The following is a 55,545-nucleotide window of genomic DNA, read 5'->3' on the forward strand; positions in this document are numbered from 1 at the left end:
GCCGCTGACGGCGCGCTGGCCGAAGGCGCGGTGCCGCCCGCGGCCCCGGCGCCCGTCCGCGCCGATGCCCCGCCGCCGTCGGCCGCAGCCGCCCCCGCGAACGAGGGCAGCGACCTGCCGATCGCGGGCATCGCCGGCCTGCTCGCCGCACTGGGCATCGCCGGCCTTGGTATCGCCGCGATGCGCCGCCGCCGCGAGCCGCGCCCCGACGAGGTCGCATATACGCCGGAGGAACTGGCCGAGGAACCGGCTCCGGTCGTGGATGTCGCCCCGGCGGTCATCGGCGGCACCTTCGTCGAGGAGCCCATGCGCCCCGCCATGCCCGCCGCCTACGCACCCAGCCCCATGGCGGCACGCTCCGCCTCCGCCGTCCTCGCCGCCACGCCGCTGCCGGAGACCGCGGAGGAGCGCAGCGACCTGCTCGCCCGCATGGCCGATGCCGCGCCGGACGAGGACAACCCGTTCACCTCGCGCAAGGCCCGCATGCGCCGCGCCCGCCTCCAGCTGCAGCACCGCGAGCATCAGGAAGACCTGAAGGCGCAGGCCCAGCCCTTCGATTTCCGCAGCTACAGGCCGTCGAACCAGACCACCGGGCAGCCCACCCCTGCCAAGCCCGACCTGATCGACGCCTGACCCGCCGGCGTCACGCCCGGCACTGCGGGGCGGCTCCACCCGGAGCCGCCCCCTTTTTCGTGCGCTCCCCGTGCAGACCGGTGCTCGCCTTCACGGGGACAGCACTTGCCCTCCGGCCATGCGCCCCCCTAGATGGCATGCAAGCCAAGGGGGAACGGCAGGACATGACCACGAAACGCGAGCTACGGCTGTTCCGCGCGCGCGATCCGCACGAGAGCCACAGGGTGTCCACCCCGCTCGAACTGCTGTTCGACCTCGTCATCGTCATCGCCGTCGCTTCCGCCGCCGAGGGGCTGCACCACGCCGTCGCCGAGGGCCATGCCGCGAGCGGTGTGCTCACGTTCGCGATGGCCTTCTTCGCGACGTGGTGGGCCTGGATGAACTTCACCTGGTTCGCCTCGGCCTACGACAACGACGGGCCGGTCTACCGCCTCATCACCTGCTGGATCATGGCCGGCGCGCTGGCGGTGGCGGGGGGCGTGCCGCGCATCTTCGCGGGGCTCGACCTGTCGCTGGCGATCGTCGGCTACATCGTCATGCGACTCGGCATGATCGCGTTCTGGCTGATCGCGGCGCGCAGCGATCCCGGCCACCGCGCCACGGCATACGGCTATGCGGCGGGGATCGCGCTGGTGCAGGTCTACTGGACGCTGGCGCTCATGGTCTTCCGGCCCGACGCGCCGAACGCGGTGATGGGCCTCTTCGCGCTCGGCGTCGTGCTCGAGATGGCGGTGCCCCCGATCGCCGAGCGCCGGGGCATGACGCCCTGGCACCTCCACCACGTCGCCGAGCGGCACGGCCTGTTCGTCATCATCGTGCTGGGCGAGGTGCTGCTCGCCAGCGCGGCGGCCTTCACGCTGGCGGACGGGACGGCGGGCGATCCCGCGCGCCTCGTGGTGCTGGCGGTGTCGGCTCTGGCCATCACTTTCGCGATGTGGTGGCTCTACTTCTCGCAGGAAGGGCCGCTCGACCACGCGGTGTTCGGCAGCGCGTTCCGCTGGGGCTATTCCCACGCGGTGATCTACGCGAGCGGCGCGGCGACCGGCGCCGGCTTCGCGGCGGTGATCGACGGCGCGGCGGGCGGGAGCGGCCATCACGCCTCGCCGCTGGCCGGCAACCTCGCGGTCGCCATACCGCTGGCGCTCTACATGACGGCGCTATGGTTCGTGCGCGACCGGCTCGTGCTGACGGGCAAGGGGCGCAATATGCTGCTGCCGTTCGCCGCGGCCGTGATCGCGATGGCCCATGCGGGAGAGATCGCGCTGCCCGGCATGGCGATGCTCACCGTGCTCGCCGTCTACGCGCGCAGCCGGGTGCAGTGCCGCCAAGGGTGACGCAAGGTTGACTCGGGCGCCCGTTTGCGCCATTGGCCCGCTCCGACCGATGGGATGATTCCCGTCGTTCAGCCGTCCGAGACAGCTGCTGGGGGTTTCCCCCTTAATCCGCAGCCTAGGCGGGGACAGAGAAATCCACGGCCCCCAGCTCCTTCGAGCATGGTGCCAATTTCGTGCTCCGGCACGATGCTCCTTCCCCTTCGAACGGAATCGCCCGGTGCGCTCGTCAGAGCACGCCGGACTACGTAGCCGGCTGCGGGAGGTCTCCTTTCGCAGCCATTGTGAAGGAGTAAGGCATGGATCGTTCGCAGAAAGCCGAATCGGTCGCCCAGCTCAACGCGGTCTTCTCCGAGGCCGGCGCGGTGGTCATCACCCGCAACCTCGGCATGACGGTGGCCCAGTCCACCGCCCTGCGCGGAAAGATGCGTGACGTTGGTGCGGACTACAAGGTTGCGAAGAACCGTCTTGCCAAGCTTGCCATCGCGGACACCGACTATGTCGGTCTCGCCGACTTCCTGACCGGCCCTACGGGTATCTCCTCTTCGGTGGACCCCGTTGCAGCCGCCAAGGCCGTCGTCGAATTCGCCAAGACGACCGACAAGATCGAGATCGTCGGCGGCGCGATGGGTTCGCAGGTTCTGACCCCCGAAGGTGTCAAGGCGCTCGCCTCGATGCCCTCGCTCGACGAACTGCGCGCCAAGCTCATCGGCCTCGTTCAGGCTCCCGCGACCAAGATCGCCCAGCTCACCACCGCTCCGGCGGCCAAGCTGGCCCGTGTCTTCGCCGCGTACGCCGAGAAGGAAGCCGCCTGAGCCCAAGCTCAAGCAGCACGTTTCTAACGATTTATCCCGTTGCCGCATGAGGCGGTGACGGGACCACAGATCAGGAGTTATTATCATGGCCGACATCGCCAAGCTTGTTGAAGAACTGTCGACGCTCACCGTCCTCGAAGCCGCCGACCTCGCCAAGGCCCTCGAAGAAGCATGGGGCGTCAGCGCCGCTGCTGCCGTCGCCGTTGCCGCCCCTTCGGGCGACGCTCCGGCCGCTGCTGAAGAGAAGACCGAATTCGACGTGATCCTCACCGGCGACGGTGGCAAGAAGATCCAGGTCATCAAGGAAGTCCGCGCCATCACCGGTCTGGGCCTCGCTGAAGCCAAGGCTCTTGTCGAAGCGGCTCCCAAGGCCGTCAAGGAAGGCGCGACCAAGGCTGAAGCCGAAGACATCAAGGCGAAGATCGAAGCAGCCGGCGGCACCGTCGAGCTCAAGTAATCTTCGCTCCGGTCCCGACCGGACGAAACAGGAACGGGCGGCTCCGCAAGGGGCCGCCCTTTTCGTTTGGGCCGTGCGCGTCAGCCGCCGTGGAGCACGCTGTCCGGGCTGATCCACAAGGTGCGGGGGCGGCGGTTGGCGATCAGCCACCGGCCCTCCTCGCGGGCCAGGCGATCGACGTAGAAACCGTTGTGGTCGAGCCCGGCGGCGCTGGTGACCATCCAGTAGGTGCGCGCGGTGGCCTCGTCCGGGCCGGTGAAGTCGACATGGCAGGTGGTCAGGTGGTGGCTCACGAAACCGGGCGCGGCGCCGGTCGGCGCGGGGATTACCGAGGGCGCCTTCATCCAGGCCCGGATCGCCTCGCGCCCCGCGATCGCGCCGCCCTGCAGGTCGAGCACGCCGCCGCGCGTATAGCTCTCGGCATAGGCGTCGGCCCTGCGCGCGTCGCCCGCCTGGGTACAGCGCGAGAGCAACTGGTGGATTTCGGCCAGTGCGTGGACCTCGTCCGCCGTCACTTCAGCGTTTCCAGATAGTCGATGATCGCCTTGCGCTTCGCCGGGTCTGACACCGGGATCACCATCTTCGTGCCCGGCACCATCTTCATCGGACCCTGCAGCCAGGTGTCGAGGCTGGCGCGGTCCCAGACGATGCCCGAGGCCTTCAGCGCCGGGCTGAACGCATAGCCCGGCGCCGCGCCCGCCTTCGACCCGACGACGCCCGCCAGCGTCGGCCCGATCCCGTTCTGCCCCGCCTGCGTCGAGTGGCACGAGCGGCACACCATGAACGCCGGCGGCGCCGGGTCGACCATCGCCGAGGACGTCGCCGGTGCGGGCGAGGCGCCGGGCGTGGCGGTGTCGTCCGGGGCGCTGCCGCCGCAGGCCGCGAGCAGGACGGTCAGGGGAAGCGCCAGCGCCATTACCGTGCGGGTCGTCGTCATGAGGGGACATCTCCTTGCCTGCGCGGGGTAATATACAAGGCCGAGGAAGGGAAGCAGGCCGGGGGCCATCGCGCCGGGTCTTCATCGCCACCCCCTCTCAGGAATCGCTTCCCAGCCCGCGCTCAAGTCCCTATCGCGCGCCACAAATGCGGGAGAGCCACAAGATCCATCCGTTCCGTGCCGAACTCGGCGCCACCCTGCGGCTCGCGGGGCCGCTGGCGCTGGCGAACATGCTGCAGATGGCGGTCTTCGCGGTCGACGTGATCTTCGTGGCGCGGCTGGGGCAGGAATCGCTCGCGGCGTCGAGCCTTGCCGTGGCGATCGTCGCGGTGGTGATGATGGGGCTGAACGGCGTGACCGGCGCGGTCGCCCCGCTGATCGCGGCCGAGCTCGGGCGCCGCCGCAATTCGGTGCGCGAGGTGCGCCGCTCCACGCGCATGGCGCTGTGGCTGGCGGTGCTGCTCGGCTTCGTCGCCGTGGCGATATGTTTCGCGGGCGAGACGATCATGCTGGCGACCGGGCAGGACCCGCACGTCGTCCAGCTTTCGGGCGGCTTCATTCGCATCGTCTCGCTGGCGCTGGTGCCGATGGCGATCTCCAACGTGCTGCGGACCTTCGTCTCGGCGCTGGGCCGTCCGGTCTTCGCGACGGCGATCACGGCGCTGGCGATCCTGGTGAACGCGTTGGGCAACTACGCGCTGGTGTTCGGCCACTTCGGCCTGCCCGCGCTGGGCCTCGACGGATCGGCGAGCGCGAGCGTCATCACTGCCTGCATCACCGTGCTCGCCTATGTCGTCGCCATCCGCACCGACCGCCAGCTGCGCCGCTTCCACGTCTTCGGCCGCTGGTGGCGGCCCGAGTGGACCCGCCTGCGCCAGATGCTGAGCCTCGGCCTGCCGATCTCCGCGACGCTGATCGCCGAGGGGGGACTGTTCAGCGGCGCCGCCTTCCTGATGGGCCGCGTCGGCGAGGCGGAACTGGCCGCGCACACCGTGGCGCTGCAGATCGCCGCCTTCGCCTTCCAGGTCCCCTTCGGCATCGGCCAGGCCGCGACGATCCGCGTCGGCTACCACTTCGGCGCGGGCGACAGGGACGCGATCGGCCGCGCGGGCTGGGCCGCGCTGCTCATCGGCATGGCGTTCGTCTGCGTCTCGGCGCTCGCCATGCTCGCGTTCCCGCGGCTCGTACTCGCAGCCTATGTCGATGTCTCCGATCCCGCCAATGCGGTGATGGTGAGCCTGGCGCTGCAGTACCTCTTCGTCGCCGCCGTGTTCCAGCTGACCGACGGGCTGCAGGCAGTCGCCGCCGGGGTGCTGCGCGGGGTGCAGGATACGCGCATTCCCGCCGTCATCGCCATCGTTGGCTACTGGGCGGCAGGCTTCGCGACCTCGGTGGTATTGGGGCTCTACACCCCCCTGCGCGGCGTCGGCGTGTGGATCGGCCTCGCGGTCGGCCTAACCGTGGCGGCGGTGCTGCTGCTGGCGCGCTGGCACTGGCGCGGACGGTTCCACCTGATCCCCGAGTCGGGGCATCCCCGGGTGTCCGCGCCCGTGGTCCACGCTGTCATCGGCTAGTCATCCAGCCCGCCCATCTTCCTGCGATACCGCTTCGGCGCGAAGCCGGACCAGGACCAAATTTTTCTGCTAGGTCCCGCTTGACGCCTCCCCGGGGTCAGACCATATCCAGCGCCGTTGGCACTCCCATGAGGTGAGTGCCAACCCAGTTTTCAGTTCGTTGGATATAGGGAGAACCCCAATGACTTTCCGCCCGCTGCACGACCGTGTTCTCGTGCGCCGCGTCGAGGCCGAAGAAAAGACGGCCGGCGGCATCATCATCCCCGACAGCGCCAAGGAAAAGCCGGCTGAGGGCGAAATCGTCTCGATCGGCACCGGCGCCCGCGCCGAGAACGGCACGATCACCCCGCTCGACGTCAAGGTCGGCGACCGCGTCCTGTTCGGCAAGTGGTCGGGCACCGAGGTCAAGGTCGGCGGCGAAGACCTGCTGATCATGAAGGAATCGGACATCCTCGGAGTGATCGGCTGAGCCGATCGCGCAGATCCTGATGACAATCAGGATCGTGATGTTCCTTCACGACCTATCTGGGCGCTGACCCGCCCGCGATCCCAGCTTTCGCTGGGATGACGAACCAAAAGGAATTCTACAATGGCAGCCAAGGAAGTACGCTTTTCGCGTGACGCTCGCGAGCGCATTCTCGCCGGTGTCGACATCCTCGCCAACGCCGTCAAGGTGACCCTGGGCCCCAAGGGCCGCAACGTCGTCATCGACAAGAGCTTCGGCGCCCCGCGCATCACCAAGGACGGCGTCACCGTCGCCAAGGAAATCGAACTCAAGGACAAGTTCGAGAACATGGGCGCGCAGATGCTGCGCGAAGTGGCCTCGAAGGCCAACGACAAGGCCGGCGACGGCACCACCACCGCGACCGTGCTCGCCCAGGCGATCGTGCGCGAAGGCATGAAATCGGTTGCCGCCGGCATCAACCCGATGGACCTCAAGCGCGGTATCGACCTCGCGGTCCTCAAGGTCGTCGAGAACCTCAAGGCGCGTTCGACCCCGGTCGCCGGTTCGGCCGAAATCGCCCAGGTCGGCATCATCTCCGCCAACGGTGACGTGGAAGTCGGCGAGAAGATCGCCGAAGCCATGGAAAAGGTCGGCAAGGAAGGCGTCATCACCGTCGAGGAGGCCAAGGGCCTCGAATTCGAACTCGACGTCGTCGAGGGCATGCAGTTCGACCGTGGTTACCTGTCGCCCTACTTCGTGACCAACCCCGAGAAGATGACCGTCGAGCTCGAGAACCCCTACATCCTCATCCACGAGAAGAAGCTGTCGTCGCTCCAGGCGCTGCTCCCGATCCTGGAAGCCGTGGTGCAGTCGGGCCGTCCGCTCCTCATCATCGCCGAGGACATCGAGGGCGAGGCTCTGGCCACGCTCGTCGTCAACAAGCTGCGCGGCGGCCTGAAGATCGCAGCCGTCAAGGCTCCGGGCTTCGGCGATCGCCGCAAGGCCATGCTGGGCGACATCGCCACGCTGACCGCCGGCGAGATGATCTCGGAAGACCTCGGCATCAAGCTCGAGAGCGTCACGCTCGGCATGCTCGGTGAAGCCAAGAAGGTCACGATCGACAAGGACAACACCACGATCGTCGACGGTGCCGGTTCGCACGACGAGATCAAGGCCCGCGTCGAGCAGATCCGTTCGCAGATCGAAGTCACCACTTCGGACTACGACCGCGAGAAGCTCCAGGAGCGTCTTGCCAAGCTGGCCGGCGGCGTTGCCGTCATCAAGGTCGGCGGCGCTTCGGAAGTCGAAGTCAAGGAGCGCAAGGACCGCGTCGACGACGCTCTCCACGCGACCCGCGCTGCGGTTGAAGAAGGCATCGTCCCCGGCGGCGGTACGGCCCTGCTGTACGCAACGCGCGCTCTCGACGGCCTGACCGGTGCCAACGAAGACCAGACCCGCGGCATCGACATCATCCGCAAGGCGATCACCGCGCCTGTGAAGCAGATCGCCGAGAACGCCGGCAGCGACGGCGCTGTCGTCGCCGGCAAGCTGCTCGACGGCACCGACGAGCAGATCGGCTTCAACGCCGCGACCGACGTCTACGAGAACCTGAAGGCCGCCGGCGTCATCGACCCCACCAAGGTCGTGCGTACAGCGCTCCAGGATGCGGCTTCGGTCGCCGGCCTGCTGATCACCACGGAAGCGGCGATCGTCGACCGTCCGGAAGACAAGCCCGCGATGCCCCCGATGGGTGGCGGCATGGGCGGCATGGGCGACATGGGCTTCTAAGAAGCACATGGCGCAGGCGGGGAGCCAGCCTCCCCGCAACCAGCCTGACCACGAATGCGAAGGGCCGGAAGCAGCGATGCTTCCGGCCCTTTCGTTTTGGGGAACGCCGTCTGACGGCGGCCCGAAGGGGCACGACGGAACCCTGAATCGCCAGAATCGTTCATCTGCGTGAAAGGAACGTGCGGATTAGGGAAATTGGCGCATACTGGATGCGCTTCGTCGCTAGTCAGTGGCGTTTTGTCGCCGCAACGTTAACCGCTTGGGAACTTGGACAACATAAGGTGGGGACTGCATGACCGGGGCAGACCGACTTCTCGCACGGTGCCGCACAGGCGCCGGACGCTTTCTTGCCATGGCAGCGATGGCCGCCGCGGCCACGCTCCTGCCGCATGCCGCGCAGGCACAGCAGATCCAGCCGATGGTCTCGCCCGTCGGCTCGCCCGTTCCGCGCGCCACCGATCAGGTGGTCGAGGTGCAGAACAGCTTCGACGACCTGTTCGGCACCGAGCAGCGCGGCCCGCGCAAGTACGCCTCGCCGTTCGGCCAGCAGCTCGCCGCCGCCGCCAACGCCTCGCAGGGGCGGATCGGCGTCGCCGCGATGGACCTCACCAGCGGGCGCATGGTCGACGTGCTGGGCAACCAGCGCTTCCCGATGGCCAGCACCAGCAAGATCGCCATCGCCGCGACCTTCCTCGAAGGCGTGGACAAGGGCAAGTGGAGCCTGTCGAGCGAGTTTCCCCTGATGGTCCCGGTCGGCTCGGCGCCGTTTTCCAGCGCCATCGCTCCGGTCCGCGCGGGCGAGTACATGACCGCCTCGCGCCTGATCGAGCTGATGATCACGCGCTCCAACAACTACGCCACCGACGCCCTGCTCAAGGTCGTGGGCGGCCCCAAGGCGGTCAACGCCTGGGTCGAGCGCGCCGGCATCGACGACTGGCACATCGACCGCGACATCGCCACGCTGGTGCGGGACGACGGCGCCATCGACCCCGCCCGCGTGGTCGACAACCGCGACAGCGCGACGCCCTACGCGATGGTCAAGCTGCTCTCGGGCATCTACCAGGGCAAGTGGCTGAGCCCGTCGAGCCGGGGCGTCATCATGGGCGCCATGAGCCGCTGCGTCACCGGCAAGCGCCGCATCGCCGCCGGCCTCCCGGCCGACGCCAGCGTCTCGCACAAGACCGGTTCGCTGAGCAACACCTCGAGCGACGTCGGCATCATCCAGACCCCCGACGGGCGCGTCTTCGCCGTCGCCATCTACGTCACCGGACAGGGCGGGCGCCCGGGCCGCGAGACCCGCATCGCCAACATCGCGCGCACCATCTACAACGGCTACCTCGCCGAAGGACCCACCCGCACCGCTGCGCGGTAACGGAATGCGCCTGCGCGGGGTTCCGGGGTAGGGGGACCGGAACGCTGGCTTGCCTGTTCCCTGCCTTACGCTTCCTCATAAGCCTCCGTCACCCCCGCGCAGGCGGGGGCCCCGCTGGCCTTGCGTCCCGCTCGAAAGAACAAGCGGGGTCCCCGCCTGCGCGGAGACGACGGGGTTTGTTGGATCAACTTATCAGCGCGGAACCGACGGAACAGATTCTCCGCCCTCGGTACGGGAGCGGGTCCGGGACATTTCAGACACAAAAAAGGGGGCCGCGCGGCCCCCTTTTCCGTCAACGATGCCCGAAGGATCAGTTGGTGTGCGGGTTGCCGTCGGTGTGATCGTCGAGTTCCTTGGCGACGTCGTTGGCGGCCTTCTCGGCGTCGTTGGCGATGTCGTCGGTGGTCTTCTCGGCGCTGGCGGCGGCGTCTTTGGCGGCGGCGCCGGTGTCGTCGGCGGCTTCCGAAGCCTTGTCGCCGACCTTGCCGAGCGCGTCGCCCACGTCGGTGGCGGTGGCGGAAAGGTCGTCACCGGCCGACGATGCGGCGGCCTCGGTCGCGTCCTGGGTCTTTTCCGAGCAGGCGCCCAGCGACAGGGCGGTCACGGCGGCGGCGGCGGCGAAAACGATCTTGCGCATAATTTTCTGTATCCCTCTTAGCTGCGATAAACTCGTCGGCGAACGCCGCGAGAGCCTCGTCGTCGGGCTCCCACCGTGGGTACGAGGCGTTGCGCGCCGTTTCAAGCGCCCCGCAGAAACTCCCAACGGTGCGCACGGTTCCTGTCCATTCGCATGCGACTGGCCTGCTGACGGACCCGCCGCGCGCTGCTAGGGATCGAGCATGGATTCCAAGCAGCACCTCTATCTCGTCGATGGCTCGGCCTACATCTTCCGCGCCTATCACCGCCTGCCGCCGCTCACCAACCCGGAAGGGACGCCGGTGGGTGCGGTCTACGGCTACACGACGATGCTGTGGAAGCTGGCCGAGGATCTCAACAAGGCCGACGGTCCGACCCACCTCGCGGTGATCCTCGATGCGTCGAGCAAGTCGTTCCGCAACGACATCTACGACCAGTACAAGGCCAACCGCCCGCCGCCGCCCGAGGACCTCGTGCCGCAGTTCCCGCTGATCCGCGACGCCACGCGCGCCTTCTCGCTGCCCTGCATCGAGGAGCTGGGCTACGAGGCGGACGACCTCATCGCCTCCTACGCCCGCGCGGCCACCGCGATCGGCTGGGACGTGACGATCGTCTCCTCCGACAAGGACCTCATGCAGCTGGTCGGCAAGTGCGGCATCGGCGGCGGCTGCGTCGACATGCTCGACACCATGAAGAACCAGCGCATCGACATTCCCGAGGTGCTGGAGAAGTTCGGCGTCCCTCCCGAGAAGGTCGGCGACGTGCTGGCGCTGATGGGCGATTCGGTCGACAACGTGCCCGGCGTCTTCGGCGTCGGCCCCAAGACCGCGACCAAGCTGATCCAGGACTACGGCGACCTCGAATCGGCGCTCGCCGCCGCGCCGTCGATGAAGAAGTCCAAGCTGCAGGAGCGCCTGATCGAACAGGCGGACCAGGCGCGGCTGTCCAAGGTGCTCGTCACGCTCAAGGAAGACTGCGCGCTGCCGATGCCGCTGGACGAGTTCAAGCTCGACGCGATCCCGCCAGAGCCGCTAGCCGCGTTCCTCGGCCGCCACGGCTTCACCAGCCTCCTGAAGCGCCTCGACGGCGGCACCGGGAGCCCCGAGCGCGCGACCCAGCTCAACCCGGCGAAGGCTGTCACTGCCGGGGCCGCCGCGCCCGCCGGCGAAGGCGCCGCCCGCCAGCAGTTGCCCGAATGGCCGGCGGTCGACCGGACCCTGTACGAATGCGTGACCACCGAGGCGCAGCTCGACGAATGGATCGCCCGCGCCGCCGCCGCCCGCCTCGTCGCCATCGACACCGAGACCTCGGCGCTCGACGCGATGCGCGCGGACCTTGCGGGCATCAGCCTCGCGGTGGGCGCCAACCAGGCCTGCTACATCCCGCTCGGCCACGGCGGCACCGACATGTTCGCCGAGAAGCCCGAGCAGATCCCGCTCGCCAATGCGATCGCCCGGCTCAAGCCGCTGCTGGAAAGCGACGCGGTGCTCAAGGTCGGCCAGAACATCAAGTACGACCTCAACGTCCTCGCCCGCCACGGCATCAACGTCGCGCCGGTGGACGACACCATGATCATCAGCTTCTGCATGGACGCGGGCCGCTCGCTCGACGGGATCGGCGGCGGGCACGGCATGGACGAACTGTCCGAGCGGCACCTGTCGCACACCACGCTGACCTTCAAGGACATCTGCGGCACCGGCAAGAAGGCGATCCCCTTCGGCGAAGTCCCGCTCGACCGTGCGACCCAGTACGCCGCCGAGGACGCCGACGTGACCTGGCGCCTGCACAGCCACCTCAAGCCGCGCCTTTCCTACGAAAGCGGGACACGCATCTACGAGCGGGTCGACCGCCCGCTAATCCCGGTGGTGGCGCAAATGGAGCGCCACGGCATCCGCGTCGACCGCGAGAAGCTGGCCGGGCTCTCCAGCCAGTTCGCCGAGGCGATCGGCGCGCTGGAGGCGGAGATCTTCGAGAAGGTCGGCCAGTCGTTCACCATCGGCAGCCCCAAGCAGCTCGGCGACATCCTGTTCGACAAGCTCGGCTACAAGGGCGGCAAGAAGGGCAAGAGCGGCCAGTACTCCACCGACCAGTCGATCCTCGAGGGGCTGGCGGCGCAGGGCGCCGAAGTCGCCACCAAGGTGCTCGAATGGCGCCAGCTCTCCAAGCTGCGCTCGACCTACACCGAGGCGCTGCAGGCGGCGATTAACCCAGCGACGCAGCGCGTCCACACCAGCTACTCGCTGGTCGGCGCGCAGACCGGGCGCCTGTCCTCGACCGACCCGAACCTCCAGAACATCCCGATCCGCACCGAGATCGGCCGTCAGATCCGCGACTGCTTCGTCGCCGAGCCGGACAACGTCCTGCTCTCGGCCGACTATTCGCAGATCGAGCTGCGCCTCGCCGCGCATATGGCCGACGTGCCGAGCCTCAAGGAAGCGTTTGCGGTAGGCGAGGACATCCACTCGCGCACGGCGATGGAGATGTTCGGGGTGGTCGACCGCGACACGCGCGGGCGGGCCAAGACGATCAACTTCGCGATCCTCTACGGCATCTCGCGCTGGGGGCTAGGCGGGCGCCTGGGCGTCCCCGCCGACGAGGCGCAGGCGATGATCGACCGCTACTTCGAGCGCTTCCCGGGCATCCAGCGCTACATCCACGAGACGCTGGAGAGCGTGCGCGCCAAGGGCTATTCGGAGACGCTGTTCGGCCGCAAGACCTGGTTCCCGCGCGTCAATTCCAAGAACCAGGCCGAGCGGCAGGGCTCCGAGCGCGCCGCGATCAACGCCCCGATCCAAGGCACCAGCGCCGACATCATCAAGCGCGCTATGGTGCGCATGGGCCCGGCGCTGGCGGCGGCGGGCCTCGGCCATGTGCGGATGCTGCTGCAGGTCCACGACGAACTTGTCTTCGAACTGCCCGAGGGCGACGCGGAGGCCGCCGCGCCGGTGATCCGGCAGGTCATGGCGGAGGCGGCGACGCCGGCGGTCAGCCTCGACGTGCCCTTGGGCGTGGAGATCGGCTTCGGGCTGAGTTGGGGTGCGGCGCACTAAGGAATGATGCGTGGCCCCCGATCCAACCGGGGGCCTCCATCCGCCGCACTGCCCGATTCCCGCGACAATCCGCGCGGTCTTCGGAACCTGCTGCACCGCAGCATCGTTCAGATCTTCATGATCGACCTCATCGAACGCTACATCACCGGTCTGCCCGACTGGGCAGAGCGGCCGCTGCTAGCGATCCTGGCGGCTCTGCTGGGCATGGTAATAGCGCTGGCCGTACATGCCGTGCTTTTCCGGGTGCTGGGGCGAATAGCGCGCGCCAGTGCCAGCGAATCGGACGATATCGTCGTCAACCGGCTGGAGCGGCCGACGCGCTGGGCCTTCGTCGCCTTCGGCATCGTCTTCGCCGCGCGCGAGACGCCGGTGCTGGAAGCGGTGTGGTCGCGCTTCGCCGGGTTCATCATGCCGGTCCTGACCGGCTGGGTCGCCATCGCGGTGCTGCGCGCCTTCGTCGAGGCCATGATCGTGCGCGCGGACATCACGGTGGAGGACAACCGCAACGCCCGCCGGCGGCGCACGCGGCTGTCTATCTTCGCGCGCATCGGCACGTTCCTGATCGTGTTCCTGACGATCGCCGGCGTCCTGGCCTCGATCCCCGGCGTCCGCGAGGTGGGCGTCACGCTGATGGCATCGGCGGGCGTTGCCGCGCTGGCGGTGGGCGCCGCCGCGCAGCCAGCGCTGAAAGCGCTCATCGCGGGCTTCCAGATGGCGATGACCGAACCGATCTCGATCGACGACGTCATCATCCTCGACGGCGAATGGGGCCGCATCGAGGATATCCGCACCACCTACGTCGTCGTGCGCCTGTGGGACGACCGGCGGCTGGTGGTGCCCTCCAACCGCTTCCTCGAGGACACCTTCCAGAACTGGACCAAGACGACCTCGCAGCTGCTCGGCACCGTGTTCCTCTATCTCGACCACGGCGTCGACATCGCCCCGATCCGCGAGGAATACACCCGCCAGATCACCGCCCACCGCCTGTGGGACAAGCGCGCACAGATCCTGCAGGTCACCGACTGCCGCGACGCGACGCTCGAGGTGCGGCTGCTGATGAGCGCGCGCGACGGGCCGATTCTGTTCGACCTGCGCGCCGAAATCCGCGAATCGATGATGGACTGGATCCGCCGCGAGATGCCCGAGGCGCTCGCCCGCCGCCGCCAGGTGCAGGTCGAGCCGATGCAGCTCGCCGCCGCGCCCTCGATGGTCGAGGCGATGGCCGGAGCAGCCCCTGCCAACAGCCTGGCTGGCACGCCGCACTGACCCCGCGCGGGAATTGCTGGGTTTAATTCGCAGTCCGTGCTATGCATAAGTCCGCTGACGTCGAATTTTGCGACGGTTTTCGGCAATATTGGGACTTTGCGCCGGAAATAGACTTCCTGCAATTCCTCCTTCTTGCGACGATTTCCTTTCACTAGACGACTTGACGCACGACCGTCGCCGCACCTTGCGCGCGCCGGAAATACCGTTTCTTGAAAGGAAACAGACATGCCGACAGGCGTCGTGAAATTCTTCAACACCGACAAGGGCTTCGGCTTCATTTCCCCCGAAGACGGCGGCGACGACAGCTTCGTGCACATTTCGGCCGTGCAGAACGCAGGCATGCGCACCCTCGAAAAGGACCAGCGCGTTTCCTACGAAGTCGAAGTGGGCCGCAACGGCAAGGCTTCGGCCGTCAACCTGCGCGAGGCCTGACGCGGGTATTCCGGGAGGCGGCATCCTGCCGCCTTTCGGTTTCACATCCTCGCCGGGAGACCCAGGTATGTCATTCAGCCGTGAATTCTGTGATGGCCGCGCTGTAGAGGCGGCCGAAGCCGCGTCCAACGCCAAGCTCGACAACGTCCGCGACCGCGAACTGCGGTCCGAAGCGGCATGGCGCGCCATGTCCGACCGCATCCGCCAGACCGAAGAGGCGCGTACCGCCCGCGAGGCCGCGCGCGGAACCGAAGATTCGGAGACCTCTGACAGCCTCTAGCTGCCGGGGGTTCGCTGCCGCGGGGGGCAGCTTTCAGCTGAAAACGGGAGAGGAGTCCGGCCGCAGCGAGCGGTCCGAGACGCTCCAGGCGCAGGCCATCGCCGCGCCGAACCTCAGGCGGTTGCGCCCGATGCGCAGCGCCATGTCCGCCGCCTGGTCCAGCAGGTCGGCGCGCCGGTCCCCGTCCGGCGTCTGCGACGCTTCGAACAGGACGGTCTGGTGTGCGGCATAGATCTTGTTGAGATCGATGGCGGCTGCTCCTTGTGTGGGCGGAAAGCTCCAGGCGGGAGCCGCGCATATGGAAAAGGCTCCCCGCGGGGAGCCCTGGAGGCCCTTTCCCGGCCTTGGCACGGGAAAGGGTTTGATCCTCTGGTCGGCCTTCTTTTCAGTCCACCATATCGGCGACCAGGTGACGAAGGTCTTCCCTGGTGAGCAGGCCCGGAGCCGAGTCCCGCATCGAAGCGGGAAGGCCGGCCTGGCGCGCGAACATGGTGGAAACGAAGGTGTTGGTCTTGGAGCGGCTGGTTCCGCCCGTGGTAATGGTATGCATATATTCCTGTAATCGCGGCCCCTGGCCGCTTCTGGTCTAGCGTCTGAAATTGCCGCGTCGCTGACCCGGACCAGCCTGGCCCGGCGTCCTTTCGCGAAACACGATGCGACCCTTGGTGAGGTCGTAGGGCGTCATTTCGACGTGGACGCGGTCGCCGACCACCGAGCGGATGCGGAACTTGCGCATCTTGCCGGCGGTGTAGGCGATGATCTTGTGTTCGTTGTCGAGCAGTACGGCGAAACGCCCATCGGGGAGGATTTCCTCGATGTAGCCTTCCATCGTCAGCAGTTCTTCCTTGGCCAAAGTCTTCAGTTCCGAAAAAATGCGGTGGCTCCCCGCCGGCCGATGCTCTGAAGCAAACGGCAAGCCTTGAAGCCAAGCAGCTAGAAAAGGGAGGCGAGGCCGCTGGTCGCGGCTGCACAACTGTCCCGTCGCAGGCGACGCAGCACGACGCATATAGTACAGGGTACGGAAAATTGCAACTTCCTAGCGTGTTGCCTCCGCACACGCGAAGCAGTGCCCGGCAGCGGCCTAGCCAGGACGGCCGAAGTGGCGTATGCCCGGCCCATTGCCGAGACGTTTTTGCACATCGGCGACTGAGAGACCCAACGAGCTCCCGCACCCAGGAGCACCGTCGATGGATCTCAACCAGCTTCTCTTCCACCATCAGATTGCCCTGATCCGGGACTCGGCGCAAGGCGCGGATCTGCCGGCGCCCTCGCGCTTCGACCTCGTCGTCCATTACGCGCGGCGCATCGGCCGGCTGCGCCGCGAAATGGGCGTATCCCCTTATCCGGCAGCCGCGTGATGCGCTTCGCCGACACGCTGGAACGCGGTCGGCGCGGAACCCCTGCGTCGGGTGGCCGACAGTGGGAAGCCTGCCCGCGTTCCTCTGATCGCTGCCGCCGGCGCGACGAAGTCTCTCGCCTGGCATTCCTGCTGCTCGGCGGTCGGCGCGCGGCGGGGGAATTTCTGAATCGTCCGTTGCCGGGCGTCACCGAGACGCCATTGGCGACCGCCATGCGTTCGGCACTGGGGCAGCTTCAGGTGAGCCTGCTCATCCGACGCTTCGCCGCCCAGGCCCATTCCCCCTACCCTTCCTGAGGATACCGCATGACAGGCCCTGAAGACGACAGCCCGCAAGACGACGCCCCCGAAAGCAAACCCCGGCGCACGCACTTCCGCCGTTCCGACAGGCCCAAACTGGCCCCCGATGCCGCCAGCCGGCAGGGCCGGGTGACCAAGCTCGCGCTCGAAGCGCTCGGCAAGGACGAGGCGATCGCCTATCTCAACCTCGACAGTGCCAAGCTCGGCGGCCGGCCGCTCGATCTTGCGACCGGCTCGATCGACGGCTTGAAGCAGGTGGAACTGGACATCGCATCGCGAACGGCGGGCGTGGGCGCGTAGGGCCTGTCGCGCAGGATGGGGACCGCCCGCGCGGCGGTGGTGGGGGGTAGCTGCCCCCTCCCCCTGCTGCGATCCCGGGCGGACACGCGCGAACGCTCGGCCCTGCGAACGTCCCGCGGCTTTGACTAGGCTTCCGGCTGTCCCTTGAAGCCCTTGGCGATCACGTACCACTCGGACGAGTCCTTGCGGCTCGCCGGCGGCTTGGCGTGCTTGACGCTGGTGAAGTGGCGCTTGAGCAGCGTCAGCAGTTCCGTGTCCGTACCCCCCGCCAGCACCTTGGCGACGAACGTGCCGCCCGGCGCCATCGACTGGATCGCAAAGTCCACCGCCGTCTCGACCAGACCCATCGTGCGCAGGTGGTCGGTCTGCTTGTGGCCCACGGTATTGGCCGCCATGTCAGACAGCACGAGGTCGGGCGGCCCGTCCAGCGCGCCTTCGAGCGCGGCGGGGGCCTCGTCGGCCATGAAGTCCATCTCGAAGATGGTGACGCCCTCGATCGGGTCGGTGGGCAGCAGGTCGATGCCGACCACCTTCGCCCTGGGCGCCTTCAGTCGCAGCACCTGGCTCCAGCCGCCCGGCGCGATGCCGAGGTCGACCGCGCGGGTCACGCCCTTGAACAGGTCGAACTTCTCGTCCAGCTCGATCAGCTTGTAGGCCGCGCGGCTGCGGTAGCCGTCGGCCTTGGCCTTCTTGACATAGGGGTCGTTGATCTGGCGCGTCAGCCAGCGGGCCGAGCTGGTCGTGCGCTTCTTGGCGGTGCGCAGGCGCTCGCCGGGGTCTTTGCCGGAACGGCTCATCTTGCACCTATTGCGTTGCGGACGGCATCGCCGGTGGCGCGGATGCCCGGCCCCCGGGAATGGCCGTGACTGTGGGAAGCGATCAGGCTACGCAGGATACCCTCGCGGATACCCCGGTCGGCCACGCCGAGGCGCGCCGCCGGCCAGAGGTCGAGGATCGCCTCGAGGATGGCGCAGCCGGCGACCACGAGGTCGGCCCGCTCGCGCCCGATGCAGGCGACCTCGCGGCGCTCCTCGATCGACATGGAGGACAGGCGCGAGGAGATGTCGCGCATCGATTCGGCGGGGACGATCAGCCCGTCCACCATGCGGCGGTCGTACTGCGGCAGTTCGAGGTGGAGGCTGGCGAGCGTGGTAACGGTGCCGCTGGTGCCGAGCAGGCGCAGCGGTCCGTCCTGGCTGGCGCTCTCGCGCGCCGGGCCGACGCGCTTGGAGAACGCCGCGAAGCTCTCCGCCACCAGGCTGTGCATGTGGCGATACCGCTCCAGCCGCTGCTCGCGCGTGGCGCCCTCGCCCCCGCAGCTCTCGGTCAACGAGACGACGCCCCAGGGCACGCTCTGCCAGTCGAGGATGCGCGGTACGGTGCCGGTGCTCTCGATCAGCACCAGCTCGGTCGAGCCGCCGCCGATGTCGAAGATCATCGCCGGGCCGAACCCGTCCTCGAGCAGGACGTGGCAGCCCAGCACCGCGAGGCGTGCTTCCTCACGCGCGCTGATGATGTCGAGCGCGATACCGGTTTCCTTACGGACACGCTCGATGAATTCGGGGCCGTTGACGGCGCGCCGGCAGGCCTCGGTCGCCACCGAGCGGGCGAGGTAGACGTTGCGGCGCATCAGCTTGTCCGCGCAGATGCGGAGCGCCGCGAGCGTGCGCTCCATCGCCGCGTCGGACAGCCTCCCCGACTGCGCGATCCCCTCGCCCAGCCGCACCACGCGGCTGAAGGCGTCGATCACCGTGAAGTTCTCGCCCGAGGGCCGCGCGATCAGCAGGCGGCAGTTGTTGGTGCCGAGGTCGATCGCGGCATAGGACTGGCGCGGCAGCGAACCCGGCGCGGGTTTCCCGGCCGGCGCGGCGTCTGCCGTCGCGGCGACGGGCACTGGCACCGCTGCCGGCGCGGGAGGCCCCGGCTCGGGCCGGGGCTGCTGTTCTGCGCGCGGCGCTTTGCCGGCCTCGGAGACCCGGGCGCCCTTTCGTGGGCGCGGCTTCGCCTTGGCTGTGCCGGCGGTCGGCGGGCCATTTGGCGTACCAGCCTTGCCCTTGCGACCTTTTCGCCGCCGTCCCGGGCGGCCCGACACTTCGACTTTCGCTGCCGGCGGATCGTGCTCCGCCATGATTATTGATCTCGTTCACATGTCATCCCACCGGATAGGTGGGCACCTGGCGCCGATGCTAACGCCCCGGAGGCAAAGGCACAAGGGCCGCGACTTTCAGACCATGCGCCAAGGCGCTTGACGCGAATCACGACTGGCTCTAGTGGGGCGCCCTCCGGTGCCCCGTCGTCTAATGGTAAGACTACGGATTCTGATTCCGTCTATCGAGGTTCGAATCCTCGCGGGGCATCCAGAGACTTCGGCCGTTGGTGTCGCACAGCGATTGGCCGGCCCTCCTGTTCCCTACAGATTTGCCTGTGAAGCACGCGCTGTGCCGCGGCGTTTTTGCGTCTTTCTCGGCATTGCCGCAGCGAGCGGCGTCGCCATGCGCGCGGCGTTCACGCACCCACCCCGCACGGACGATGTCGTCGGCCGACTGGCCACAGACAGCGCATTCGCGTCGGATACCGCGATCAAAGCCCTTCCGGATGAACAAAGATAGTATATGCTATCTATATGCAGCCGCCCGTGAGCAGGATCCGCCATGTCCGAAATTCCATCGTCCCTCCTTCCCCTGCTCGCGAATATCGAACGCGCGGTGGACAATCTGAAGGACACCTGGCGCCCCGATGATCCGGCGTACCGCGCCGATGTCTACCGCCAGACGATGACCAGCCTGTCCTACGCCTACTTCATGTATTTCCACGCGGACGCCGAGCATCCCGACTGGGCGCCGCTGTGGAACCCGGTCTTCACGCTCCAGCCCAATCCGGACGACATCTACGTCCAGTCGCCGATCCGGGGCGACCTGACCTACCGGGTCTCGGGCAACCGGGGCACCTGCCGCATCCTCTCCTTCACCACGCAGGCCGCGCTTTCGGGCACGGTGGACGAGATGCCGCGTCCGGGCGGCCACAACGAACTCGATACGAACGACCTCGGCATCGGCCTGGGCGAGGATTTTTCCATCATATTCAGTGCGACACGGCCCGACGGCTACGACGGCCACTGGGCGCCGATCGACCCGTCCGCGCGGGGCATGTACCTGCGCTACCGGATGTACGACTGGGCGGCGGAGACCGATCCGGTGCTCGCGATCGAATGCCTCGATCCGGTGCCTCCCAAGCCGCGCCTGTCGCCCGCGGACATCCTCCACCGCATCCGCGAGATGGCGAAGTTCCCCGCGCGCAAGACCGACCTCTACTACCCGATGCAGAACGGCGTGAAGGAGCGCGTGGGCTTCAACGTCTTCGAGCCGGTCCGCTACCCCGGCGCGCTGGTGAAGCAGACCTACTGGCCCGCCTGCTTCCAGCTGGAGGAGGACGAGGCGCTGATCATCGAGACCGAAATCCCGGCCCGCGCGCCCTACTGGAACATCCAGCTCAACGACCCGTACTTCAACGCGCTCGAATACGTCTACCGGCTGAGCAGCACCAACGGCGCCATGGCCACGCTGTCGGGCGACGGGAAGTATCGGGGCGTCATCGCGCTCACCGACCCCGGCGTGCCCAACTGGCTCGACCCGGCCGGCTATACCGAGGGCGGCATCTACGGCCGCTGGTACGACTGCGACAGCGAGCCGGTGCCGACGATCACGCGCGTCCGGCTGGCGGACCTGCGGCGGCATCTGCCTGCCGACACGCCGGTGGTCAGCCCCGGCGAGCGGGCCGAGGAAATCCGCCGCCGGGTCGTTGCCTGCCAAAGGCGGCGGCGATGGTGATCCCGCCCTGGCGGCACGCGCGCGGAGGCTGATTGGCCTTCCCACGACGCGACGTGCCCGTCCCCCTTCTCCGGATCCGCACGCCTACGCGTGAAACCCGCCTTCCTTGCCGACAAGGACCCTCATGGACCTCAGCTACGACCCACCCGAAGCTTTCCGGCATGCGCTCGGACACCTGCATGAGATCGTCGCGGCCGAGGTCGGCTCCGACGACTTCGGCCCGCGCGACTACCTGCCCGGCCTCACCGTGCTGCTGCAGTCGATGGACTACGACGCGCATTTCTCCGAAGCGGGGCGCCGCGCCGCCTGGGGCATGGTCATCGACGTGCTGCGCGGCCGCGCCCACGCCGTGCGGTCCATGAAGGACCATCCCGGCTTCGACGCAAGGCCGCTGCTCAGCCCGGTGGTCATCACCGGCGTACCGCGAACGGGCACGACCGCGCTCCACCGGCTGCTGGCGGTCGATCGCCGCTTCCAGGGGCTGCAGACCTGGCTGCTCGACAGCCCCATGCCGCGCCCTCCGATCGAGCAGTGGGACGACTACCCGCAGTTCCTCAGGACGAAGGCCGCGCTCGACCGGCACTACGCATCGGCGCCGGACGCCAAGGCCGCGCACTTCCGCGCCGCCGAGGAAGTCCACGAATGCTGCATGGTCATGCGCCAGTCCTTCGTGTCGAACCTGTGGTCCTGCGCATGGTCGGCGGCCACCTATGACGCCTGGTGGCAGTGCCAGGACGAGACCGCCGCCTACCATCACCTGAAGCGCTGCGTGCAATTGATCGGCAGCAACGAGCCGGACAGGCGCTGGCTGCTCAAGAACCCCGGCCACATCGAGCATCTCGATCTGCTCTTCGCGGTGTTTCCCGATGCGCGCGTGATCCAGACGCACCGCGATCCCGCCAGGGCGGTGCCGAGCCTGGTCTCGCTGCTGATGAACGTGAACAATTTCATGGAAGGCGATCGCCCGCAGCAGCGCGCGCAGACGCTGATGCGCCGGGAAGTGGCCAAGTGGGCCAATGCCGTGTGCAAGGCCGACGCGGTCAGGGCGGGCAGGCCGGATCAGGTGCTCGACATCGTCCATGCCGATTTCCACGCGCGGCCGATGGAGGTGGTCGAGGCGATCTATCGCTTCATCGGCATGGACATCCCCGCCGATACCCGGCTGGCGCTGCAGGCGCGGATCGCGGAGAAACCCGAGTTGCAGCACGGCACCCATCGCTATGCGATCGCCGCCTTCGGCATGACGGAGGAAGAGGCCCGCGCGCCGTTCGGCGATTATGTTCAGCGCTTCGATCTGGTGGAGAACGTACGATGAAGGCGGCGATCTATCCCGGAGCAGGCCGGCCGGTCGTGATCGAGACGCTCCCCGACCCCGAGCCCGGTCCCAACGACCTCGTGATCCGCGTCGATCGCTGCGGCATCTGCGGCACCGACCTGTCGATGACCCGGGGCGGGACGTGGGACTACGGAGCAGGCGTGCAGTTCGGCCACGAATACGCGGGCACCGTCGTCGCGCACGGTACGCAGGTCTCCCGCTGGAAAGTGGGTGAGCGGATCGCGGTGCTTCCCTCGGTCGCCTGCGGCGAGTGCGAACCGTGCCGCGCGCATGGCAACAACGTGCTGTGCCAGGCGAAACCCGGCAGCGCGATGGTGGGCTTCGCGGAATATGCCAAAGTCCCGGCCAGCGTCGCGACGCGGCTGCCGCAGACGCTGTCGATGGCGGACGGTGCCCTGATCGAGCCGATGGCGATCAGCCTCTACGGAACGCGCATGGCCCGGATCGCGCCGGGCGAGCGCGTCGTCGTGCTCGGCGGCGGCACCGTGGCGCTTTACGCGATCTACTGGGCGCGGCGGCTGGGCGCGGGCCGCATCGTCGCCATGTCGCGCTCGCCGCGCCGCAAGGCGCTGTGCCTCGACATGGGCGCCGACGCCTTCGTGGCCTTCGGCGACACCGAGGCGGGCGACGTCGTCGAAGCGCTCGGCGGCGCGCCGCAGGTCGTGCTCGAATGCGTCGGGGCGGAGGGTATGCTGATGAAGGCGGTGTCCCACGCCGCGCCGTTCGCCCGCATCGTCAGCCTTGGCTTCTGCACCGCGCCCGACCCGGTCATCCCCGCCCTGGCGAGCTACAAGTGCGTCTCGATGCAGTTCGCGGTCGGCTATTCCATGAAGGAATTCCTCTACATCGCCGAACTGCTCGACCGCGACCGCCTCCACGGCGGCGGCCACGTTGACCCCAGGGCGATCGTCAGCGCGCAGGTCGGCCTCGCACAGATGCCGGCCATGTTCGAGGCTCTCCGCGGCGGCGGCACCGAAACCAAGGTCCACGTGTGCATGAGCGACTGAGCGCGAGCGGCCGGGCCGCCGCCGCCGCTCACTCGGTGCTGTCGGTCTTTCGCCACTTGCCGCGACTCACGCGGCGGATCGGCGTGCGGCAATACTGACACGTGCCAACATAGGTGAAGCCATCCCAGTGCGCTGCCCGGTTCGCAGGCCTATGGATATTCAGGCGACACACGACCATCCGCCGAAACAATGAAATCATTACGACTTTATCCTCAACGCGCTGCGACCCGCAGGGTAGTATTATTACCTAATTATTCCGTTCCGCATTCTTGTCCATCCTTCTTCGCCGTTGCAGCAGAATGTTTTTGCAACAGGCGCTTCCGAAGCGCGTTGCGATCCACGTCCCGTAACGGCAGAGCTTTCCGCTTGCCCGTATAGATAGCCAGAAAGTATCGGATTTTCTTTAATATTATTTCTATCAAGCGCCAGGCAGCGCCAAAACTTCCAGTCTGTTCGGCGAGCACTGGTTCCCGTTTTTCCAACCACCGTCCCCGCCGCCCACCACGGATCATGCAGCCACGCCCGGCGCCTTGCCCCCGTCCCACGAACCGGCCCGGGGGAGCGGGGAGATTACCGCCGATTCGGTTGTAGTTGCGCTTTTCCCAGGCGTTTCAAATTGTTTCGCACGCCCGGGCGGGTGGCGAGGCCCGCGGCAAATTGCTAATGCGATTGCCTTGCAAAAATCGCCCTGCCCATGATCCCGTCGCTTTCCCCCAACCTGTTGCTGGTCCTCGCCATGCTGCTCAGGACCAAGAGCGTCAGCGTGACGGCGGTGACGCTGGGCGTGAGCCAGCCGAGCATCAGCCGCTCGCTGGCCAAGCTGCGCGACGCGCTCAACGATCCGCTGCTGGTGCGCTCGGGCGGAGGCATGATCCGCACCCATCGCGGGGACGAACTGGTCGGCCGGCTGGCCGACTGGGTCGCGGCCACGTCCTCTTTGCTGACCGAGCGCAAGTTCGATCCTGCCGGGGTCCAGCGGCGGTTCCGCGTCGCCTCGACCGACTTCGGCGTCATGACCGTGGTGCTGCCCGCGCTGGCGGCGCTGCGCCGGGCGGCACCGGGCATCGCCATCGACGTGCTGCCGCTGGGCCATGCGACCCACCGCTCGCTGGCACAGGGCGACATCGACTTTGCGATTTCCGGGCTGGAACACGACCCCTCCCAGCTCCACCGCCTGCACCTGTTCCGCGACCGCTTCGTCTGCGTGACCGCCCCCGGCCATCCCCTGGCGGCGGCAGGCGATGCCCCGGTGCCGCTCGACGATTTCCTGCGGTATCCCCATCTCGGCATCACCGTCAGCGATGCCGAGCTGGACCGCGTCGCCACCTCGCTGGGCAACGGCGCGAACGGGCGCCGGGTGGCGGCCAGCGTCCCCTATTTCAGCCTCGCGCCGGACCTGCTCCTGGCCGGCGACCTGGTGATGGTCGTGCCCTCGCGCGCCATGGCGGGGTTCGCGCGCGCCGACGAACTGGCCGCCCGCCGCGCACCCGAGGACCTTGGCGAACTCGACTACGGGCTGCTGTGGCATGAGCGCAGCCACCGCGATCCTGCCTCGGCCTGGCTGCGCGACCGGCTGCTGGCGGCCAGCCGCGCCTGAGGCCGGCCGGTTCCGGGCGAATAATCGTTATCCGATATTGTCTGTTGGCCTCCAGCCCCTCTGCGGCGAAGGGCGCTCTTGCAATCCATTTGCATTAGCAATTTTACGATTTCCAAGGGGGTCCCCGTGTCCAAGAAGAACAGGCTGCGCGCCGGTGCGGCGGTGCTGACGCTCGCCATCATCGCCCAACATGCTCCGGCCTACGCCGCCGATGCAGCTGGGGAGGCGTCCGAGACGACCAACGCCTCGACTATCGTCGTCACCGCCACCAGCCGCGAGCAGGAGGTGAAGGACGCGCCCGCCTCGATCAGCGTGATCACCCGCGAGGACCTCGAGCGCATGCCCTACCGCGAGGTTACCGACGCACTGATGGAGGTCCCGGGCGTCACCGTGACGCCGGGCGAGGGCAACAGCCGCGACATCTCGATCCGCGGCATGTCGCCGCAGTACACGCTGATCCTGGTCGACGGTAAGCGCCTCAGCAGCCGCGAGACCCGCACCAACGGCGGCAACAATTCGGAAGGCGGCCTGCTGCCCCCGCTCGAGGCGATCGAGCGCATCGAGGTCGTGCGCGGGCCGATGTCCTCGCTCTACGGCTCGGACGCGATGGGCGGCGTCGTCAACGTCATCACCCGGCGCATCGCGACCAAGTGGCGCGGCAGCGTGCGCGCCAACGGGACGATGCAGCTCTCGGACGAGTACGGCAATTTCGCCGACGCCAACTTCTACCTCTCGGGCCCGATCACGAGCGGCATCGGCCTGCAGCTCCAGGGCTCGATCAACCGCCGCACCGAGGACGACATCGTCGGCGGCACGCCGGAGCGCAACGACGAGAGCCTGGCCGGCAAGATCGGCTTCTCGGCCGGGCCGGACCACGACTTCATCGTCGAGGGCGGCTACTACCGCCAGGAAACGATCGCCACCGCCGGCAGGACCGTCGAGGTCACCGCCACCGTTCCCGAAGGCACCGAAAACAGCCAGACGCAGCAGCGCTGGGTCGGTTCGATCAGCCACCAGGGCCGCTGGGGCTTCGCCAGTTCCGACAGCTACGTGCAGTACGAGGATGCGAAGAACCTGGAGACCACCAAGCGCATCAAGAACACCGTCGCGCAGTCGATCTGGTCGGTGGCGCTGCCCTCCAACATGCTTAGTCTCGGCGGCTTCTTCCGTAACGAGGACCTGACCGACACCACCGGCAACCTGCTGGCCGGCTCGACCCGCGCCGGTGCCAGCCGCACCAACTGGGCGCTGTTCGCCGAGGACGAACTGACCATCCTCGACAACCTGCACCTCACCGGCGGCATCCGCCTCGACAACGACGAGCAGTACGGCGCGCACTGGACGCCGCGCATCTACGCGGTGTGGAACGTGGTGCCGAGCTTCACGCTGAAGGGTGGCTATTCGCAGGGCTTTCGCGCGCCGAACCTGCGCCAGACCCTGCCCGACTGGGGCCAGAGCAGCCGTGGCGGCACGATCTACGGCAACCCCGACCTCGAGGCCGAGACCTCGCGCACGATCGAGGCGGTGGCGATGTACGAAGGCAATGGCTTCCAGGCGAGCCTGACGGCCTACGACACCCGCTTCAACGACAAGATCACCCGCGTCACCTGCGTGGTCGCGGGCGCCTGGTGCGTGGACGAGCCGCTCAGCTCGATCGGCCGGCCGCCGACGACCTACGTCAACGTCGACAAGGCCAAGGTTCGCGGCATCGAGGCGACCGTCGACGTCAAGCTCACCGATACCCTGCGCGTCAACGCCACCGGCACGCTGACCGATTCCGAGCAGCTTTCCGGCACCAATGCCGGCGCCGCGCTCAACGACACGCCGAAGCAGCAGGCCAGCGCCTCGCTCAACTGGCGGCCGGACGACCGCTTCAGCGGCTACCTGCGCGCGGTGTTCCGCGGCGAGGAAGCGGTGACCGAGGCGCAGATCAGCGGCAGCAACCTGGTCGTCGAATCGTACACCACGGTAGACCTCGGCGCGTCGTACAAGGTCACGCGGGACTTCACCTTCCACGCCGGCGTGCAGAACCTGCTCGACAAGCGGCTGAACTATGACGAGGCCGGCTACATGATCGACCCCGCCCGCGTCTGGATGGGCGTCACCGCCCGCTTCTGACGAAACGAACGGGGCCGCACCTTCGCAGGCGCGGCCCCGGGACGGTATCGTCGGGAAAGGAGAACGCAGGGGCCGCCACCCCTGCGTTCTTTTTCATGGCCTCAGCCCGCGATGCCTGCCGCCGCGAGCACGGCGAGGGTCAGCACGTCGGGGGCGATGGCGGTCATCGGCGCGACCTGCACCGGCTTCTCCATGCCCAGCAGCATCGGCCCGATGGTGGTGGTGCCGCCCACTTCGCGCAGCAGCTTGGCCGAGAGGTTGGCCGACTGCAGGCCGGGCATGATGAGCACGTTGGCCGGCGCGGTCAGGCGGCTGAACGGATAGAGCGCCATGACCTTGGGGTTGAGCGCGGCATCGGGGGCCAGTTCGCCCTCGTACTCGAAGTCCGGCTGCTGCTGGTCGAGGATGTGGATCGCCTCGCGCGTCGTATCCAGCCACTTGCCCGCCGGGTTGCCGAAAGTCGAGTAGCTGAGGAACGCCACGCGCGGCTCGTGGCCGAGCTTGCGGGCGACCGCCGCCGTCTCGGTCGCGATGACCGCGAGTTCCTCGGCGCTGGGACGCTCGTTGATGGTGGTGTCGGCCATGAACACGGTGTGGTTCTTGCCCACCAGCATGTGGATGCCGAAGGGCAGCTTGCCCTGTGCCGGGTCAAGGACGCGGCGCACTTCCTTCATCGACTGCGCGAAGGGCCGGGTCATGCCGGTGATCATCGCATCGCCGACGCCGAGCTTGAGCAGGCCGGAGGCGAAGATGTTGCGGTCGGTGTTGACCATGCGCTGCACGTCGCGCTGCAGGAAGCCCCGGCGCTTGAGGCGCTCGTAGAGCATCTCGACCATCGGGGTTACGTGCTCGGAGACCATCGAGTTCTCGATGTGGAAGCTCTCCGGGTGCGGCACGCCCAGTTCGACCATCTTGTCGAGGATGGTCTGGGTGCGGCCGACCAGGACGGGCTCGCCGTAGCCGAAGTCGCGGTACTGGATCGCGGCGCGCAGCACGACTTCGTTGTCCGCCTCGGCGAAGATCACGCGCTTGGGGTTGGCCTTGACCTGCTCGTAGACGCGGGTGAGCACCGAGGTGGTCGGGTTGAGGCGCGCCTTGAGCTTGTGGCGATAGGCCTCGAAGTCTTCGATGGGCTTCTGCGCCACGCCCGAATCCATCGCCGCCCTGGCGACGGCCATGGGGACGACTTCCATCAGGCGCGGGTCGAACGGCGCGGGGATGATGTAGTCGCGGCCGAACACCTGCGTCTCGCCGCCGTAGGCCGCCGCGACGTCCTCGTGGACCTGCTCGCGCGCCAGTTCCGCGATGGCGGTGGCGGCGGCGATCTTCATCTCCTCGTTGATCGCGGTCGCCCGCACGTCGAGAGCGCCGCGGAAGATGAAGGGGAAGCCAAGAACGTTGTTGACCTGGTTGGGATAGTCCGAGCGGCCGGTGGCGACGATCGCGTCGGGGCGCACCGCCTTGGCTTCGGGCGGGGTGATCTCGGGGTCCGGGTTGGCCATCGCGAAGATGATCGGCTCGGGCGCCATCGACTTCACCATCTCGGCGGTGATCGCGCCCTTGGCGGACAGGCCGAGCACGACGTCGGCGCCGACGATGGCCTCGGCCAGCGTGCGCTTCTCGGTCTTGACCGCATGGGCCGACTTGAACTGGTCGACCCGCTCGCGGCCCGGGTAGATCACGCCCTTGGTGTCGCAGACGAGGACGTTGTCATGCTTCACGCCCATCGACTTGATGAGCGAGGTGCAGGCGAGCGCCGAGGCGCCGGCGCCGTTCACCACGACCTTGATCTCGTCCAGCTTGCGGCCGGTGACGAGGCAGGCGTTGATGAGGCCCGCCGCCGCGATGATCGCGGTGCCGTGCTGGTCGTCGTGCATGACCGGGATCTTCATGCGCTCTCGCAGGGCCTGCTCGATGATGAAGCACTCGGGGGCCTTGATGTCCTCGAGGTTGATGCCGCCGAAGCTCGGCTCCATCATCGCGATCGCCTCGATCAGCGCCTCGGTGTCCTCGCTGGCGAGCTCGATGTCGATGGAATCGACGTCGGCGAAGCGCTTGAACAGCACCGCCTTGCCTTCCATCACCGGCTTCGATGCCAGCGCGCCGAGATTGCCCATGCCCAGGATCGCGGTGCCGTTGGAGATGACGGCCACCAGGTTGCCCTTGGCGGTATAGTCGTAGGCGGTTGCGGGATCGTCGGCGATGGCCTGCACGGGCACGGCGACGCCCGGCGAATAGGCGAGGCTCAGGTCGCGCTGCGTCGCCATCGGCTTCGACGCGATAATCTCGATCTTACCCGGACGCTGGGTACTGTGGTAGAACAGCGCCTCGCGATCGGTGAACTGAACCTTGCTTTTCTCGGACAAGCGATATCTCCCGGTTGCGCCTCGCGCCCTAACCAATCTCTCGCCGACGCGATAGGGGAAAGGATGGGTAGCCGTGCTTCCCAAGAGCGCCGCCCTGCCGCTATCGCCGGGGCATGACTTCAGCCCCGACTCCGATGATGGCGCAGTACCTCGCCTTGCGCGAGGAAGCGGGCGACTGCCTGCTGTTCTACCGCATGGGCGACTTCTTCGAGCTGTTCTTCGATGACGCGAAAACGGCAAGCCAGATTCTCGACATCGCGCTGACCACGCGCGGCGAACATGCCGGCGTGCCGATCCCGATGTGCGGAGTGCCCGTCCACGCAGCGGAGGGCTACCTCGCACGGCTCATCAAGGCCGGTTGCCGCGTCGCCATCGCCGAGCAGGTCGAGACCCCGGCCGAGGCCAAGAAGCGGGGCGGCTACAAGGCGCTGGTCTCACGCGACATCGTGCGCTTCGTCACCGCCGGCACGCTGACCGAGGAAGCGCTGCTCGAACCGCGCCGCGCCAACGTGCTCGCCGCCGCCTGCGAGGTGCGCGGCACCGTGGGCATCGCCGCCGTCGACATCTCGACCGGCCGCATGGAGCTGGAGGAATGCCCGGCCGACCGGCTGGCCGCCGCGCTCGCCCGGCTCGGCGCCAGCGAACTGGTGGTGCCCGACGGCTGGGATGCCGCGCCCGACGGCGCCATCCCGCGCTCGGCCCACGAGTTCTCCTCCGATGGCGGCGAGGCGCGGCTCATGCTGGTCCACGGCGTCGCCACGCTCGACGGCTTCGGCGCCTTCACCCGGCCGATGCTGGCGGCGGTCGGCGGACTGATCGCCTATCTCGACCACGTCGGGCGCGGCAAGCTGCCGCTGCTACTGCCGCCCGAGGCGCGCGCCGGGGACGCCGCGCTCGCCATGGACGAGGCGACGCGCGCCAGCCTCGAAATCCTCGAATCGTCGCAGGGCGGGCGCAAGGGCAGCCTGATCGACGCGATCGACCGCTGCGTCACCGGCGCCGGCGCACGCCAGCTGGCCGACGACCTCTCCGCCCCGCTGACCGACCGCCTCGCGATCGCCGGGCGGCTCGAACTGGTCGAGTGGCTCCACGACGACGCGCTGCTGCGCGAAGACCTGCGCGCCGCGCTGCGGGCGCTGCCCGACCTCGGCCGCGCGCTGGGCCGCGTGGTGGCGGGACGCGGCGCCCCGCGCGACCTCGGCCAGCTGCGCGACGGCCTCTCGGGCGCGCGCCGGATCAGTGAGCGGCTGGGCGCGATGGACGGGCTGCCGGTGCTGCTCGAACGGGTGCTGCCCGACCTCGGCGGGCACGCCGCGCTGGTCGATCATTTCGCCCGCGCGCTGGTGGAAACCCCGCCGACCGAGCGCGGCCAGGGCGGCTACATCGCCGCCGGCTACAACGCCGCGCTCGACGAGTTGCGCGTCATGTCGGGCAACGCCCGCCGCGCCATCGCCGCGCTGGAGGCGAAGTATCGCGAGGACACCGGCGTCGCCTCGCTGAAAATCAAGCACAACAACGTGCTCGGCTACTTCATCGAGGTCGCCCAGCGCCATGCCGACAAGCTGCTCGAACCCGACAGCGGCTTCACGCACCGCCAGACCATGGCCGGCGCGATGCGCTTCAACGCGCTGGCGCTGCACGAGGAAGCCGCGCGCATCACCGAGGCAGGGGCTCACGCCCTCGCCGCCGAGGAAGCGCATTTCGAGGAACTGGTGGCCGAGGCGATCGCCGCGCGCCAGTCGATCGCCCGCACCGCCGCTGCGCTCGCCCGCATCGACGTCGCCGCCGGACAGGCCGAACGCGCCGCCGAGGGCGGCTGGACCCGGCCCCAGGTGGTCGAGGGCATCTCGCTCGACATCGAGGGTGGGCGTCACCCGGTGGTCGAGGCGGCGCTCAAGAACCAAGGCGAGCGCTTCGTCGCCAACGACTGCCGCCTCGCCACGCATGACCGGCTCTGGCTGATAGGTGGCCCTAACATGGGCGGTAAGTCGACCTTCCTGCGCCAGAACGCGCTGATCGTGCTGCTCGCGCAGGCGGGCGGCTTCGTGCCCGCCAAGGCAGCGCGCATCGGCATGGTCGACCGCCTGTTCAGCCGCGTCGGCGCCTCCGACAACCTCGCGCGCGGGCGCTCGACCTTCATGGTGGAGATGGTCGAGACCGCCGCCATCCTCGCGCAGGCGACCGACCGCAGCTTCGTGATCCTCGACGAAGTGGGCCGCGGCACCTCGACCTACGACGGCCTGGCGCTGGCCTGGGCGATCGCCGAGGCGGTCCACGAAACCAACCGCTGCCGCTGCCTCTTCGCCACCCACTACCACGAACTCGCGCGGCTGGCGGAGACCTGCGAGGCGCTCTCGCTGCACCACGTCCGCGCGCGGGAGTGGAAGGGCGACCTCGTGCTGCTGCACGAACTGTCGGAAGGGCCCGCCGACCGCAGCTACGGCCTTGCCGTCGCGCGTCTCGCGGGAGTTCCGCCCAAGGTCATCAGCCGGGCCAAGTCGGTGCTGGAGAAGCTGGAGAAGGGCCGCGCCGAAACCGGCGGGCTGGCCGCGGGCCTGGGTGACCTGCCGCTGTTCGCCGCCGCGCAGGTTACCCGCGAGGCGGAGTGCGACACCCTGCGCGACCGCCTGCGCGACATGGACGTGGACGCCCTCGCCCCCCGCGACGCGCTCGAGATGCTCTACGACCTCAAGCGCGAGGCGGGTAACGAACCTTAACTCTCGCAGGGTGTGGGAGTGGCATGATGGGTCCCAGGATCACCACCGTTTTTCGCAGCCGCTGGAACGCACTGTTCTGGTCCGCCGGGGTGTTGCTGACCGCCTATTGCTCGGTTCCGTCGCCGGACGATGATACCTCGTCCGACCAGGCGCAGGTCATGGCCTCCGATGCGCCGCATTAAGAATCTTTGGTCGAAGGACTAGGACTCGGGCTGCTTCAACCGCCACCGCGCAATTACCGGAAGCCGTCGCCCCCGCGAAGGCGGGGGCCCCGCTTTCCTGGCGGCTCATCGCGAGGCCGAAAGAACAAGCGGGGTCCCCGCCTACGCTAGGACAAGGTATGTTTCGGGTGACGGTGGTATTTGGAGGTCCGCCCGCTCAGCTGTCGTCTTCAGAGAACTCCTCGTCGGCGGCATTGCGCTTGCCGTAGCGACCCTCGAGGTCATCCATCGTCTCCTCGCCGTCGTAGGCGGACATGTCGATGGTGCCGCTGCTGTCCATCTGGTTCATGTGATCGACGATGTCCTGGACGTCGTCCTCATCTTCGATGCCGCCCTTGACCTTCTCGGTGTCGCCAAGGCCGGCGTTGGACGACGTACGGCCCTGGGCTTCGTCGGCGATGGACTGCGCCTGGGTGTCCTCCTCTTCCTGCTCGTCGTTCACCGTTTCGGGCGGAAGGTCGTCGGTGCGTTCGATCATGGGGAAATCTCCTTTGCAGGAGTAACGGGCGGGGGGAGCGGGGGGTTCCGAGAAGAAGTCGTCGTCCCCGGCTCGACCGGGACCGCTGACCGGGCCACACCCGCCGTCGGCGAGGCCGCGCCTGAAGATCTGCCAGCGGTCCCGGATCAAATCCGGGACGACGGCATGGACGACGCTTACCGCGAAGGAACCGGCACTTCGCCCGAGTAATCGTAGAAGCCCTTGCCCGACTTGCGGCCATACCAGCCCGCCTCGACGTACTTCTGCAGCAGCGGCGCGGGGCGGTACTTGGGGTCGCCGGTTGTCGAGTGAAACACCTTCATGATCTCGTAGAGCGTGTCGAGGCCGACGAAGTCCGCCAGCGTCAGCGGGCCCATCGGGTGGTTGAGGCCGATCTTGCAGCCGGCGTCGATGTCCTCGACCGAGCCGATCCCGGCGCCGAGCACGAAGATCGCCTCGTTGAGCATCGGGCACAGGATGCGGTTGACGACGAAGCCGGGCTCGTCGCCGGCGAGGACCACGGTCTTGCCCAGCTTCTCGCCGAACGCCTTCATGCGCTCGATCGTATCCTGCGAGGTGGCGAGGCCGGGGATGACTTCGACGAGGCCCATGACGGGAACCGGGTTGAAGAAGTGCAGCCCGCAGAAGCGCGCAGGGTCGGGCGAGCCGGCGGCCATGCGGGTGATCGGGATCGAGCTGGTGTTCGACGCCATGATCGCATTGGGCCCCAGCACCTTGCCGGCAGCCTCGAAGATCTTCGCCTTAATGTCCTCGCGCTCGGTGGCAGCCTCGATGATGAGGTCGGCGCCGGACAGCGCGGCATAGTCGCCCACGGGGGTGATACGGGCGAGCAGCGCCTCGGCGTCGGCCTGGCTGATCTTTTCCTTGGCGACGAGCTTCGACAGGCTCCTGGCGATGCCGGCCTTGCCCTTCTCGGCGATCTCCAGGCTGATGTCGGTCAGGACCACGTCGAGGCCCACGCCCGCGACGGTCTGGGCAATGCCCGCGCCCATGATTCCTGCGCCGATGATACCGACTGTCTGCACTGCCAAACTCCCTCTCAACGTGATGCGAGCGCTGGGTAGCCGCTCGGCTCCGGCGGGGAACCTAGCGATTCTGACCGGGGACCCAAAGCACGTCGTCGGCGCCGTCGGAATTGACCGCCCGGGCGAGGACGAAGAGGTAGTCGCTCAGCCGGTTGATATAGGCGAGCGCGGCGGGGTTTACCGGATCGGTGGCGGCCAGCGCGGTGGCGCGGCGCTCGGCCGAGCGGGTGGAGGCGCGGGCGATGTGGACGCGCGCGGCCGCCTCGCTGCCGCCGGGCAGGATGAAGCTGCGCAAGGGCGAGAGGTGCTCGTTGACCGCGTCGATCGCGGTTTCCAGCCATTCGACCTGCGCGGGGACGATGCGCAGGGTCATCTCGCCGGGCGCGAAGTCGTCGCCGGGCGTGGCGAGGTCGGCGCCGAGGTCGAACATGTCGTTCTGGATGCGCGTCAGGTTCACCGCATGTTCGGTGCCGACGAGCGCGCAGACGGCGAGGCCGATGGCGCTGTTCGCCTCGTCCACCGCGCCGATCGCGTCCATGCGCGCCGCGTGCTTGGGCAGGCGCGAGCCGTCGACGAGGCCGGTGGAGCCGTCGTCACCGGTGCGGGTGTAGATCTTGTTGAGCCGGACCAAGGTACAGGTTCCTTCTGGGGAGGGCGATGCGGTGGGGTTCAAGAATCGTCGTCCCCGCGAGGGCGGGGACCGCTGGCAAGGCCGCGCGGACTCTCGGCGAGGCGCCGCATCAAGGGTACCCAGCGGTCCCCGCCTGCGCGGGGACGACGGGGTTCGCCAGCGCGCTCGGCCGACTACCGCGCCATCGCCAGCAGCAGCGCGCAGACCAGCACGGCGGCGGCCTGGTACTTGATGCGGTTGAACATCATCTTGTTCTGCAGCAGCTGGTTCGCGCTCGGCCCGGTCAGGCTGGGATCGCGGTTGAGGTCTTCCTTGGTGCTGTTCAGGAAGGCGGCGATGCCGCGCACGAGAGTGACGACGACCATGATCATCAGCACGACGACGACAGGGATCAGGATGTAGCTCATGGCGCCTGATGTACGCCCTGTGACAGCGAAATGCCAGCGGGCAGGCGTCCTTCCCGCAGTGCCTGGGCGATGGCGCGCCCGTCCTCCCCGGCGCGGCGCCGGTCGGCCAGCGAAGGTGCGCCGCGCCGCTTGGCGAGCTTGCACAGTTCGCCGTCACGGGCCGGCTCGACCAGCAGCGGGTGGTGCAGCCAGGTCGGCACCGGCAGGCCGAGCAATGCCTGGAGCAGGCGGTGGACATGGCTGGCGGGAAACAGGTCCATGCCGCGCGTGACGAGCGTGATCCCGTCCGTCGCGTCGTCGAGCGTGGCGGCGAGGTGGTAGCTGGCGGGCAGGTCCTTCCTCAGGAGCACGACGTCGCCGAAGATGTCCGGCGTCGCGGTTTGCAAGCCGGCGGCCTCGTCCATCCATGCGAGCGGGCCGGCCAGCGCCATGGCCTTCGCCACGTCGAGGCGCCACGCGGCATGGGCGGGATCGGCTGCGCGGTGGCGGCAGGTGCCGGGATAGATCGGGCCGTCGGGGCCGATCTCCGGCGCGGCGGCGACGATCTCGGCGCGGGTGCAGGTGCAGGGGTAGAGCAGGCCCATCGCCTTGAGCCGCTCGCCTGCCTCGGCATAGTGGGCGAGGCGATGCGACTGGAACACCGCCTCACCGTCCCACGCGAGGCCCAGCCACGCGAGGTCGCGCAGGAATTCCTCGACGAATTCGGGTCGGCTGCGTGTCCCGTCGATGTCCTCGATGCGCAGGATGAACGCGCCGCCACGCGCACGGGCGACATCGTGCGCCACCAAGGCGGCGTAGGCGTGGCCGAGGTGCAGCGGTCCGTTGGGGCTGGGAGCGAAGCGGGTGCGGATCATCTACCGTCCGTCCTAGCGTTCGCTGCGGGCGAAAGGAAACCCGCCATTCGTCAGCGATCCTGTGGATTGCGCGTAGACCTCGTCCTTCAGCGATCTTGACGCGGGCCTGCGCAGGTGCTGCAAAGTACCCATGCGTTGCCATCAAACAGCAATGATAGACTGCGACAGGAGGCCATGCTCAGGGCGGACCTGATCGAGCGCGCGGCCCGTTTCCGCAGCGCGGAGGGAGACCCCTCCCGCAGTCTTTCCGACTGCCCTGCCCTCGTCCTCAATGCGGACTACACGCCGCTCTCCTACTACCCGCTGAGCCTGTGGCCGTGGCAGACCGCGATCAAGGCGGTGGTGCTGGAACGGGTCGACATCATCTCCAGCTACGAGCGCGCGGTACACAGCCCCAGCTGGACGATGCAGATCCCCTCGGTGATCGCGCTGCGCCAGTACGTGCGGCCGAGCGAGTTCCCCGCCTTCACCCGCTTCAACCTGTTCCTGCGCGACCGCTTCTCGTGCCAGTACTGCGGCAGCCCGCATAACCTGACCTTCGACCACGTCGTCCCGCGCCGCCTCGGCGGGCGCACGTCCTGGGAGAACATCCTCACCGCCTGCTCGCCCTGCAACCTCAGGAAGGGCGGGCGCACCCCCAAGCAGGCGCACATGCCTCCTCTGGTCCAGCCCATCCGCCCGACCAGCTGGCAGCTACAGGAACGCGGCCGGGGCTTCCCGCCCAACCACCTCCACGAAACCTGGCGCGACTGGCTCTACTGGGACATCGAACTGGAGGAGTAAGGGCTGCATGACCAAGTACCTCATCTCCTTTCCCAGCGAAGCCATGGTGCTGACCGAGGAGGAATTCCCGATCGTCTCCGCCACCTCTCGGGCCGTGATCGAGGAGGCCAAGGCAGCGGGCGTCTATGTATTCGGCGGCGGCATCCACGAAGGCGTCGATCCTGTGCTGGTAGCCGGCGACGGGTCCGTATCCACCACCATCTACCCCGGCAGCGAGCTCAAGGGCGGCTTCACGGTGCTGGAACTGCCGACCCGCGAGAATGCGCTCGCATGGGCGGCCAGGATCGCGGTGGCCTGCCGCTGCGCGCAGGAACTGCGCGAGTTCATGTACGACCCGGCGAGCTAGGACCCGCAGGGCCTTACCGCCGCGTTCAGTGGATGGTTTCGGCCCTTTGCGGCTCGTCCACGCCCGCATCGACCGCGCTGGTGAGCGCGACGTCCATCGTCACGTTGCCCAGCGTGCGCATGAGGTCGGGGAGGACCTCCACCGCCACCAGAACGCCCAGCGGCCAGAGCGGTACGCCCATGGCCGCCGCGATAGGGCCGATCGAGGAGACGAAGCTGATCGTGCCGGGCAGCGATACCGCGCCGAACGTCGTTGCAAATGCCACGAAAGTACCGGCCGCGAGCGCACCGGTGGTCAGTTCCATCCCGGCGAGCTTCGCGGCATAGACCGCCACCGCCATGTTCATCGCGGGACCGGTCGCGCGGAAGAGCGTCACGGCGAGCGGTAGGGTGAACTCCGAAGTGGCGCCCGAGACGCCCAGCTTGCGGCTGGAGGCGAGCATCGCTGGCAGCGTCGCGATCGAGGACTGGGTCGAGATCGCCACGACCTGCGCGGGCAGCATGGCAGCGGCGAAGGCGCCGAGCCGCTTGCGCCCAGCCATGACGGCGATCACGTAGCCGGCGATCATCACCACGGTGCCCACGGCCACCACCAGCACGATGTAATGCGCCAGCGCCCCCAGCGCCGCGCCGCCGCTGCGTACGCCGAGCGTAAGGCCTAGCGCGAAGACGCCGATCGGGGCGAGCATCAGCACCCAGCCGATCACCACCATCATCGCGCCGGCGAGCCCCTCGAACAGCAGCGCGAGCATCCGGCGCGGCTCGTCCGCGAGCCTGGTCGAGGCGAAGGCGAACAGCGCGACGAAGATGATGACGGGGAGCATGGCGCTAGCCGCCGCCGCCGAGACGACATTCTCAGGCAGCAGCGAGGCCAGGAAATCGGCCAGGCCCGGCACCTTGCCCGGATCGGCACCGTGGGCGAAGGTGACGCCGGCCGGCACCGGGAACAGCCCCAGCAGCAGCGGCATCAGCACCGCCCCCAGGATCGCGCTGAAGGCGAGGAACGAGACGATGATCCCCAGCGTCCGGCGCGCCATGGCCCCGGCGCGCGCGGCGGCGACGGTCTCGACGATGCCGGAGAACAGCAGCCCCGCCACCAGCGGCAGAATGGTCATCTGCAGCCCCTGCAGCCAGAGCGATCCGACAGGTCCCGCCACCGCCAGCGCCGTCTGCGCCACCGATTTCCCGGCGATCAGCAGCCCGATCACCAGACCAGCGACGAGACCGGCGAGCGTCAGCACTCCCGGCACCCGGATCTCGGGAATGCGCGAAGCGGCGGAGGGCGGGGGAGCTAGGGGGGAAGTGGCCATCGCCCCATAGATACGCGGGCGCGCGGCGGATGGCAATTTTGCGTCGCGTGGTGCGGAGCATCGTGGGCTCCCCTCGCCTTCCGTTCGTGTCCAGCGAAGGTGGGGACCCCGCCGGCGCGGGGGCGACGGAGCATTGGGGCAGGGTGGAGGCAAAGGGGAAGCCACGCAGCGCGGGCCATGTTGCCGGTGGATGGCAATTCCAACCACTTGCGTCTACCAATCCCCCAAGGCGCATTTCTAAACGCGATGTAAGAACGCATTCAGCTCGCGGTAACGGCCTTCGCCTAAGAAGGCGCGACTTTCGGGAAGCAGGATTTCCACACGCTATGGGCAAGCAGTTCTTCGGCACCGACGGCATTCGCGGCCGTACCAACCAAGGGGCGATGACCGCCGCCATGGCGATGAAGGTCGGGCAGGCCGCCGGCACCCGCTTCCTACGCGGCAGCCACCGCCACCGCGTCGTCATCGGCAAGGACACCCGACTGTCGGGCTACATGCTCGAGAACGCGATGGTCGCGGGCTTCACCAGCGTGGGCATGGACGTGGTGCTGCTCGGCCCGATGCCCACCCCCGCCGTCGCCCTGCTGACGCGTGAGCTGCGCGCCGACGTGGGCGTGATGATCTCGGCCAGCCACAACCCCTACGAGGACAACGGCATCAAGCTGTTCGGGCCGGACGGCTTCAAGCTCTCCGACGAGGACGAGCTGGCGATCGAGGCGATGCTGGGGCAGGACCTCGCCCTCGCCGCCTCGCCCGAGATCGGCCGCGCCCGCCGCATCGAGGATGCGCGCGGCCGCTACATCCACGCGGTCAAGGCCTCGCTGCCCTCCACCGTCCGGCTCGACGGCCTGAAGATCGCGGTCGATTGCGCCAACGGCGCCGCCTACCAGGTCGCCCCTTCCGCCTTCTGGGAGCTGGGCGCGGAGATCGTCGCGGTTGGCGTCAATCCCAACGGCAAGAACATCAACGAGCGCTGCGGCTCCACCCACGTCGAGCTGCTGCAGGAGACCGTGGTGTCCTCGGGCGCCGACATCGGCATCGCGCTCGACGGTGACGCCGACCGGCTGATCGTGGTCGACGAGAAGGGCAAGACCGTCGACGGCGACCAGATCATGGCGCTGATCGGCAGCCAGTTCGCGGCGCATGGCACCTTGCGCGGCGGCGGCGTGGTGGCGACGGTGATGTCGAACCTCGGCCTCGAACGCTACCTCGGTGGCATTGGCCTGAACCTGGAGCGCACGGCGGTAGGCGACCGCCACGTCCTCGAGCGGATGCGCAGCGGCGGCTTCAACGTCGGCGGCGAACAGTCGGGCCACATGATCCTGCTCGACCATGCCACCACCGGCGACGGCACCGTGGCGGCGCTGCAGGTGCTCTCCGCGCTCGTCCAGTCGGGCAAGCGGGCGAGCGAGCTGCTGCATCTGTTCGATCCCGTCCCCCAGCTGCTGCGCAACGTGCGCTTCGCCGGCGGCAAGCCGCTCGAGGCCGACAGCGTCAAGGCGGCCATCGCCGATGCGCAGGCCTCGCTCGAAGGGCGCGGGCGGCTGGTGATCCGGCCCTCGGGCACCGAGCCGGTGATCCGCGTCATGGCCGAGGGCGACGATGCTTCGGAGGTCGAGGCGGCGGTCGCCTCGATCTGCCACGCTGTTGAGAAGGCGGCTGCCTGATGGCTCTCGAAATGCGTCCCGACTGCCAGCGCTGCGGCTCCGACCTGCCTGCCGAGGCGCCCGGCGCCTTCATCTGCAGCTTCGAATGCACCTACTGCGCGACCTGCGCCGAGGAGAGCGACGACCTGTGTCCGAACTGCGGCGGCGAACTCACCGACCGGCCGACGCGGGCCAAGCGGCACCACGATTCCGCCCCGCCCTCGAAGGTGCGGCGGTTCAAGGGCTAAGGGGACGGAACTGGCAGAACGACCATCTCGACTCGCCCTGCCCGGAAAGGGTAGGGGACCGGCATGAACCAGCCTCCCCGCATTCTCTCCATCGCCGGCTCGGACAGCTCGGGCGGCGCCGGCATCCAGGCCGACATCAAGACCATCACGCTGCTGGGCGGCTATGCCATGACCGCGATCACCGCGATCACGGCGCAGAATACCATGGGCGTGACGGCGGTCGAGACGATGACGGCCGGAATGGTCGCCGCGCAGATCGACGCCTGCGTCGGCGACATCGGTGTCGATGCGGTGAAGATCGGCATGCTGGGTAGCGCCGAGATCGCGGAGATGGTCGCAGACCGGCTGGAAGGGCTGGGCGTTCCGATCGTGTTCGATCCCGTCATGGTCTCCACCGCCGGCTCGGTGCTGGCCGACGCGGCGACTGTGGCGGCGTTCGAGCGGCTGATGAAGATCGCCTGCCTGACCACCCCCAACGTCGATGAACTCGCGGCGCTCGGCGGCGATGCGGCACTGGCTGCGCGCGGCGTGGCCTATATCGCCAAGGGCGGCGACGCTCCGGGCGAGACGGTGGTCGACCGGCTCATGCTTCCCGGCCAGGAGCCGCAGGTCTGGACCGCACTGCGTATCGAGACCCGGCACACCCACGGCACCGGCTGCACCCTGTCGAGCGCCATCGCCACGTTCCTGGGCCAGGGCGCCCCGCTTTCCGAGGCGATCGAGGACGCCCGCGACTTCGTGCGTGCCGCCCTGCTCGCCGCACCCGGCTTCGGCGAAGGCCACGGCCCGATGGGACACCACGCGGTTCGCTGAAGCGGCTCTCAGTGCGCGCGCATCCGACGCATGCGCAGGGCGCCGTCGGCAATCATGCCCATCGCCGCCATAGCGCCGCCGGTCAGGCCCGCGGTGCCCATCGCGACGATGACCGGCTGAGCAAAGTCGGCGAGGAGGCGGGTACGTTCGCTGATGGGTTCGATGAAGCGGGTCATGGGGCGTTCCTGCGGGCTGGGTCTGTGCCCCCGCAGATGGACCGTTTCCGCACTTCCATGAATTGTGATAAAATCCCTCGTTTCGTTCAACAAAATCGAACGATGCCGGGTGTCATCCCAGCGCCACGGTGATCCTCGGGTGATCGGCGAAGATGTCCATGATGATATCGAAGTAGGTCGTGCCGCGCCCGGCCTCCAGATCCTGGATCTGGCCGGCGATGGAGGACCCGTTGAAGATCTTCCATTCAGGCAGCCTGCCGCGAAGAAGCGCGAGTGTCGCACCCCGGCCCAACGCGTCTCGGCTGGCGTCCATGTCCTTCCAGACGATCACCGCCGGCTGGCCACCGGAAAGCGCACCATAGCCGCCGTAGAGGAGGTCGTTCAACGCATCGAGGCTTTCGCCCAGCCGCCAGTCCTCCCCCGCCATGAAGACCCGGTTGATCTCGTCGTAGAACGAGGGGATGCCGGTAATGGCGCTCCCCTCGATGACGATGCGGGCGGCAGGCAGGTCTTCCATGGCGCGCCGTCCGCTCCCCTCTCAGCCGCAGTCGAGCTCGTAGAACTTGCTGATATGCGCCCAGCCTTCTTCGGCGGTTTCGCACCAGCGGAACAGGTCGAGGTCGGCGGGGTTGATCGTGCCTTCCTCGGCGAGCGCCTCGAAGTCGATCACGCGCTCCCAGAACTCGCGGCCGTAGAGCAGGATCGGGATCGGCTTCATCTTGCCTGTCTGGATCAGCGTGAGCAGTTCGAAGAACTCGTCGAAGGTGCCGAAGCCGCCCGGGAACACCGCAACCGCGCGGGCGCGCAGCAGGAAGTGCATCTTGCGCAGCGCGAAGTAGTGAAACTGGAACGAGAGCCGCGGCGTCACGTAGCGGTTGGGCGCCTGCTCGTGCGGGAGCACGATGTTGAGGCCCAGCGATTCCGCGCCGACGTCCGCCGCGCCGCGGTTGGCGGCCTCCATGATGGAGGGACCGCCGCCCGAGCACACCACGAACTGGCGCATGCCCTTTTCGACGATGGCGCAGCTGCTGGCGAGGCGAGCGAGCTTGCGCGCCTCGTCGTAGTACTTGGCCTTGTCGGCAAGGCGCTCGGCGACCTTCTTCTGGTAATCGGTGGCGGCGGCCTGGACGAGCGCCTCGGCCTTGTCGGGCGAGGGGATACGCGCGGAGCCGTACATCACCAGGGTCGAGCCGATGTTGGCTTCCTCGAGCAGCATCTCGGGCTTGAGCAGCTCAAGCTGGAAGCGCACCGGGCGCAGTTCGTCGCGCAGCAGGAAGTCGGTATCGCGGAAGGCGAGCTGGTAGGCGGGATGCTCGGTCTGGATCGTCTCGGCCTGCTGCTCGGCGAAACCGGCCTCCTGTTCGGCCTTGTAGAAGCGGCGCTGGGTGAGGTCTTTATCTTCTTGTTCGGTCATTGGAACTCCATGGCCCGGCGCGCACGGCGCCCGGCAGAGATGAATCGCGCCCGGTTGCGCTGACGCGCACAGGCTATAGGCTTGCAGGAATGACTATCGGGCCGTTCACCACCAGAGCCGTCGCGCGCAGGCGCGCACTTGCAGAGATCGGCGGCGGGCTTTGCGCGCTGTCGGGCCTGGGGGCTCTCGCGCACGCGGCGCCGGCGCCGGTTCCTCGGAATATGGTCCGCCCCCCGCGCCTGCGCAATGGCGACGTGCTCGGCTTGATCGCTCCGGCGGGCTTCGTGGCCGACCGCTTCGGCCTCGACGAGATCGCGGCGACCGTGCGCGCCATGGGGCTGGAGCCGCGCTTCGCCCCGCACCTGACCACGCGCGAGGGCTATCTGGCGGGCTCCGACGAGGTGCGTGCGCGCGACCTTATGGCGATGTTCGGCGACGACAGCGTGCGGGGCCTGATGGCGGTGCGCGGCGGCTACGGCTCGGCGCGGCTGCTGCCGTACCTTGACTTCTCGGCCATCGCCCGCAGGCCAAAGCTGTTCGCGGGTTTCAGCGACAATACCGCGCTGTGCCTGGCGCTGGCGAAAGCAGGAGTGGTGTCCATCCACGGGCCCAACGCCTCGGCCTCGTGGCCGCCGGCGGCGTGGGAGGCGTTCCGGCAGGTCGCGTTCGAGGGGACGATGCCGACCTACTCGCTCGCCGCCTATGCAGGAGCGAACCTCGGCGGGCGGGAGGCTCCGGTGAAGACCTTCCGTGGCGGCAAGGCGCGCGGGCGGCTGCTGGGCGGCAACCTATCGGTGCTGAGCGCGCTGGTGGGGACCCCCTGGCTCCCGGACTTCGAAGGGGCGATCCTGTTCGTCGAGGAAACCAACGAGTCCGAGTACCGGATCGACCGGATGCTGACCCAGCTGGCGCTGGCGGGCGTGCTGGGCAAGGTGGCGGGCGTGGTCTTCGGCCAATGCACCCACTGCGAGAACCCGGACGGCGGCTTCTCCAACTTCACCGTCTACGAAGTGCTCGACCGGCGGTTCGCAGGCCTGGGCGTGCCGGCGTTCCAGGGCGCGATGATCGGTCATGTCGCGGGGCAGGTGAGCATCCCGGTCGGCGCCATGGCCGAGATCGACGCGGATGCCGGGACCATCCGGCTGCTCGAACCGGCGGTCTCGTGACCGGTCAGGTCTCCACCCGCTCCGCGCTGAGCCCGTAGCGCGCCACAAGCTCGCCGAACAGGGGATCGGCGAGCGGCTCCACGAATTCCAGCCCGGCGCAGTGCGCGTTGGCCCACGCGACGAAGGCCAGCGTGGGGCGACACCCGGGCAGCGAGAGCGTGACCATCTCGTCGATTTCCAGCGCCCCCACGCCTTCCACCCTGGCACCGAAGCGCGTCAGGTCCTTGAGCATGACGGTGGTGCTGGTGATGTTCCGCCGGAAGCGCGCCATCATCTCCACCTGCTCACGGTGGCAGAGGCGATCGCCGGCGGGAGCCGAAGCGCCATCCTGCCCGGCCTTGGCGAGCGCCTGCGGAGGCGCCCGTTCCTGCGGCTGGGCGGTCCTTGGCGAAGGTTCAATCATGCCGCGAATCCTTCGTCGGTATTAACCGGTTCCATTGAGCACGCGTCATACCCGGCAATTCCTTGCCCGTCCTTCCTGCACGGCCCCGCGTATTTTCACCTGATTCGCGAGTTCGAGCACGCTATTTGCCCGTTACATGACGTGTTAAATATGCAAAGGATTGCACGGTTCACCATCGCGCCGGGGCGTCGCGATGGTCGGAAATCCGCCGATCCGGTGGTTTCCTGCCGCGCGCACGCCTCCTGAATCGATGAGCCGTTTCGTGTCGACAACGCTTTCTTAACCATTGTTTGTGCAGAAAATACGTGTTGATACGGGGGTTACTATGCGCATCGATGCCAGAAATCTTCTCGACCGACTTGGTAAGAACGACTTTGCTTACAAGGAATTCGAGGACCGCTTTACCGAGCTCGAGCTGTGGCCGATCCTCGAGGCCCTGCTGCGCGATCCGCGCCTGCAGGCCATCGACCAGGCCGACGCCGCAGCACAGAATGCTCCAGCCGAACCGGCCGCCGAGCTCGCCACGCCGATCGAGGCGATGACGGCGGGCGCCGAACCGCTGAGCGCCTTGTTCAGCCGCTACGGACAGGGACCGGCCTCCCCGCAGGGCGCCGACCGACGCGGGGCGCAGCCGCAGGACGTGCGCGCCATGCTGCGCCACTTGTCCGATCTAGGTTCGCGGGGAGAAATCTGATGGCCGTCATCGTTTGCCACGGACTCAAGGGCGGAGCCGGCATCACCTTCACCTCGGCGCATGTCGCCATGGCGCTCTCCGAAGCCGGGGCCGAGGTCACCGTGCTGACCGTCGCCCCGCGCGACAGCATGCCGCTCCACTTCGGCCTGCAGCCCTCGATCACCCTGCCCTCGCTGTTCGCGCCTGCCGAGGACGCCGTGGTGGCCAGCGGGATCAACCTGCGCAGCCACGTCAAGGCGGTGGACGACCCGGACTTCGTCCCGACCCTGCTCGACCTCGGCTACCTCGAGCCGGGCGCGGATCGCGTCATGGTGATCGACGTGCCCGCGCATGAATTCGCCTTTGCCCGCCGCATCATCCCGCACGCCAGCGCCAACCTGTGCGTCCTCAACGCCGCGCCCGACACGCTCGCGCTGCTGCCGCAGGCCCTGGGCGAGGCGAGCGCCGAGACCATCGCGCGCACGACCTTCGCCATCAACGCGCTGGACGAAACGCGCCGCCTCTCGCGACACTCCGCCGCCTTCATCCGCGAACTGGTGGGCTCGCGCCTGCTCGGCCGCGTCCGCCTCGACGAAGCGGTCCCCGAAGCGATGGCGATGCTCCAGCCGCTCGCGCGCTATGCACCCTCCAGCGCTGCCCTGAACGACGTGCGCGCCATCGGCGCCGCGCTCGTCCCCGCCCTCGAGACGCCCGGCCGTCCCTGGGTGGCGCGCGGCGCTTCCGCGGCTGCTCCCGCCTCCACGAGCCGCGCCGCATGATCGCCAACCTCACCTCGACCAAGGCCTTACGCTACGCCGCGATCGTGCCCATCGTCCTGATCGCCGCACTGGTGATCGGCGTGCCGCTCGACGGCAAGGCACAGTGGGCCTGCGCCGGGGTGACCATGCTCGGCGCCCTGCTGCTGCGTCGCTGGAAAGGCCGCAAGGGTGCACTCGCGCTCGGCGTGCTCGCGATCCTGGTGTCGACCCGATACATCTTCTGGCGCACCACCCAGACGCTCTCGTTCGGCACCCTGCCCGAGTTCGTCTTCGGCGGTGGCCTCTACCTGGCGGAACTCTACGCCTGGGTCATCCTCATGCTCGGCTTCCTCCAGACCAGCTGGCCGCTCGAGCGCCCGGTGATCGAGCCGGAGGGCACCCCCGACACCTGGCCCACCGTCGACATCTACATCCCGACCTACAACGAGAGCCTCGAGATCGTGCGCAACACGGTCTTCGCTGCGCAGGACCTCGACTATCCGGTTGACCGCTACCGCGTGTTCATCCTCGACGACGGCAAGCGCCCGGAATTCCGGGCTTTCGCCAAGGAAGCCGGCTGCGGCTACATCACCCGCGACAACAACCTGCACGCCAAGGCGGGCAACCTCAACGCGGCGATGAAGAAGACCGACGGCGAGCTGATCGCGATCTTCGACTGCGACCACGTGCCGACCCGCGCCTTCCTGCAGCTCAGCGTCGGCTGGTTCCAGCAGGATGCGCGCCTGGCGCTGATCCAGACCCCGCACCACATGTATTCGCCCGATCCGGTGCAGCGTAACCTGCACTCCACCATGGGCGACATGGCCGGCGAGGGCGACCTGTTCTACGGCGCCGTCCAGGGCGGCAACGACCTGTGGAACGCCACCTTCTTCTGCGGTTCCTGCGCGATCATCCGCCGCGAGGCGCTGATGGAAACCAACGGCTTCGCAGGCGAGACCGTGACCGAGGACGCGCACACCGCGCTCAAGCTGCAGCGCACCGGCTGGAACACCGCGTACATCAGCGCGCGCCTCTCGGCCGGCCTCGCCACCGAGCGCCTCGTCCTCCACGTCGGCCAGCGCATCCGCTGGGCGCGCGGCATGACCCAGATCCTGCGCATCGACAATCCGCTCATGGGCCGCGGCCTGACCTGGCAGCAGCGCCTCTGCTACCTGAACGCGATGCTGCACTTCCAGTATCCGCTGCCGCGGATCGTCTTCCTGACCAGCCCGCTCGCCTACCTGATCTTCGGCCAGAACATCATCCAGGCCTCGGCCTCGCTGATCTTCGCCTATGCCATGCCGCACCTCTACTGCTCGGCCGTGGCGAACGAGCGAACCCAAGGCTCCGACCGCCCGCCGTTCTGGGGCGAGGTCTACGAGACGATCCTGTGCTTCCACCTCGTCAAGCCCACGGTCATGACCTGGTTCCAGCCGCGCAAGGGCAAGTTCAACGTGACCGACAAGGGCTCGCTGCTCGACAAGACCTACTTCGACTGGGACGTCGTCAAGCCGCACATCATCTGTATCGCGCTAGTGGTCTTCGGGATCGCGCTGTCGGTGGTGAAATGGGCGTTCTTCCCCTACCTGTTCAACATCCAGACCGACACGCTGGTGCTCAACGTCGCCTGGGCCACGTTCAGCCTCATCATCCTGCTGGCCGCCGTCTCGGTCGCCCGCGAGACCCGCCAGGCCCGCGTCGACATCCGCATCCCGGTCGACCTGCCGGTCACCGCCTACCTCGCCTCGGGCCACGTCGTCCCGGCGCGCACCATCGACATCTCGATGGGCGGCGCGGCGCTGTGCCTGCCCGCCGAACTGCCGACCAAGGACCGTACCGTGCGCCATATCACGCTGGCCATGGGTGACGAGGTCCTGTCGATCCCGGTCGAGACGATGCGCACCAATGCCGAGAACGCCTACGTGCGTTTCGAAAAGCTCGACATCCTCGCCGGCCGCCACCTCGTACGCGCCGTCATGGGCCGCGCCGATGCGTGGCAGGCCGCCGGCCCGCGCAAGTCGGTTTCCGGCCTGCGCTCCCTTGCAGATATCATCCGGGTGGACATGGTGACCTTGAAGCGCATGCTGGGACTGAACTTCGCCGAGCGCCGCGTGATGCGCCGCATCGACGCCGCCAAGAAAGCGGCCGCAGAGGCGCAGGCCAAGGAAGCCGCAAAGAATGAGGGCAAGTCCTGGGCCCCCGTCGCCAAGGCCGCCGCGCTCGCCGCTGCCGTCGTGATCGGTGCAGCCGGCCTCCTGCTGGGCACCACCGAGGTCCATGCGCAGCCGGCCCGCGACGCCGCTGCGCCCGGCGCCGCTCCGGGCGTCGCCGCGCCTTCGGGCGGCCTGGCCGAGCGCCTGACGCTCAAGGACCTTCGCATCTCCCGCCCGATCCGCCTCCAGGGCACCCGCGGCGAAATCGGCGTCCCCTTCGGCATGCGCCAGGACCGCGTCGTCACCGGCGCCGTGCTGCGCCTGCAGCTGGCCTGGTCACCCTCGATGCTCGACGACCTCAGCCAGATGGTCGTCATCGTCAACGGCGAGGTCGTGCAGACCATCCGCCTGACCCGCGCCAACTCGGCCGGGCAGGTCATCGACGTGCCCGTGAACCCGGCGCTGTTCCTCCCCGGCGACAACCAGGTCAACCTGCGCCTGATCGGCCATTACGCCCGCGACTGCGAGGACCCGTTCCACTCGTCGCTCTGGGCCAACATCAGCAACACGCGCTCGTGGTTCGACTTCAACTACCAGCCGCTGCCCTACGTCCCCGACCTCTCGCGCCTGCCGCTGCCGTTCTTCGACAAGGGCCAGAACGTGCCGCTGCGCATGCCCTTCGTCTTCGCCGCCCAGCCGCGCGCGGGTGAACTGCAGGCCGCCGCCGCCACCGCCAGCTGGCTCGGCGCGCAAGCCAGCTATCGCGGCTTCTCGTTCAAGCCGGTCGTCGGCCAGATCCCGCGCGGCAATGCCATCGTGTTCCTCAAGGGCGGGCAGTCGATCCCCGGCCTCGACATCCCCGGACCTTCGGGCGCCTCGGCCGCTGCGGTGCGCAACCCGAACGACCCCAACGGCACCCTGCTCGTCATCATGGGCCGCAACGACGACGAACTGCGCACCGCCGCCGCCGCCATCGCGCTCGGGCGCGGGGTATTCGGCGGCCAGCGCATGTCCTTCGACGGCGTGCGCATTCCCGCATGGCCGCGCTACGGCGCGCTGCGCTGGCTCTCGACCGAGAAGCCGGTCGAGCTTGGCTCGATCATGGACAGCTACCGGCTCCAGGGCATGGGCCTGCCGCCGGGGCCGCTCTCGACCCAGTTCCGCGTCTCGCCCGACCTGTTCTTCTGGCCGCGCGAAGGCGGCAAGCTCAACCTGACCTACCGCTACCCGATCGCGCAGTGGCTCGACCGCCGCGCCTCGCGCCTCGACGTCTCGATCAACGGCCAGTACCTCAAGACCCTGCCGCTCGGCGCCAAGTGGTGGAGCGGCCTGTTCAGCGCATCGGGCGCCAAGAGCTACGATTCCGACGCCTCGGTGATCCTCCCTCGCTACAACCTGTTCGGCCAGAACGAGTTGACGATGGACTACAACCTCATCATCGCCGACAAGAAGAAGTGCACCGGCACCCTGCCCGAGAACGTGCGCGTCTCGATCGACCCGACCAGCACGATCGACCTCACCAGCGCCTACCACGCGATCATGATGCCCGACCTCGCGACTTTCGCGGGCGCCGGCTTCCCCTTCACCGCCAGCCCCGATCTCGCGCAGACCACCGTGGTCGTCGCCGAGAACCCGTCGATGGCCTCGGTCGAGGCGTTCCTTACGCTGATGGGCCGCTTCGGCGACTCCACCGGCGTTCCGGTGACGGCGGTGACGGTGACCTCGACCATCGACGCCGACCAGCTCTCGACGCAGGACGTCCTCGTCGTCGGCGGCACCGGCCTTGCGGGCGCGGACATGTTCGCCAATGCCCCGGTGCGCTGGGAGAACGGCCGCCTGCGCGTCGCCGAGCGCTCGCCGCTGCAATACGTGACCTCGCTGTTCGGCGGCACCCAGCAGGATGACCCCATGGCCGCCGCCCCGCTCGTCTACGACGCGCGCGGCTTCTCGGGCATCGTCAGCTTCCGCTCGCCTTATGCCTCGGACCGTACCGTGGTCGCGCTGCTCGCCGACGACGGCGGCGCCCTGCCGGCCCTGGTCGAGGGCCTGAACGATGCGAAGATCAATGCCGCCGTCCAGGGCGACCTCGCAGTGACCCGCGGCGACGGCATGACCAGCTTCGCGATCACCGAGCGCTACTGGGTCGGGTCCTTGCCGATCTGGATGAAGCTCGCCTATTGGACGAGCCAGCGCCCGATGCTCCTGGGCCTGTTCACCCTCGTGCTGGCGGCGATCCTCGCCGGCCCGGCCTACCTCTACTTCCGCCGTCAGGCACAACGCCGCCTGGGCCGCAAGGACGACCACGCATGACCCGCCTCACGACCCTGAAGCGCCCCGCCCCCGGCCTCGTCGGCCGCACCGGGAAACTGGGCCTGGCCCTGCTGCTCTCGACCGCCGCCACGGGGCTCGTCGCCGCCGCGCTGCCGGCCACCGCGCAGGCCCAGGCCGCCGGGGTCGAGGCGCTGGTCAAGCAGGCCCAGTACTGGCGTTCGAAGGGGCGCGAGGACCTCGCCCAGCAGGCCCTGCGCCGCGCCCGCGCGCTCGACCCGAACCACCCGGCGCTCAAGAGCGCCGCCGCGCCCGCTCCCAAGCCCGCACCCAAGGCAGCCCCTAAACCGGTAGCCGCCAGGCCGACCCCGGCGCCGGCTCCCGCCCGTGTCGCCGCCGCGACTCCCCGGCCGGCTGCCCCCAAGCCGGCCGCCCCCGCCCCGGTCTCCGCCGCCGACCGCGCCGGCCGCGCCCGCGTGTCCGGTTTCGATGCTCTGGAAGACGGTAACCTCGCTTCCGCCGCCTCGCAGTTCCAGCGCGCGCTCGCCGTCAATCGCCGCGACCCCGACGCGCTGGGCGGACTCGGCCTCGTGCGCCTGCGCGAAGGCCAGTTCGCCGAAGCCTCGAGCCTGCTGCAACAGGCCTCGCAGGCCGGCAAGGCCAGCCAGTGGGCCGAGGGCCTTGCTTCCGCCCGATTCTTCGCCGGTGTCGAGGACGCCCGCGCGCTGGTCGGCCAGAACCGCCTTGCCGAAGCGCAGGCCAAGACCGAGAGCCTCGTGCGCTCGGGCTACAAGGAGCCCGGCCCGGCGCTCGAAGTGCTGGCCGACATCTACGAACGACAGGGCCGCTACGCCGACGCCGCCGACCTCTACCGCCAGGCCGGAAGCGCCGGCGGCGGCAGCGCGGCGGACGACAAGCGCCTGCAGCTGCGCGCCACGCGCGGCCGCGCCCTCGCCGCCGCCGAGCGCGGCGACGACCTCGGCGCCACCCGTGAATTCCAGAGCGGCCTCGTGCTCGATCCGAGCGATCCGTGGATTCGCTACGAGTTCGCGCAGTTCCAGATCGAGCGCGGCCGCGTGCCCGAGGCGGAATCCCTGATCCGCTCGCTGGCGACCAACGGCCAGCCCGATTCGCTCTACGCCGCCGCCCTGCTCAACAACGACCTCGGCCGTTCGGGAGAGGCCGACCGCCTGATCTCGATGATCCCCGAGGCCCAGCGCACCGCGCCGATGCGCAATCTCGCGATCAGCGTGAAGACCGATTCCGCCATCGCCCGCGCCCGCGCCATGGCGGCGAGCGGCCAGCAGACCCAGGCGATCTCGGCGATGCGCCAGCTAGGCGCGATGGCTTCGGTACCCGCCGGCAAGCAGGCCGCCGTCGCCAATGCGCTGTTCGACCTCGGTGATACGCAGGGCGCCTCGCAGGTCGCGGAAAGCGCGCTGAACGGCCGCATCGACACCATCGACGACTACGAAGGCCTGATCGGCGTCCTCGCCCGCACCGGCCGCGACGATCTTGCCCAGCTGGCGCTCCAGCGTGCCGGGCAGCTCGCGGGCAGTTCCGCCGACGGCCAGCGCGCTTATGCCCGCATTAGCGCCGGGTTAATGGTGAGTCAGGCCGATGCCGCACGCACCGGCGGCCGCTACGCCGAGAGCTTCGACATCCTCCAGCAGGCCTACGCCGCCGCGCCCGACAACACCGAGATCCTCTCCGGCCTCGCACGGCTGTACCAGACCGGCGGCATGCCCGCGAAGGCGGCGCAGAGCTACCAGCTGGTGCTGGCGCGCAAGCCCGGCGACAAGGACGCGCTGCTCGGCCTTGCCGACACCGCGCAGGCGGCCGGCGACAGCGACCTGTCCAAGCAGGCGCAGCGGCAGGTGCTGCAGTCCTATGGACGGGACTACCGCGTCCACATGGCTCTCGCCAATGTCGAGCGTGCCCGCGGCAACGACCGCGCGGCGGCGAGCATGCTCAAGGAGGCGCGCGAACTCTACGCCCGCCAGAACGGCGCGGGCATGGCGATGGGCGGCAACCCGTTCGCCAATGCCAGCGTGCAGGGCGGGGCCAACCCGTTCCGCAACCAGGGCCCGGTCGCCGCACCGCAGGTGAACCCCTTCGCGCTCGGCGGCGGTACCCGCCTGCCCGACGCCTATCCGCAGGCTGCCCCGACCTCCGGCTTCGCCTACGCCGCCCCGCAGGCGAGCTACGCCGCTGCCCCCGCCATCGCCCCCGCCGCGCAGAGCGGCTTCGGCGGCTACGGCGTCCAGCCGCAGACCTCGTTCTCGGCGCCCGACCGTTATGCCTCGCCGACCAGCATTGCCGCCGCCGCGCCCACGCCGGCGCAGGGCGGCTTCCCGGTCGGCGGCGGTTACGCTCCGCAGGTCCCGGTCGCGTATGCCGGCGACCCGGTGATGACCCAGATCCAGACCGAGATCGACAGCCTCGCACACGACAGCGGCCCGCGCGTCGATGTCCAGACCGCCTACCGCGCCCGCTCGGGCGAGGAAGGCCTCTCGCAGATGGACGAGATCAAGGGTTCCGCCAAGTTCTCGACCGGTGCGCTTCGCGGCCGCGTCTTCGTCAAGGCCGAGGCCACCGTCGCCGACGCCGGCCGCCCGAACGGCTCGGGCCTCGCCCGCTTCGGGGGCAACGCCACGCCGGAAGCGCAGGCGATCGTCGACGAGCTTCCCTCGCCGCTGGTCAATGCCGATAGCCAGCAGGCGTCGGGCGTCGCCTTCTCCGTCGGCTACGAAAGCGATTCGGTGCAGATCGAGGCCGGCACGACGCCGGTCGGCATGGGCAAGACCAAGTTCGCGGGCCGCCTCGCCGTCACTCCCGAACTCAGCCCGGGCCTGCGCGCCACCGCCTTTGCCGAGCGCAAGCCGGTGACCGATTCGGTGATCTCCTACGCCGGCACGCGCGATGTCGTCACCCGCGATCCCGTCACCGGCGAAGGCGGCGAGGCCGGCACCGGCGAGCGCTGGGGCCAGGTCATGCGCACCGGCGCGGGGCTCGGCATGTCCTACGACGAGAACGGCAGCGGCGTGTACGGCGAGGGCCGCTACTACCGCTTCCGCGGCACCAACGTCGCCAAGAACGACGGTTTCGAGGCCAATGTCGGCGGCTATCTCGAGGCGTGGCGCGGGGCGCACTCGGCAGTCACCGTCGGGCTCAACGTCAACTACCAGGGCTACGACAAGAGCCAGAACTACTTCACCTTCGGCAACGGCGGCTACTTCAGCCCGCAGAGCTTCATCTCGGTCGGCTTCCCGGTGAACTACACCCTGAACGACGCGCGCTGGGATGCGACCGCCTCGTTCACGCCCGGCTTCCAGAGCTACCGGGAAGACGAAAGCCCGCTCTACCCGACCGACCTGCTCGCCCAGGCCGAACTGGATGCGCTGAAAGCCCAGAACGACGACGTGCGTTCGGAATACGACAGCCTCAGCAAGACCGGTTTCGCGCTCTCGGCGCAGGGCTCGCTCTATTACAAGCTCAATCCGGGTACCCGGATCGGCGGCGACCTGAGCTACAATACCTTCGGCAGTTACGACGAATTCCGCAGCATGCTCGGCGTCCGCCAGAGCTTCGGGAGCACCAAGTAATGAAGATGCAGGCATTCCCCCAGGCACGGCAGGGCCCCGGAGGCACCGGCGCGGGCGGTCTCGCGCTGATGGCGATCTCGATGGCCGCCGAAGTGTGCGAAGGCGTGCCCGAAGCGCAGGCGCACGGCTTCTTCCTTGCGATAGGCCGCCGCATGGCCGCGATCGAGCCGCTCGAGGGCGTCAACGACGCCTCGGTGCTGGCCGCGCGGATCAATGCATTCTGGCATGCGCTCGACTGGGGCGAGATCGAACTCGCGCTCGGCAACGAGGCGATCGTCGTGCGCCACCGCGAACTGCCCACCAATATGGCGCCCGATCCCCACGGCAACTGGGCCCGGATGCTGCTCGGCGTGCTGGAAGGCGCCTACGACAGCTGGTTCCGGGTGCTGGGCAGCGGCCCGGCGCTGCGCACCACCGCCGAGTGGAAAGGGGAAACTCTCGAGCTTCGTCATGGTCGCTGAAAACAAGATTGCCCTGCCCATCGTCGATCGCCGAACGTTCTCGCTGGGGATGCTGATGGCCGTCACCGCTGCCTGCAACACCGGTACCAGCCAGGGGCGTACCCAGCAGGTCACCGACTCGTTCTGGACCCAGTGGCGCGACCGCTTCGTCGCGCCCGAGGGCCGCGTCGTCGACACCGGCAACGGCCGCATCAGCCACAGCGAAGGCCAGAGCTACGGCCTGATCCTCGCCCTGCGCGCGGGCGACCGCGAGGCCTTCGAGCGCATCGCCGCGTGGACGCAGAATACCCTGGGCCGCGAAGACATGGCGCTCCATTCGTGGCGCTACGATCCGCGCCAGGCAGTGCCGGTGTCCGATCCCAACAATGCCACCGACGGCGATCTCGTGATCGCCTGGGCGCTCGCGCTCGCGGGGCAACGCTGGTCGCAGTCCGCGTGGCTCGAGCGAGCCGCCGAAATCCGGCAGGCGATCCACACCCACTGCGTCGTTTCGCGCTTCGGACGCCAGCTGCTGCTGCCCGGCATCGTCGGCTTCGACGATCCGGGGCAGGTCATGCTCAACCCCTCGTACTTCGTGTGGCCTGCGCTAGACCATTTCGCCAAGCTCGACGGCGCCTCGACCTGGGGCGGGGTGATCCGCGACTGCGAGGCGATCACCCGCCTTTCGCATTTCGGTGTGCGCCACCTGCCCGCCGACTGGGTGGTGGTGACCGGCCGGAACGACGTGGCGCCCGCCCCCGCCAAGCCGCCGCGCTTCAGCTACGACGCCATCCGTATCCCGCTCTACGCGGTGGTCGGCGGTCGGGCCGGCCTGGTCCAGCCGGTCGCCGACTGGTGGCGTTCCTGCCTCGCGCAGCACCGCCCGATCCCGGCATGGGTCGACGTGGTCACCGGCGAGGAGGCGAACTATCCGCTCTCGAACGGCGGCACGGCAATCGCTTCACGGCTGATCGGCGGCGCCGCTCCCGCGATGCTGGATACGGATTACTTCTCCGCCTCGCTGCAGATGCTGGCGCGGCTCTGACCTGAAGCCTCCCTGTCCCGCAGGGATGGGGAGGATTTCGCTCAGCCCTTCACGCGAATCGCGGCCAACCCCGCCAGGCTCAGCAGCGCCGCGCCCGAGATGTAGAGCCCGACGAACAGCACGCCGCCGCTGTCGGCCAGTCCCTGCGCGATGGCAGGCGCGAAGCCGCCGCCGAAGATGCCGCCGACGTTGAAGGCGATCGAGGCGCCGGTGTAGCGCACCCGCGCATCGAACAGGCGGGGCAGGAGCTCGGCGATCGGCCCGTAGACCAGCCCCATGGTGAACAGCGCGAGGCACAGGAACACGCCGATCATCGTCAGCGACCCGGCCGCGAACATCAGGCCCATGATGACGCCGATGACGATGGCCAGGAAGCACCCGGCCATCAGCACTCCTCGCGAGGAATGCCGGTCGGCGGCATAGCCCGCGAAGACGATGCCCACCGCCATGAACAGGATCGCGAAGAGCTGGACCCCAAGGAAAGTCTGGCGGTCATAGCCCAGCGTGCCGGTGCCGTACCCGAGCGCGAACGTCGTCGCGAGATAGTAGAGCGCGAAGCAGGCGATCACTGCGAAGGTCCCCGCAATCGTCTCGCGCAGGTGGGTGCGGAACAGCTCGACGATCGGGATGGAGCGGTGCAGGTCTTCCTTCTCGGCCTCGAACACCGGGCTCTCGCTCAGGCGGAAGCGGATCCACAGGCCGAGGCCCACCAAGACCGAAC

53 protein-coding genes, 1 tRNA gene and 1 pseudogene (1 of these 55 only partly in view) are annotated in these 55,545 nt (G+C 68.5%); 35 read left to right on the plus strand and 20 right to left on the minus strand.

Annotated elements, in window-relative coordinates; translation table 11 throughout:
* From AC07M9_RS19175 to rplL, 4 genes and pseudogenes are all read left to right on the plus strand, one after another.
* Positions 1 to 633 (plus strand): annotated as a pseudogene (locus tag AC07M9_RS19175) (hypothetical protein); the annotation flags it as partial.
* A gap of 164 nt (positions 634 to 797) precedes the next feature.
* Complete coding sequence (locus AC07M9_RS19180; RefSeq protein ID WP_494885997.1) at positions 798 to 1,967, plus strand: low temperature requirement protein A; 1,170 nt, start codon at positions 798 to 800, stop codon at positions 1,965 to 1,967.
* Between the two features lie 296 nt (positions 1,968 to 2,263).
* Positions 2,264 to 2,779 (plus strand): 50S ribosomal protein L10, encoded by a 516-nt coding sequence (gene rplJ, locus AC07M9_RS19185; RefSeq protein ID WP_494885998.1) that lies wholly within the window; start codon positions 2,264 to 2,266, stop codon positions 2,777 to 2,779.
* Between the two features lie 85 nt (positions 2,780 to 2,864).
* Complete coding sequence (rplL, locus tag AC07M9_RS19190; RefSeq protein WP_494886000.1) at positions 2,865 to 3,236, plus strand: 50S ribosomal protein L7/L12; 372 nt, start codon at positions 2,865 to 2,867, stop codon at positions 3,234 to 3,236.
* An 80-nt stretch (positions 3,237 to 3,316) separates the two neighbouring features.
* On the opposite strand, the gene AC07M9_RS19195 is transcribed toward rplL, so the two are convergent.
* Together AC07M9_RS19195 and AC07M9_RS19200 are read right to left on the minus strand one after the other, a co-directional pair.
* Entirely contained in the window at positions 3,317 to 3,751 is a 435-nt protein-coding gene (locus tag AC07M9_RS19195; protein WP_494886002.1) for a nuclear transport factor 2 family protein, read from the minus strand.
* On the minus strand, positions 3,748 to 4,173 hold the full coding sequence (locus AC07M9_RS19200) for a c-type cytochrome (RefSeq protein WP_494886003.1): 426 nt from the start codon (positions 4,171 to 4,173) through the stop codon (positions 3,748 to 3,750). The genes AC07M9_RS19195 and AC07M9_RS19200 overlap by 4 nt, the downstream gene beginning before the upstream one ends.
* Before the next feature lie 146 nt (positions 4,174 to 4,319).
* Here AC07M9_RS19200 and AC07M9_RS19205 point away from each other — a divergent pair, with 146 nt between their 5' ends.
* From AC07M9_RS19205 to AC07M9_RS19220, 4 genes are all read left to right on the plus strand, one after another.
* On the plus strand, positions 4,320 to 5,747 hold the full coding sequence (locus AC07M9_RS19205; protein WP_494886004.1) for an MATE family efflux transporter: 1,428 nt from the start codon (positions 4,320 to 4,322) through the stop codon (positions 5,745 to 5,747).
* 181 nt (positions 5,748 to 5,928) lie between these two features.
* A complete protein-coding gene (groES, locus tag AC07M9_RS19210; protein WP_494886005.1) occupies positions 5,929 to 6,216 on the plus strand; it encodes a co-chaperone GroES in 288 nt (95 codons plus the stop codon).
* A gap of 120 nt (positions 6,217 to 6,336) precedes the next feature.
* Complete coding sequence (gene groL / locus AC07M9_RS19215) at positions 6,337 to 7,980, plus strand: chaperonin GroEL (protein WP_494886007.1); 1,644 nt, start codon at positions 6,337 to 6,339, stop codon at positions 7,978 to 7,980.
* A 352-nt stretch (positions 7,981 to 8,332) separates the two neighbouring features.
* Complete coding sequence (locus tag AC07M9_RS19220; protein ID WP_494886009.1) at positions 8,333 to 9,352, plus strand: serine hydrolase; 1,020 nt, start codon at positions 8,333 to 8,335, stop codon at positions 9,350 to 9,352.
* Between the two features lie 310 nt (positions 9,353 to 9,662).
* Here the strand turns inward: AC07M9_RS19220 and AC07M9_RS19225 are convergent, their stop codons facing one another.
* Positions 9,663 to 9,989, minus strand: coding sequence for a hypothetical protein (locus AC07M9_RS19225; RefSeq protein ID WP_494886010.1), 327 nt, complete (start codon positions 9,987 to 9,989; stop codon positions 9,663 to 9,665).
* A 202-nt stretch (positions 9,990 to 10,191) separates the two neighbouring features.
* Here AC07M9_RS19225 and polA point away from each other — a divergent pair, with 202 nt between their 5' ends.
* The 4 genes from polA to AC07M9_RS19245 all read left to right on the plus strand — a co-directional run bounded on the left by polA (position 10,192) and on the right by AC07M9_RS19245 (position 15,016).
* Positions 10,192 to 13,038, plus strand: coding sequence for a DNA polymerase I (polA, locus tag AC07M9_RS19230; protein WP_494886012.1), 2,847 nt, complete (start codon positions 10,192 to 10,194; stop codon positions 13,036 to 13,038).
* 117 nt (positions 13,039 to 13,155) lie between these two features.
* Complete coding sequence (locus AC07M9_RS19235; RefSeq protein ID WP_494886014.1) at positions 13,156 to 14,304, plus strand: mechanosensitive ion channel family protein; 1,149 nt, start codon at positions 13,156 to 13,158, stop codon at positions 14,302 to 14,304.
* A gap of 225 nt (positions 14,305 to 14,529) precedes the next feature.
* Positions 14,530 to 14,736, plus strand: a complete 207-nt coding sequence (locus AC07M9_RS19240; RefSeq protein ID WP_007683743.1) for a cold-shock protein — start codon at positions 14,530 to 14,532, stop codon at positions 14,734 to 14,736.
* 67 nt (positions 14,737 to 14,803) lie between these two features.
* Complete coding sequence (locus AC07M9_RS19245; RefSeq protein ID WP_494886016.1) at positions 14,804 to 15,016, plus strand: hypothetical protein; 213 nt, start codon at positions 14,804 to 14,806, stop codon at positions 15,014 to 15,016.
* A 33-nt stretch (positions 15,017 to 15,049) separates the two neighbouring features.
* On the opposite strand, the gene AC07M9_RS19250 is transcribed toward AC07M9_RS19245, so the two are convergent.
* Genes AC07M9_RS19250 through infA form a run of 3 tightly spaced genes read right to left on the minus strand, consistent with a single transcriptional unit; the run spans position 15,050 to position 15,869 of the window.
* Positions 15,050 to 15,367, minus strand: coding sequence for a hypothetical protein (locus AC07M9_RS19250; protein ID WP_494886018.1), 318 nt, complete (start codon positions 15,365 to 15,367; stop codon positions 15,050 to 15,052).
* 34 nt (positions 15,368 to 15,401) lie between these two features.
* Positions 15,402 to 15,566: a hypothetical protein gene (locus AC07M9_RS19255; RefSeq protein WP_494886020.1), complete on the minus strand. Its 165-nt coding sequence runs from the start codon at positions 15,564 to 15,566 to the stop codon at positions 15,402 to 15,404.
* A gap of 36 nt (positions 15,567 to 15,602) precedes the next feature.
* Positions 15,603 to 15,869, minus strand: a complete 267-nt coding sequence (infA, locus tag AC07M9_RS19260) for a translation initiation factor IF-1 (protein ID WP_007683736.1) — start codon at positions 15,867 to 15,869, stop codon at positions 15,603 to 15,605.
* A gap of 334 nt (positions 15,870 to 16,203) precedes the next feature.
* On the opposite strand from infA, the gene AC07M9_RS19265 reads away from it, so the two are divergent.
* Genes AC07M9_RS19265 through AC07M9_RS19275 form a run of 3 tightly spaced genes read left to right on the plus strand, consistent with a single transcriptional unit; the run spans position 16,204 to position 16,973 of the window.
* Complete coding sequence (locus tag AC07M9_RS19265; RefSeq protein WP_494886022.1) at positions 16,204 to 16,374, plus strand: hypothetical protein; 171 nt, start codon at positions 16,204 to 16,206, stop codon at positions 16,372 to 16,374.
* On the plus strand, positions 16,374 to 16,670 hold the full coding sequence (locus AC07M9_RS19270; protein WP_494886024.1) for a hypothetical protein: 297 nt from the start codon (positions 16,374 to 16,376) through the stop codon (positions 16,668 to 16,670). Before AC07M9_RS19265 ends, AC07M9_RS19270 begins: the two co-directional genes overlap by 1 nt.
* 9 nt (positions 16,671 to 16,679) lie before the next feature.
* Entirely contained in the window at positions 16,680 to 16,973 is a 294-nt protein-coding gene (locus tag AC07M9_RS19275) for a hypothetical protein (protein ID WP_494886026.1), read from the plus strand.
* Positions 16,974 to 17,098: 125 nt separating this feature from the next.
* Here the strand turns inward: AC07M9_RS19275 and AC07M9_RS19280 are convergent, their stop codons facing one another.
* Both AC07M9_RS19280 and AC07M9_RS19285 read right to left on the minus strand, forming a co-directional pair.
* Entirely contained in the window at positions 17,099 to 17,770 is a 672-nt protein-coding gene (locus AC07M9_RS19280; RefSeq protein WP_494886028.1) for an RlmE family RNA methyltransferase, read from the minus strand.
* Entirely contained in the window at positions 17,767 to 19,101 is a 1,335-nt protein-coding gene (locus tag AC07M9_RS19285) for a Ppx/GppA phosphatase family protein (protein ID WP_494886030.1), read from the minus strand. The genes AC07M9_RS19280 and AC07M9_RS19285 overlap by 4 nt, the downstream gene beginning before the upstream one ends.
* Before the next feature lie 158 nt (positions 19,102 to 19,259).
* Between AC07M9_RS19285 and AC07M9_RS19290 the strand changes: the two genes are divergently transcribed.
* The 6 genes from AC07M9_RS19290 to AC07M9_RS19315 all read left to right on the plus strand — a co-directional run bounded on the left by AC07M9_RS19290 (position 19,260) and on the right by AC07M9_RS19315 (position 26,858).
* Positions 19,260 to 19,333, plus strand: a tRNA-Gln gene (locus AC07M9_RS19290).
* Between the two features lie 291 nt (positions 19,334 to 19,624).
* On the plus strand, positions 19,625 to 20,800 hold the full coding sequence (locus AC07M9_RS19295; protein ID WP_494886031.1) for a hypothetical protein: 1,176 nt from the start codon (positions 19,625 to 19,627) through the stop codon (positions 20,798 to 20,800).
* 124 nt (positions 20,801 to 20,924) lie between these two features.
* Entirely contained in the window at positions 20,925 to 22,115 is a 1,191-nt protein-coding gene (locus AC07M9_RS19300; RefSeq protein WP_494886033.1) for a sulfotransferase family protein, read from the plus strand.
* A complete protein-coding gene (locus tag AC07M9_RS19305; protein ID WP_494886034.1) occupies positions 22,112 to 23,143 on the plus strand; it encodes an alcohol dehydrogenase catalytic domain-containing protein in 1,032 nt (343 codons plus the stop codon). The genes AC07M9_RS19300 and AC07M9_RS19305 overlap by 4 nt, the downstream gene beginning before the upstream one ends.
* 694 nt (positions 23,144 to 23,837) lie before the next feature.
* Positions 23,838 to 24,740 carry a LysR family transcriptional regulator gene (locus AC07M9_RS19310; protein ID WP_494886036.1) on the plus strand — a complete coding sequence of 301 codons (903 nt, stop codon included), beginning with the start codon at positions 23,838 to 23,840 and terminating at the stop codon, positions 24,738 to 24,740.
* Between the two features lie 126 nt (positions 24,741 to 24,866).
* Positions 24,867 to 26,858: a TonB-dependent receptor domain-containing protein gene (locus tag AC07M9_RS19315; RefSeq protein WP_494886038.1), complete on the plus strand. Its 1,992-nt coding sequence runs from the start codon at positions 24,867 to 24,869 to the stop codon at positions 26,856 to 26,858.
* A 101-nt stretch (positions 26,859 to 26,959) separates the two neighbouring features.
* Here AC07M9_RS19315 and AC07M9_RS19320 read toward each other — a convergent pair whose 3' ends face one another.
* Positions 26,960 to 29,224 carry an NADP-dependent malic enzyme gene (locus AC07M9_RS19320; RefSeq protein ID WP_494886039.1) on the minus strand — a complete coding sequence of 755 codons (2,265 nt, stop codon included), beginning with the start codon at positions 29,222 to 29,224 and terminating at the stop codon, positions 26,960 to 26,962.
* Positions 29,225 to 29,337: 113 nt separating this feature from the next.
* Here AC07M9_RS19320 and mutS point away from each other — a divergent pair, with 113 nt between their 5' ends.
* Both mutS and AC07M9_RS19330 read left to right on the plus strand, forming a co-directional pair.
* Positions 29,338 to 31,941: a DNA mismatch repair protein MutS gene (mutS, locus tag AC07M9_RS19325; protein WP_494886040.1), complete on the plus strand. Its 2,604-nt coding sequence runs from the start codon at positions 29,338 to 29,340 to the stop codon at positions 31,939 to 31,941.
* 23 nt (positions 31,942 to 31,964) lie between these two features.
* Positions 31,965 to 32,123: a hypothetical protein gene (locus AC07M9_RS19330; RefSeq protein ID WP_494886042.1), complete on the plus strand. Its 159-nt coding sequence runs from the start codon at positions 31,965 to 31,967 to the stop codon at positions 32,121 to 32,123.
* 196 nt (positions 32,124 to 32,319) lie between these two features.
* Here AC07M9_RS19330 and AC07M9_RS19335 read toward each other — a convergent pair whose 3' ends face one another.
* The 5 genes from AC07M9_RS19335 to gluQRS form a co-directional block, all read right to left on the minus strand.
* Positions 32,320 to 32,640, minus strand: coding sequence for a hypothetical protein (locus AC07M9_RS19335; RefSeq protein ID WP_494886043.1), 321 nt, complete (start codon positions 32,638 to 32,640; stop codon positions 32,320 to 32,322).
* Positions 32,641 to 32,816: 176 nt separating this feature from the next.
* Entirely contained in the window at positions 32,817 to 33,686 is an 870-nt protein-coding gene (locus AC07M9_RS19340) for a 3-hydroxyacyl-CoA dehydrogenase family protein (RefSeq protein WP_494886044.1), read from the minus strand.
* 61 nt (positions 33,687 to 33,747) lie between these two features.
* Positions 33,748 to 34,317 (minus strand): cob(I)yrinic acid a,c-diamide adenosyltransferase, encoded by a 570-nt coding sequence (locus AC07M9_RS19345; protein ID WP_494886045.1) that lies wholly within the window; start codon positions 34,315 to 34,317, stop codon positions 33,748 to 33,750.
* Positions 34,318 to 34,490: 173 nt separating this feature from the next.
* Positions 34,491 to 34,724, minus strand: coding sequence for a hypothetical protein (locus AC07M9_RS19350; RefSeq protein ID WP_494886047.1), 234 nt, complete (start codon positions 34,722 to 34,724; stop codon positions 34,491 to 34,493).
* Positions 34,721 to 35,578 (minus strand): tRNA glutamyl-Q(34) synthetase GluQRS, encoded by an 858-nt coding sequence (gene gluQRS, locus AC07M9_RS19355; RefSeq protein WP_494886048.1) that lies wholly within the window; start codon positions 35,576 to 35,578, stop codon positions 34,721 to 34,723. The genes AC07M9_RS19350 and gluQRS overlap by 4 nt, the downstream gene beginning before the upstream one ends.
* 174 nt (positions 35,579 to 35,752) lie before the next feature.
* Here gluQRS and AC07M9_RS19360 point away from each other — a divergent pair, with 174 nt between their 5' ends.
* Together AC07M9_RS19360 and AC07M9_RS19365 are read left to right on the plus strand one after the other, a co-directional pair.
* Positions 35,753 to 36,361, plus strand: a complete 609-nt coding sequence (locus tag AC07M9_RS19360; RefSeq protein WP_007688031.1) for an HNH endonuclease — start codon at positions 35,753 to 35,755, stop codon at positions 36,359 to 36,361.
* 7 nt (positions 36,362 to 36,368) lie between these two features.
* Entirely contained in the window at positions 36,369 to 36,707 is a 339-nt protein-coding gene (locus tag AC07M9_RS19365; RefSeq protein WP_494886049.1) for a YciI family protein, read from the plus strand.
* 25 nt (positions 36,708 to 36,732) lie between these two features.
* Here AC07M9_RS19365 and AC07M9_RS19370 read toward each other — a convergent pair whose 3' ends face one another.
* On the minus strand, positions 36,733 to 38,016 hold the full coding sequence (locus AC07M9_RS19370) for a dicarboxylate/amino acid:cation symporter (protein WP_494886051.1): 1,284 nt from the start codon (positions 38,014 to 38,016) through the stop codon (positions 36,733 to 36,735).
* Between the two features lie 326 nt (positions 38,017 to 38,342).
* Between AC07M9_RS19370 and glmM the strand changes: the two genes are divergently transcribed.
* The 3 genes from glmM to thiD all read left to right on the plus strand — a co-directional run bounded on the left by glmM (position 38,343) and on the right by thiD (position 40,723).
* Positions 38,343 to 39,683: a phosphoglucosamine mutase gene (gene glmM / locus AC07M9_RS19375; protein ID WP_494886053.1), complete on the plus strand. Its 1,341-nt coding sequence runs from the start codon at positions 38,343 to 38,345 to the stop codon at positions 39,681 to 39,683.
* Entirely contained in the window at positions 39,683 to 39,910 is a 228-nt protein-coding gene (locus tag AC07M9_RS19380; RefSeq protein ID WP_494886054.1) for a DUF1272 domain-containing protein, read from the plus strand. The genes glmM and AC07M9_RS19380 overlap by 1 nt, the downstream gene beginning before the upstream one ends.
* A 63-nt stretch (positions 39,911 to 39,973) precedes the next feature.
* Positions 39,974 to 40,723, plus strand: a complete 750-nt coding sequence (gene thiD, locus AC07M9_RS19385; protein ID WP_494886055.1) for a bifunctional hydroxymethylpyrimidine kinase/phosphomethylpyrimidine kinase — start codon at positions 39,974 to 39,976, stop codon at positions 40,721 to 40,723.
* A gap of 8 nt (positions 40,724 to 40,731) precedes the next feature.
* Here thiD and AC07M9_RS19390 read toward each other — a convergent pair whose 3' ends face one another.
* The 3 genes from AC07M9_RS19390 to AC07M9_RS19400 all read right to left on the minus strand — a co-directional run bounded on the left by AC07M9_RS19390 (position 40,732) and on the right by AC07M9_RS19400 (position 42,313).
* Positions 40,732 to 40,899, minus strand: coding sequence for a hypothetical protein (locus AC07M9_RS19390; protein ID WP_494886056.1), 168 nt, complete (start codon positions 40,897 to 40,899; stop codon positions 40,732 to 40,734).
* Positions 40,900 to 41,011: 112 nt separating this feature from the next.
* Positions 41,012 to 41,416: a barstar family protein gene (locus tag AC07M9_RS19395; protein WP_494886057.1), complete on the minus strand. Its 405-nt coding sequence runs from the start codon at positions 41,414 to 41,416 to the stop codon at positions 41,012 to 41,014.
* 21 nt (positions 41,417 to 41,437) lie between these two features.
* Positions 41,438 to 42,313, minus strand: coding sequence for an LOG family protein (locus AC07M9_RS19400; RefSeq protein ID WP_494886058.1), 876 nt, complete (start codon positions 42,311 to 42,313; stop codon positions 41,438 to 41,440).
* Between the two features lie 89 nt (positions 42,314 to 42,402).
* On the opposite strand from AC07M9_RS19400, the gene AC07M9_RS19405 reads away from it, so the two are divergent.
* Entirely contained in the window at positions 42,403 to 43,479 is a 1,077-nt protein-coding gene (locus tag AC07M9_RS19405) for a S66 peptidase family protein (protein WP_494886059.1), read from the plus strand.
* Positions 43,480 to 43,483: 4 nt separating this feature from the next.
* On the opposite strand, the gene AC07M9_RS19410 is transcribed toward AC07M9_RS19405, so the two are convergent.
* Positions 43,484 to 43,882, minus strand: coding sequence for a hypothetical protein (locus tag AC07M9_RS19410; RefSeq protein ID WP_494886061.1), 399 nt, complete (start codon positions 43,880 to 43,882; stop codon positions 43,484 to 43,486).
* A 325-nt stretch (positions 43,883 to 44,207) separates the two neighbouring features.
* Between AC07M9_RS19410 and AC07M9_RS19415 the strand changes: the two genes are divergently transcribed.
* From AC07M9_RS19415 to AC07M9_RS19440, 6 genes are read left to right on the plus strand one after another with little or no spacing between them, the layout of a single operon-like run.
* Entirely contained in the window at positions 44,208 to 44,576 is a 369-nt protein-coding gene (locus AC07M9_RS19415) for a hypothetical protein (protein WP_494886062.1), read from the plus strand.
* Positions 44,576 to 45,334 (plus strand): cellulose synthase operon protein YhjQ/BcsQ, encoded by a 759-nt coding sequence (locus tag AC07M9_RS19420; RefSeq protein ID WP_494886064.1) that lies wholly within the window; start codon positions 44,576 to 44,578, stop codon positions 45,332 to 45,334. The genes AC07M9_RS19415 and AC07M9_RS19420 overlap by 1 nt, the downstream gene beginning before the upstream one ends.
* Positions 45,331 to 49,776, plus strand: coding sequence for a UDP-forming cellulose synthase catalytic subunit (gene bcsA / locus AC07M9_RS19425; protein ID WP_494886066.1), 4,446 nt, complete (start codon positions 45,331 to 45,333; stop codon positions 49,774 to 49,776). Before AC07M9_RS19420 ends, bcsA begins: the two co-directional genes overlap by 4 nt.
* A complete protein-coding gene (locus AC07M9_RS19430) occupies positions 49,773 to 53,339 on the plus strand; it encodes a cellulose biosynthesis protein BcsC (RefSeq protein WP_494886068.1) in 3,567 nt (1,188 codons plus the stop codon). Before bcsA ends, AC07M9_RS19430 begins: the two co-directional genes overlap by 4 nt.
* Positions 53,339 to 53,800, plus strand: a complete 462-nt coding sequence (gene bcsD / locus AC07M9_RS19435) for a cellulose biosynthesis protein BcsD (protein ID WP_494886070.1) — start codon at positions 53,339 to 53,341, stop codon at positions 53,798 to 53,800. Before AC07M9_RS19430 ends, bcsD begins: the two co-directional genes overlap by 1 nt.
* Positions 53,790 to 54,824 (plus strand): family 8 glycosyl hydrolase, encoded by a 1,035-nt coding sequence (locus AC07M9_RS19440; protein WP_494886071.1) that lies wholly within the window; start codon positions 53,790 to 53,792, stop codon positions 54,822 to 54,824. Before bcsD ends, AC07M9_RS19440 begins: the two co-directional genes overlap by 11 nt.
* Before the next feature lie 41 nt (positions 54,825 to 54,865).
* On the opposite strand, the gene AC07M9_RS19445 is transcribed toward AC07M9_RS19440, so the two are convergent.
* Positions 54,866 to 55,545 carry the 3' portion of an MFS transporter gene (locus AC07M9_RS19445; protein WP_494886110.1) on the minus strand. The gene runs 574 nt beyond the window's last position, so only the last 680 of its 1,254 coding nucleotides appear in the window; its start codon lies beyond the right edge, outside the window; its stop codon occupies positions 54,866 to 54,868.

This window comes from Novosphingobium sp. GW821-FHT09E05 (assembly GCF_059416165.1).

Bases quoted from the DNA above. Each gene is read 5' to 3' on its own strand.
- AC07M9_RS19365 (WP_494886049.1), top strand. From the start codon at position 36,369: ATGACCAAGTACCTCATCTCCTTTCCCAGCGAAGCCATGGTGCTGACC.
- AC07M9_RS19410 (WP_494886061.1), bottom strand. From the start codon at position 43,882: ATGATTGAACCTTCGCCAAGGACCGCCCAGCCGCAGGAACGGGCGCCT.
- AC07M9_RS19390 (WP_494886056.1), bottom strand. From the start codon at position 40,899: ATGACCCGCTTCATCGAACCCATCAGCGAACGTACCCGCCTCCTCGCC.
- AC07M9_RS19245 (WP_494886016.1), top strand. From the start codon at position 14,804: ATGTCATTCAGCCGTGAATTCTGTGATGGCCGCGCTGTAGAGGCGGCC.
- groES (WP_494886005.1), top strand. From the start codon at position 5,929: ATGACTTTCCGCCCGCTGCACGACCGTGTTCTCGTGCGCCGCGTCGAG.
- AC07M9_RS19420 (WP_494886064.1), top strand. From the start codon at position 44,576: ATGGCCGTCATCGTTTGCCACGGACTCAAGGGCGGAGCCGGCATCACC.
- AC07M9_RS19270 (WP_494886024.1), top strand. From the start codon at position 16,374: ATGCGCTTCGCCGACACGCTGGAACGCGGTCGGCGCGGAACCCCTGCG.
- AC07M9_RS19400 (WP_494886058.1), bottom strand. From the start codon at position 42,313: ATGACCGAACAAGAAGATAAAGACCTCACCCAGCGCCGCTTCTACAAG.
- AC07M9_RS19220 (WP_494886009.1), top strand. From the start codon at position 8,333: ATGGCAGCGATGGCCGCCGCGGCCACGCTCCTGCCGCATGCCGCGCAG.
- AC07M9_RS19395 (WP_494886057.1), bottom strand. From the start codon at position 41,416: ATGGAAGACCTGCCTGCCGCCCGCATCGTCATCGAGGGGAGCGCCATT.
- AC07M9_RS19235 (WP_494886014.1), top strand. From the start codon at position 13,156: ATGATCGACCTCATCGAACGCTACATCACCGGTCTGCCCGACTGGGCA.
- AC07M9_RS19225 (WP_494886010.1), bottom strand. From the start codon at position 9,989: ATGCGCAAGATCGTTTTCGCCGCCGCCGCCGCCGTGACCGCCCTGTCG.
- AC07M9_RS19430 (WP_494886068.1), top strand. From the start codon at position 49,773: ATGACCCGCCTCACGACCCTGAAGCGCCCCGCCCCCGGCCTCGTCGGC.
- bcsA (WP_494886066.1), top strand. From the start codon at position 45,331: ATGATCGCCAACCTCACCTCGACCAAGGCCTTACGCTACGCCGCGATC.
- AC07M9_RS19255 (WP_494886020.1), bottom strand. From the start codon at position 15,566: ATGCATACCATTACCACGGGCGGAACCAGCCGCTCCAAGACCAACACC.
- AC07M9_RS19305 (WP_494886034.1), top strand. From the start codon at position 22,112: ATGAAGGCGGCGATCTATCCCGGAGCAGGCCGGCCGGTCGTGATCGAG.
- AC07M9_RS19300 (WP_494886033.1), top strand. From the start codon at position 20,925: ATGGACCTCAGCTACGACCCACCCGAAGCTTTCCGGCATGCGCTCGGA.
- AC07M9_RS19275 (WP_494886026.1), top strand. From the start codon at position 16,680: ATGACAGGCCCTGAAGACGACAGCCCGCAAGACGACGCCCCCGAAAGC.
- AC07M9_RS19310 (WP_494886036.1), top strand. From the start codon at position 23,838: ATGATCCCGTCGCTTTCCCCCAACCTGTTGCTGGTCCTCGCCATGCTG.
- AC07M9_RS19350 (WP_494886047.1), bottom strand. From the start codon at position 34,724: ATGAGCTACATCCTGATCCCTGTCGTCGTCGTGCTGATGATCATGGTC.
- AC07M9_RS19265 (WP_494886022.1), top strand. From the start codon at position 16,204: ATGGATCTCAACCAGCTTCTCTTCCACCATCAGATTGCCCTGATCCGG.
- mutS (WP_494886040.1), top strand. From the start codon at position 29,338: ATGACTTCAGCCCCGACTCCGATGATGGCGCAGTACCTCGCCTTGCGC.
- AC07M9_RS19415 (WP_494886062.1), top strand. From the start codon at position 44,208: ATGCGCATCGATGCCAGAAATCTTCTCGACCGACTTGGTAAGAACGAC.
- AC07M9_RS19240 (WP_007683743.1), top strand. From the start codon at position 14,530: ATGCCGACAGGCGTCGTGAAATTCTTCAACACCGACAAGGGCTTCGGC.
- bcsD (WP_494886070.1), top strand. From the start codon at position 53,339: ATGAAGATGCAGGCATTCCCCCAGGCACGGCAGGGCCCCGGAGGCACC.
- AC07M9_RS19370 (WP_494886051.1), bottom strand. From the start codon at position 38,016: ATGGCCACTTCCCCCCTAGCTCCCCCGCCCTCCGCCGCTTCGCGCATT.
- AC07M9_RS19295 (WP_494886031.1), top strand. From the start codon at position 19,625: ATGTCCGAAATTCCATCGTCCCTCCTTCCCCTGCTCGCGAATATCGAA.
- glmM (WP_494886053.1), top strand. From the start codon at position 38,343: ATGGGCAAGCAGTTCTTCGGCACCGACGGCATTCGCGGCCGTACCAAC.
- AC07M9_RS19380 (WP_494886054.1), top strand. From the start codon at position 39,683: ATGGCTCTCGAAATGCGTCCCGACTGCCAGCGCTGCGGCTCCGACCTG.
- AC07M9_RS19200 (WP_494886003.1), bottom strand. From the start codon at position 4,173: ATGACGACGACCCGCACGGTAATGGCGCTGGCGCTTCCCCTGACCGTC.
- AC07M9_RS19360 (WP_007688031.1), top strand. From the start codon at position 35,753: ATGCTCAGGGCGGACCTGATCGAGCGCGCGGCCCGTTTCCGCAGCGCG.
- AC07M9_RS19440 (WP_494886071.1), top strand. From the start codon at position 53,790: ATGGTCGCTGAAAACAAGATTGCCCTGCCCATCGTCGATCGCCGAACG.
- groL (WP_494886007.1), top strand. From the start codon at position 6,337: ATGGCAGCCAAGGAAGTACGCTTTTCGCGTGACGCTCGCGAGCGCATT.
- AC07M9_RS19405 (WP_494886059.1), top strand. From the start codon at position 42,403: ATGACTATCGGGCCGTTCACCACCAGAGCCGTCGCGCGCAGGCGCGCA.
- AC07M9_RS19285 (WP_494886030.1), bottom strand. From the start codon at position 19,101: ATGGCGGAGCACGATCCGCCGGCAGCGAAAGTCGAAGTGTCGGGCCGC.
- polA (WP_494886012.1), top strand. From the start codon at position 10,192: ATGGATTCCAAGCAGCACCTCTATCTCGTCGATGGCTCGGCCTACATC.
- AC07M9_RS19330 (WP_494886042.1), top strand. From the start codon at position 31,965: ATGATGGGTCCCAGGATCACCACCGTTTTTCGCAGCCGCTGGAACGCA.
- thiD (WP_494886055.1), top strand. From the start codon at position 39,974: ATGAACCAGCCTCCCCGCATTCTCTCCATCGCCGGCTCGGACAGCTCG.
- AC07M9_RS19280 (WP_494886028.1), bottom strand. From the start codon at position 17,770: ATGAGCCGTTCCGGCAAAGACCCCGGCGAGCGCCTGCGCACCGCCAAG.
- gluQRS (WP_494886048.1), bottom strand. From the start codon at position 35,578: ATGATCCGCACCCGCTTCGCTCCCAGCCCCAACGGACCGCTGCACCTC.
- rplL (WP_494886000.1), top strand. From the start codon at position 2,865: ATGGCCGACATCGCCAAGCTTGTTGAAGAACTGTCGACGCTCACCGTC.
- AC07M9_RS19180 (WP_494885997.1), top strand. From the start codon at position 798: ATGACCACGAAACGCGAGCTACGGCTGTTCCGCGCGCGCGATCCGCAC.
- AC07M9_RS19335 (WP_494886043.1), bottom strand. From the start codon at position 32,640: ATGATCGAACGCACCGACGACCTTCCGCCCGAAACGGTGAACGACGAG.
- AC07M9_RS19205 (WP_494886004.1), top strand. From the start codon at position 4,320: ATGCGGGAGAGCCACAAGATCCATCCGTTCCGTGCCGAACTCGGCGCC.
- rplJ (WP_494885998.1), top strand. From the start codon at position 2,264: ATGGATCGTTCGCAGAAAGCCGAATCGGTCGCCCAGCTCAACGCGGTC.